Source organism: Sorangium sp. So ce693, assembly GCF_051521375.1.
GTDB classification, from domain to species: Bacteria; Myxococcota_A; Polyangia; order Polyangiales; family Polyangiaceae; genus Sorangium; species Sorangium atrum.
In genome coordinates this window covers 10,398,555-10,456,225 of the sequence record NZ_CP150347.1, presented here as the reverse complement: position 1 = coordinate 10,456,225, position 57,671 = coordinate 10,398,555, and the positions used below count along the sequence as shown (strand labels likewise).

General features: G+C 72.8%; 42 protein-coding genes (1 of these 42 only partly in view). 22 read left to right on the top strand and 20 right to left on the bottom strand.

The window, feature by feature from the left end:
* On the bottom strand, positions 1-1,488 hold the 5' portion of the coding sequence (locus WMF14_RS38910; RefSeq protein WP_437794767.1) for a protein kinase domain-containing protein. 1,230 nt of this gene lie to the left of the window's left edge; the window shows 1,488 of its 2,718 coding nt (coding positions 1-1,488); its start codon is at positions 1,486-1,488; the stop codon falls past the left edge of the window.
* Positions 1,489-2,160: 672 nt separating this feature from the next.
* On the opposite strand from WMF14_RS38910, the gene WMF14_RS38905 reads away from it, so the two are divergent.
* The 4 genes from WMF14_RS38905 (at position 2,161) to WMF14_RS38890 (ending at position 6,071) form a co-directional block, all read left to right on the top strand.
* Positions 2,161-2,499: a P-II family nitrogen regulator gene (locus tag WMF14_RS38905; protein ID WP_012239819.1), complete on the top strand. Its 339-nt coding sequence runs from the start codon at positions 2,161-2,163 to the stop codon at positions 2,497-2,499.
* Positions 2,500-2,655: 156 nt separating this feature from the next.
* Complete coding sequence (gene glnA / locus WMF14_RS38900) at positions 2,656-4,068, top strand: type I glutamate--ammonia ligase (RefSeq protein WP_272102877.1); 1,413 nt, start codon at positions 2,656-2,658, stop codon at positions 4,066-4,068.
* Positions 4,069-4,482: 414 nt separating this feature from the next.
* On the top strand, positions 4,483-5,565 hold the full coding sequence (locus WMF14_RS38895) for a serine/threonine-protein kinase (RefSeq protein ID WP_272102878.1): 1,083 nt from the start codon (positions 4,483-4,485) through the stop codon (positions 5,563-5,565).
* A gap of 158 nt (positions 5,566-5,723) precedes the next feature.
* Positions 5,724-6,071 (top strand): hypothetical protein, encoded by a 348-nt coding sequence (locus WMF14_RS38890; protein ID WP_272102879.1) that lies wholly within the window; start codon positions 5,724-5,726, stop codon positions 6,069-6,071.
* A gap of 137 nt (positions 6,072-6,208) precedes the next feature.
* Here the strand turns inward: WMF14_RS38890 and WMF14_RS38885 are convergent, their stop codons facing one another.
* Both WMF14_RS38885 and WMF14_RS38880 read right to left on the bottom strand, forming a co-directional pair.
* Positions 6,209-8,065, bottom strand: coding sequence for a permease (locus WMF14_RS38885; protein ID WP_437794764.1), 1,857 nt, complete (start codon positions 8,063-8,065; stop codon positions 6,209-6,211).
* A 164-nt stretch (positions 8,066-8,229) separates the two neighbouring features.
* Complete coding sequence (locus tag WMF14_RS38880; protein ID WP_272102881.1) at positions 8,230-8,682, bottom strand: Fur family transcriptional regulator; 453 nt, start codon at positions 8,680-8,682, stop codon at positions 8,230-8,232.
* Positions 8,683-9,443: 761 nt separating this feature from the next.
* Here WMF14_RS38880 and WMF14_RS38875 point away from each other — a divergent pair.
* Entirely contained in the window at positions 9,444-10,355 is a 912-nt protein-coding gene (locus WMF14_RS38875) for a zinc metalloprotease (RefSeq protein ID WP_373372303.1), read from the top strand.
* 75 nt (positions 10,356-10,430) lie between these two features.
* Here the strand turns inward: WMF14_RS38875 and WMF14_RS38870 are convergent, their stop codons facing one another.
* The 6 genes from WMF14_RS38870 to WMF14_RS38845 form a co-directional block, all read right to left on the bottom strand.
* Positions 10,431-11,198, bottom strand: coding sequence for a hypothetical protein (locus WMF14_RS38870; RefSeq protein WP_437794761.1), 768 nt, complete (start codon positions 11,196-11,198; stop codon positions 10,431-10,433).
* Between the two features lie 390 nt (positions 11,199-11,588).
* Positions 11,589-12,422 (bottom strand): CPBP family glutamic-type intramembrane protease, encoded by an 834-nt coding sequence (locus WMF14_RS38865; RefSeq protein ID WP_437794758.1) that lies wholly within the window; start codon positions 12,420-12,422, stop codon positions 11,589-11,591.
* Positions 12,404-13,555, bottom strand: a complete 1,152-nt coding sequence (locus WMF14_RS38860) for a peptidase MA family metallohydrolase (RefSeq protein ID WP_437794753.1) — start codon at positions 13,553-13,555, stop codon at positions 12,404-12,406. The genes WMF14_RS38865 and WMF14_RS38860 overlap by 19 nt, the downstream gene beginning before the upstream one ends.
* A complete protein-coding gene (locus WMF14_RS38855) occupies positions 13,552-14,487 on the bottom strand; it encodes a hypothetical protein (RefSeq protein WP_437794750.1) in 936 nt (311 codons plus the stop codon). Before WMF14_RS38855 ends, WMF14_RS38860 begins: the two co-directional genes overlap by 4 nt.
* 58 nt (positions 14,488-14,545) lie before the next feature.
* On the bottom strand, positions 14,546-15,535 hold the full coding sequence (locus WMF14_RS38850; protein ID WP_437794748.1) for an NAD-dependent epimerase/dehydratase family protein: 990 nt from the start codon (positions 15,533-15,535) through the stop codon (positions 14,546-14,548).
* 121 nt (positions 15,536-15,656) lie between these two features.
* A complete protein-coding gene (locus WMF14_RS38845; RefSeq protein WP_272102888.1) occupies positions 15,657-16,793 on the bottom strand; it encodes a hypothetical protein in 1,137 nt (378 codons plus the stop codon).
* Positions 16,794-17,047: 254 nt separating this feature from the next.
* Here WMF14_RS38845 and WMF14_RS38840 point away from each other — a divergent pair, with 254 nt between their 5' ends.
* Positions 17,048-19,291, top strand: a complete 2,244-nt coding sequence (locus WMF14_RS38840; RefSeq protein WP_437794744.1) for a cyclic nucleotide-binding domain-containing protein — start codon at positions 17,048-17,050, stop codon at positions 19,289-19,291.
* A 75-nt stretch (positions 19,292-19,366) separates the two neighbouring features.
* Here WMF14_RS38840 and WMF14_RS38835 read toward each other — a convergent pair whose 3' ends face one another.
* Both WMF14_RS38835 and WMF14_RS38830 read right to left on the bottom strand, forming a co-directional pair.
* Positions 19,367-21,049 (bottom strand): serine/threonine protein kinase, encoded by a 1,683-nt coding sequence (locus tag WMF14_RS38835; protein ID WP_437794741.1) that lies wholly within the window; start codon positions 21,047-21,049, stop codon positions 19,367-19,369.
* A gap of 85 nt (positions 21,050-21,134) precedes the next feature.
* The gene (locus tag WMF14_RS38830; RefSeq protein WP_437794738.1) at positions 21,135-22,169 is read right to left on the bottom strand and encodes a serine/threonine-protein kinase; all 1,035 of its coding nucleotides are present in this window, start codon (positions 22,167-22,169) and stop codon (positions 21,135-21,137) included.
* Between the two features lie 453 nt (positions 22,170-22,622).
* Between WMF14_RS38830 and WMF14_RS38825 the strand changes: the two genes are divergently transcribed.
* The 3 genes from WMF14_RS38825 to WMF14_RS38815 all read left to right on the top strand — a co-directional run bounded on the left by WMF14_RS38825 (position 22,623) and on the right by WMF14_RS38815 (position 25,934).
* Entirely contained in the window at positions 22,623-23,333 is a 711-nt protein-coding gene (locus WMF14_RS38825) for a helix-turn-helix domain-containing protein (protein ID WP_437794735.1), read from the top strand.
* 118 nt (positions 23,334-23,451) lie between these two features.
* Positions 23,452-23,955 (top strand): hypothetical protein, encoded by a 504-nt coding sequence (locus WMF14_RS38820; protein WP_437794732.1) that lies wholly within the window; start codon positions 23,452-23,454, stop codon positions 23,953-23,955.
* 470 nt (positions 23,956-24,425) lie between these two features.
* Positions 24,426-25,934, top strand: a complete 1,509-nt coding sequence (locus WMF14_RS38815; RefSeq protein ID WP_437794729.1) for a hypothetical protein — start codon at positions 24,426-24,428, stop codon at positions 25,932-25,934.
* 23 nt (positions 25,935-25,957) lie between these two features.
* On the opposite strand, the gene WMF14_RS38810 is transcribed toward WMF14_RS38815, so the two are convergent.
* Positions 25,958-27,796 carry a PE-PGRS family protein gene (locus WMF14_RS38810; protein ID WP_437794727.1) on the bottom strand — a complete coding sequence of 613 codons (1,839 nt, stop codon included), beginning with the start codon at positions 27,794-27,796 and terminating at the stop codon, positions 25,958-25,960.
* A 245-nt stretch (positions 27,797-28,041) separates the two neighbouring features.
* On the opposite strand from WMF14_RS38810, the gene WMF14_RS38805 reads away from it, so the two are divergent.
* Positions 28,042-29,190 (top strand): vWA domain-containing protein, encoded by a 1,149-nt coding sequence (locus WMF14_RS38805; RefSeq protein ID WP_437794724.1) that lies wholly within the window; start codon positions 28,042-28,044, stop codon positions 29,188-29,190.
* 301 nt (positions 29,191-29,491) lie between these two features.
* Complete coding sequence (locus WMF14_RS38800; RefSeq protein ID WP_437794721.1) at positions 29,492-31,738, top strand: hypothetical protein; 2,247 nt, start codon at positions 29,492-29,494, stop codon at positions 31,736-31,738.
* 135 nt (positions 31,739-31,873) lie between these two features.
* Here WMF14_RS38800 and WMF14_RS38795 read toward each other — a convergent pair whose 3' ends face one another.
* Positions 31,874-32,710, bottom strand: coding sequence for a ferredoxin--NADP reductase (locus tag WMF14_RS38795; protein ID WP_437794718.1), 837 nt, complete (start codon positions 32,708-32,710; stop codon positions 31,874-31,876).
* A 447-nt stretch (positions 32,711-33,157) separates the two neighbouring features.
* On the opposite strand from WMF14_RS38795, the gene WMF14_RS38790 reads away from it, so the two are divergent.
* A complete protein-coding gene (locus WMF14_RS38790) occupies positions 33,158-37,210 on the top strand; it encodes a hypothetical protein (protein WP_437794716.1) in 4,053 nt (1,350 codons plus the stop codon).
* A gap of 94 nt (positions 37,211-37,304) precedes the next feature.
* Positions 37,305-38,045, top strand: coding sequence for a Crp/Fnr family transcriptional regulator (locus WMF14_RS38785; protein ID WP_272102900.1), 741 nt, complete (start codon positions 37,305-37,307; stop codon positions 38,043-38,045).
* An 8-nt stretch (positions 38,046-38,053) separates the two neighbouring features.
* Here the strand turns inward: WMF14_RS38785 and WMF14_RS38780 are convergent, their stop codons facing one another.
* Positions 38,054-38,632 carry a sigma-70 family RNA polymerase sigma factor gene (locus tag WMF14_RS38780; RefSeq protein ID WP_437794713.1) on the bottom strand — a complete coding sequence of 193 codons (579 nt, stop codon included), beginning with the start codon at positions 38,630-38,632 and terminating at the stop codon, positions 38,054-38,056.
* 216 nt (positions 38,633-38,848) lie between these two features.
* Between WMF14_RS38780 and WMF14_RS38775 the strand changes: the two genes are divergently transcribed.
* The 6 genes from WMF14_RS38775 to WMF14_RS38750 all read left to right on the top strand — a co-directional run bounded on the left by WMF14_RS38775 (position 38,849) and on the right by WMF14_RS38750 (position 42,642).
* Entirely contained in the window at positions 38,849-39,160 is a 312-nt protein-coding gene (locus tag WMF14_RS38775; RefSeq protein ID WP_272103899.1) for a hypothetical protein, read from the top strand.
* 189 nt (positions 39,161-39,349) lie between these two features.
* Positions 39,350-39,730: a dihydroneopterin aldolase gene (locus tag WMF14_RS38770; RefSeq protein WP_437794710.1), complete on the top strand. Its 381-nt coding sequence runs from the start codon at positions 39,350-39,352 to the stop codon at positions 39,728-39,730.
* A gap of 43 nt (positions 39,731-39,773) precedes the next feature.
* Complete coding sequence (locus WMF14_RS38765; protein WP_437794707.1) at positions 39,774-40,493, top strand: molybdopterin-dependent oxidoreductase; 720 nt, start codon at positions 39,774-39,776, stop codon at positions 40,491-40,493.
* 27 nt (positions 40,494-40,520) lie between these two features.
* Positions 40,521-40,910, top strand: coding sequence for a YidH family protein (locus WMF14_RS38760; protein WP_272103903.1), 390 nt, complete (start codon positions 40,521-40,523; stop codon positions 40,908-40,910).
* A gap of 420 nt (positions 40,911-41,330) precedes the next feature.
* Positions 41,331-42,344, top strand: a complete 1,014-nt coding sequence (locus WMF14_RS38755) for a hypothetical protein (protein ID WP_437794704.1) — start codon at positions 41,331-41,333, stop codon at positions 42,342-42,344.
* Positions 42,345-42,429: 85 nt separating this feature from the next.
* A complete protein-coding gene (locus tag WMF14_RS38750) occupies positions 42,430-42,642 on the top strand; it encodes a hypothetical protein (RefSeq protein ID WP_437794703.1) in 213 nt (70 codons plus the stop codon).
* Positions 42,643-42,705: 63 nt separating this feature from the next.
* Here the strand turns inward: WMF14_RS38750 and WMF14_RS38745 are convergent, their stop codons facing one another.
* The 6 genes from WMF14_RS38745 to WMF14_RS38720 form a co-directional block, all read right to left on the bottom strand.
* Entirely contained in the window at positions 42,706-43,794 is a 1,089-nt protein-coding gene (locus tag WMF14_RS38745; RefSeq protein ID WP_437794701.1) for an AAA family ATPase, read from the bottom strand.
* A gap of 37 nt (positions 43,795-43,831) precedes the next feature.
* Complete coding sequence (locus WMF14_RS38740) at positions 43,832-47,857, bottom strand: AAA family ATPase (RefSeq protein ID WP_437794699.1); 4,026 nt, start codon at positions 47,855-47,857, stop codon at positions 43,832-43,834.
* A 220-nt stretch (positions 47,858-48,077) separates the two neighbouring features.
* The gene (locus WMF14_RS38735) at positions 48,078-49,103 is read right to left on the bottom strand and encodes an MvdD family ATP-grasp ribosomal peptide maturase (RefSeq protein WP_437794696.1); all 1,026 of its coding nucleotides are present in this window, start codon (positions 49,101-49,103) and stop codon (positions 48,078-48,080) included.
* A complete protein-coding gene (locus tag WMF14_RS38730) occupies positions 49,100-50,098 on the bottom strand; it encodes an MvdC family ATP-grasp ribosomal peptide maturase (RefSeq protein WP_437794694.1) in 999 nt (332 codons plus the stop codon). The genes WMF14_RS38735 and WMF14_RS38730 overlap by 4 nt, the downstream gene beginning before the upstream one ends.
* Before the next feature lie 45 nt (positions 50,099-50,143).
* Positions 50,144-50,380, bottom strand: coding sequence for a microviridin/marinostatin family tricyclic proteinase inhibitor (locus tag WMF14_RS38725; RefSeq protein WP_437325022.1), 237 nt, complete (start codon positions 50,378-50,380; stop codon positions 50,144-50,146).
* A gap of 360 nt (positions 50,381-50,740) precedes the next feature.
* Entirely contained in the window at positions 50,741-50,965 is a 225-nt protein-coding gene (locus tag WMF14_RS38720) for a microviridin/marinostatin family tricyclic proteinase inhibitor (RefSeq protein WP_272103914.1), read from the bottom strand.
* Between the two features lie 168 nt (positions 50,966-51,133).
* Here WMF14_RS38720 and WMF14_RS38715 point away from each other — a divergent pair, with 168 nt between their 5' ends.
* The 3 genes from WMF14_RS38715 (at position 51,134) to WMF14_RS38705 (ending at position 57,524) form a co-directional block, all read left to right on the top strand.
* Entirely contained in the window at positions 51,134-52,303 is a 1,170-nt protein-coding gene (locus WMF14_RS38715; RefSeq protein WP_437794691.1) for an HlyD family secretion protein, read from the top strand.
* 137 nt (positions 52,304-52,440) lie between these two features.
* Positions 52,441-55,233: an ATP-binding cassette domain-containing protein gene (locus tag WMF14_RS38710; protein WP_437794689.1), complete on the top strand. Its 2,793-nt coding sequence runs from the start codon at positions 52,441-52,443 to the stop codon at positions 55,231-55,233.
* Positions 55,230-57,524: an ATP-binding cassette domain-containing protein gene (locus WMF14_RS38705; protein ID WP_437794686.1), complete on the top strand. Its 2,295-nt coding sequence runs from the start codon at positions 55,230-55,232 to the stop codon at positions 57,522-57,524. The genes WMF14_RS38710 and WMF14_RS38705 overlap by 4 nt, the downstream gene beginning before the upstream one ends.
* Positions 57,525-57,671 lie beyond the last annotated feature (147 nt).

Genomic DNA, 57,671 nt, shown 5'->3' with positions numbered 1-57,671 from the left:
GTCCTTCAGCAGCCTGAGCGCCGCCTTGAGATCGCCGGCGGCGACCGCCTCCTGCGCCTGCGCGACGAGCGGCGGCCACGCCAGGCCGGGCGGCTCGGCGTGGGCGTCGGCGCGCGCCGGCACGTTGGCCCCGGCGGAGGCCGAGGGGGCGCTGGTGGCCGACGGCGCCGCGGTGGTCGACGAGACGGGCGGCAGGGACGTCGGCTTGAGGAACTGGCGGTAACCCGCGTAGGCGCCGCCCGCGACGAGCGCGAGCACGCCGAACACGACGAGCGCGCGCCCGGCGCCGCCTCGCTTCGGCGGCGATGCGTGCGCCAGCGGATCGGGGACCGAGGTCTCGCCCGAGCCCCCGGAGAAGGTGATCTGCTGCCCCGCGCCCTGGCTCACGCGCCCGGCGATCGCGGCGCCGGGCGCGCCCGAGCTGTCCAGCCCGGCGAACGGATCTCCCCCGCGCTCCGCCGGACCCGACGGGACGGTCCGCCGCGATTCGTTGGGGGTCACACGGACGACCCCCGGCGGGTCGAACGACAGGTCGGCCGGCGCCTCGCCGCCCGGCATGACGAGCCCCGCCTGCGACGGCTCCGCGCCGCGCGGCGGCTGCGCGACGCCGAGCGCGACCGACAGCTCGTCGGCGAACTCCTTCGCGGTCTGGAACCGGCGATCGATCGAGCGGTCGAGCGCCTTCTCGAACCACGTGGTGAAGCTCGCCGGGAGGTCGGGGCGGAGCGCCGCGGGCTGCGGCAGGGGCGCGTTGGCGATCTGCGCGAACGTCATCGCGACGCCCTGCTCGGTCTGCCAGACGGTGCGGCCTGTGAGGCACTCGTAGGTGATGCAGCCGAGCGCCCAGAGATCCGCGCGGTGGTCGACCGCTCCCTGGCCGCGCACCTGCTCCGGGCTCATGTAAGCCGGTGTTCCGAAGACCGCGCCCTCGCGGGTGAGGCGCGCCTGCGCGTCGCCTCCGTCGACCGGCGCGTAGAACTTCGCGAGGCCGAAATCGAGGATCTTCGCGCAGAGCCGGCCCTCCTCATCCTTCGTGAGGAAGATGTTCTCCGGCTTGAGGTCGCGGTGGACGATGGAGGCGGCGTGCGCCTTGGTGAGGCCTCGACACACCTGAGAGACCACCGTCACGGTGGTCTCGGGGTCGAGGTACCTGATGACGGTCATCCGCTCGTACAGCGACTCGCCTTCGAGCAGCTCGAGCACCAGGAAGGGCCGCCCGTCCTCGAGCTTGCCGGAGTCGTAGACGTCGCAGATGAAGGGGCTGCGGATCGACGCGGCGGCCCGGGCCTCTCGGAGGAAGCGCTCGACCACGACGGCTGAGGTCGTCAGCTCCTGGGCGAGCACCTTGATCGCCACGCGTTTGCCGATGTCGATGTGCTCGGCCTCGTACACGGCAGCCATGCCGCCGCGCCCGATCTCGCGTGTGATGCGGTATTTTCCGGCGAGGACCGTGCCTACCGGGATCTTCGCTTTGTTCGGCAAAGCCATCAGGCAGGGCTGTCCCGCGACTGGATTCGCCAGCGCAGCCTATTCGAGCCGCGTCATAAGAACAATGGCGAGCGCAGCCTGACCCGTCAGGGAGGGGCCGATCCCCTCCCGGGCGCCGCGCGAGCGAGCTCAGCGCTTGCAGGGCGGCACCGTGAAAGCGGATTTCACGCCGGGCTGGCCATCCGGACTGGCCCTGGAACAAAGCGGGGCCCACCTCCGGCGCCACGGTGCGTAAGCGGGTTCTCACCCCCGGCGCCGCCGCCGCGCAAGCGAGCTCTGCCGTGCGCAGGTGGAGCTGTGAAAAAAGTAAGCGGGCTCCGATTTTCTGACGTCCGATGCACTTTTCTCACGCTCGCAGGATGCGCGAAACATTCCGGAAACATGAGCTTGGGTACACCAGCCTGGACCTTCGGTCGCGCGCCAGCGTCCGGGGTGAAGGGGCGCCGATCCGGCTCCGCTGGATGGGTCCCTGAGTCGTTGACAGTGTCGGGCAAGGCTCGGTGGACCGGGCCGCCCCCGTCACGGATCGGAAGCCGGGCGGCGCCCGGCACATCGATGGGAGGCCGCCGGCGGAGGTGTCCCCCCTTTACCAGCTCTGCTCCGGCGGGGCCTTTCGGGTGAGCGCCCGGGTCTTCCACCCTGGCGGGCACCCGGTCACCACAGGCGTGCGCAATGAAAAAGGTCGAGGCGATCATCAAGCCGTTCAAGCTCGACGAGGTCAAGGACGCCCTCGCCGAGGTCGGGATTCAGGGCATGACGGTGACCGAGGTAAAGGGCTTCGGTCGGACCGGCGGCAAGAAAGAGGTCTATCGAGGGTCGGCGTATGTCGTCGACTTCGTGCCGAAGGTGAAGGTCGACATCGTCGTGCCGGACAGCATGGTCAGCGACGTGATCGACGCGATCGAGAAGAGCGCCAAGACGGGTCGGATCGGCGACGGCAAGATCTTCGTCGTCCCCGTCGAGGAGGCCGTGCGGATCCGCACGGGGGAGCGCGGCGAGGACGCCATCTAGGAGGCGCGCCGCCGGCAGAGCGTCACAGGGCATTCGCGGCGGGTCACAGGCTCGAGGATCGACGATCGACGACCGAGAGGCGAACAGCGAGCACGAGCCCGCGCACCGTCGAGTCACATACAGCGAGAGCAGCGAGTCAGCGAGGTAGAGAAGATCATGAAGGCGAAAGATGTCGTCGCGTTTGCGAAGGAAAACGACGTAAAATTTGTCGATCTCAAGTTCATCGATCTGCCCGGCATCTGGCAGCACACGACCATCCCGGCGTCCCGCCTGAACGAGGATCTCTTCGAGGAGGGGATCGGCTTCGATGGCTCGTCGGTGCGCGGATGGCAGCCGATCAACGCGAGCGACATGCTGATGACGCCCGACCCGTCGACGGCGAAGCTCGACCCGTTCCATGCCCAGAAGACGCTGAGCATGATCTGTAAGATCAGCGATCCGGTGACCGGCCAGCCCTACGGCCGCGACCCGCGCTACATCGCCCAGAAGGCCGAGAACCACCTCCGCGCGAGCGGCATCGCCGACACGTCCTACTTCGGGCCCGAGGCCGAGTTCTTCATCTTCGACTCGGTCCGCTACGAGAGCTCGCAGCGCGGCGCCTTCTACGAGATCGACAGCGATGAGGCGGTCTGGAACACCGGCAAGGCCGGCCCGAACCTCGGGCACAAGATCCGGTCGAAGGAGGGCTACTTCCCCGTCGCGCCGACCGACACGCTCGGCGATCTGCGCGGGCAGATGATGTCCACGCTGATCGAGACCGGCATCCCGGTCGAGGTCGGCCACCACGAGGTGGCGTCGGCCGGCCAGTGCGAGATCGGCATCAAGTTCTCGACGCTGACGGCGATGGCCGACAACCTCATGTGGTTCAAGTACGTCATCAAGAACGTCGGCCGCAAGAACGGCAAGTCGGTGACGTTCATGCCGAAGCCGCTCTTTGGCGACAACGGCAGCGGCATGCACTGCCACCAGTCGCTCTGGAAGGAGGGCAAGCCGCTCTTCGCCGGCGACGGCTACGCCGGGATGTCCGACACGGGCCTCTGGTACATCGGCGGCATCCTGAAGCACGCGAAGGCGCTCGCCGCGCTCACCAACCCGACGACGAACAGCTACCGCCGGCTCGTCCCGGGCTACGAGGCGCCCGTGAACCTCGCGTACTCGAGCCGCAACCGCTCGGCGTCGATCCGCATCCCGCTGGCCCCCGGCAACAGCCCGAAGGGCCGCCGCATCGAGGTCCGCTTCCCGGACGCGAGCTGCAATCCGTACCTCGCCTTCGCCGCCATGATGATGGCCGGCCTCGACGGCGTCCAGAACCGGATCGATCCGGGCGACCCGCTCGACAAGGACATCTACGCGCTCTCGCCGGAGGAGCTCAAGGAAGTGCCGCACATGCCGGGCTCGCTCGACGAGGCGCTCGGCGCCCTCGAGCGCGACCACGAGTTCCTGCTCCGCGGCGACGTCTTCACCCGCGATATCCTCAAGACCTGGCTCGACTTCAAGCGCGAGCGCGAGGTCGACGCGGTCCGGCTCCGCCCGGTCCCGCACGAGTTCTTCCTCTACTACGACGTCTGATCGCCCCCACCTCCGAGGACAGAGCAGGGGCCGGCGCACAAGAAAATTGCGCTGTGCCCCTCGCTGTCCGGACTCTTCATCGCTCGCCGTCGTATTCGGCGCGCGCCGGTAACGCCGAGTCGAAGGGTCGCGGTATCGCAAAATCCACGGATCTCTGCGCCCGCGGAGGCGACGAGGTGGGCTATCGCCCCCTCGCACCGCGAACTTTTGCTTCCTGCTGGAGCGCGCCGCACCGCGGTACCGCTCGTCCATGGCTCGGGTTATCCTCCGGTCCGGCTCCGGTGGGGGCGGCGTCAAGCCAGCTCCTCCTCGGCCGCCGGTCCCGCGGTCCTCCGGTCCGCCGGTTCGTCTGTTTCCTCGGTTCCCTCGGTTCCTTCAGTTCCCTCAGCTCCCCAGCGACACCTCGGCGCAGCAGTGAACCCCGGCGATCTCATCCAGTCTCGCTACCGGCTCGTGAAGCTCCTGGGCCAAGGCGCCAGCGGGTCGGTGTGGGCCGCGAAGAACGTGCTCATCGACCGCGACGTGGCGCTCAAGGTGATGAGCCCCGAGGTGGCCGGGGATGCCGTCGCGCTCCAGCGCTTCTTCAACGAGGCGAAGGCGAGCGGACGCCTGCGGAGCCCGAGCATCGTCGAGATCCTCGACCTCGGTCAGGCCGAGGACGGCTCTCCGTTCCTCGTGTTCGAGCTGCTCGTCGGTGAGGGGCTCGACGAGTGGCTGCGGCGCGAGAGCACGATCGCTCCGGAGGTGCTGGTCGAGCTCTTCCTCGGCCTCGCGCGGGCGCTCGACATGGCCCATCAGCAAGGGATCATCCACCGCGATCTGAAGCCCGCGAACATCTATGTGCACCGCAACCACCTGGGCGAGCTCGTGGGGAAGATCCTTGACTTCGGGATCAGCAAGGTGCTGGAGAAGGAGCACAACTTCTCGCTGACCCGCACGGGTTGCGTCGTCGGCTCGCCGGCCTACATGTCGCCCGAGCAGGCCGCGGGGCGCGAGGACGTGGACGCCCGCGCCGACATCTGGTCGCTGGGCGTCGTCATGTACGAGGCGTTGACCGGGACGACCCCGCATCAGGCGCCGAACTACAACGCGCTGATGGTCCGGATCCTGAGCAAGGATTGCGATCCGATCGCCGCGCGCAGGCCAGGGCTCCCGCCGCGCCTCTGCCAGCTCGTCGAAACGTGCCTCCGCCGCGAGCGCGACGAACGGATCGCCTCGGCGGGCGCGCTCGCGAAGGAGCTCGAGGCCGTCCTCCGCGAGCTGCGCGCCGAGCGCTTCCGGGGACAGAAGGGGCGGCGCGCCTCGGACATCGGCCTCGGCGGCGACGTCGGCCTCGCGCCGGAGAGCGCCTCGCGCGGCGGCGGCTCCGCCGGGACGCTGGGACGGCTCGTGCAGCACGGCAGGCGCCTGCCGCGGACCATGCTCGTCGCGGCGGGCATCGGGGTGGTGCTCTGGGCGATGGCGCTCGTGCTCATCGGCAGGTACTGGATCCGCTGAGCGCCGCGGCGCCGCAGGGCGAGCGAGCGCGGCCCGCTCGTCCACAACATGCGCGTCAGGTTGCTCCTTGCGGCGGTGCGCGTCGGGGCCCCATGTTGCCCCCACTTCGAGCCGTCCCCTGAGCTCGAAGCGAGCATTGATGGAAAGGATGCAAGTCGATGGACGACCACCAGACACATGAAGCGCACGCCCATGTTCATGGGCAGGGATGTGGACATCAGGCGTTGCGTCACGAGGACCACGTCGATTACCTGCACGACGGACACCTGCATCATCCGCACGGCGATCACTTCGATGAGCACGTGCTCTCGGTCGGCAAGGAGAACCCTGACGCGTGCACGCCGAGCCATGCATGCGCCGACCACGAGAAGGCGCACACGCACGGGGCAGGCTGCGGCCATCAGGCCGTGCCCCACGGCGATCATTTCGATTACCTCGTCGGCGCGCACCTGCACCATCCGCACGGCGATCACTGCGATCACCACGGCTCGGTCCAGCTAGGGTGATCGCCGCGCCGCCCCGCGCCGGAGCTCAGGCGCGCTAGGTGGAGGCCGCGGGACGACACGCGAAGGAGACCGGCGAGCGGCGCAGGAGGGAGACCGGCGAGGGGATCTGCTGGAACGACGTTCCGGGGAGCCCGGCGTCAGGCGGGCGGTGCGCCGTGGTCGTCCGGTGCGCCGCTCGCGCTGCAGCGATGCGCGTGTGCGCAGGGCGCATGCGGCTCGTCTGACCCGGGCGCACCGGCGTCGCCGGCGCCACGCATGCCGCCGAACCATGCGCGAGGGCCGAGCCTCATGAAGCTCGAGAGCAGGAGCGCGCCGAGCGCGGCCGCGCAGACCCACGCGATGGTGGAGTGCTCCTGGGGCGCGAGATCGTGGAGGTCCGGGACCGCCGAGAGGGGGACGAAGGCGTTCGCGACGAGGCCGAGCGCGACGGCGAAGGCGACGCTGAAGAGCGCGGAGACGGCGGCGGCGCGCGCTCCGAACGCCCGATGCAGCGCGCCGAGCGCCGCGATGTGGGTCGCGGGCCCCGCCACGAGGAACGCGAGCGCCGCGCCGACAGGGAGCCCCTTGTGGATCATCGCCGCGGCGAGCGGCGCCGCGCCTTGCGCGCACACGTGAGCGGGCACTGCGAGGAGCGCGCTCACGAGGACGTCGGCCGGCGCGTCGAGCACGCGCGCTGCGGCCGGCGCGATGGACGCCTCGAGGACGGCGGCGAGGGCCAGGCCCACGACGTACCAGGCGGCCACGTGATCGAGCGCTGGACCTACGGCTTCGGCGACGGCGGCGCGGAGCCGCGCGCCCGGCGATGCCACGGCCCCTGCCATGGCGGGCGGCGCGCCGCAGGGAGGCGCAGCGCTCGATCCTGGCGGCCCGGCCACCCTGGCGACGAGGAGCGCGACCAGCAGGGCGAGGAGCGCGCCGCCCGCGACGCGCGCCGCGGTGAACGGCAGGCCGAGCACCCGCAGCGAGAGCAGCGCGCCGGCGGGATCGAGCGCCGGGGCGCAGAGGACGACGGCGACGACCGCGGCGACCGGCGCGCTCGCGCGCGGGAGCCGCTGCAGGCGCGGCGCAACGCCACAGGCGCAGAGGGGCAGCGGCAGCCCAGACGCCAGGCTGCGGGCGGCCCGGGGCAGCGCCGCACCGCCGCGCAGCCAGCCGGTCGAGCGACGCAGGACGCTCGGAGAGAACGCGCGCAGGAGCCCCACCATGGCGAGCCCGGCGAGCATGGCGGGCGCCGTCTCGACGAACAGCGGGCCGAGCGACTCCGCGATCGACAGCTCGGACGCGTGCGCGCTCGTGAAGGAGCTCTCCGGGCTGGGGAGCGCGAGCGCGACGCAGAGCCCCGAGGTGAAGGCGATCGCGCTCGTGGTCCGCGCGCGCGCGCTCCGAGGCGGCGCCTCGTGCGTGTGGACCACGAGCCGCAGGAGGACACCGAGGCCGAACGCGATGAACACCTCGAACGACTCGTGGGGGAGGCTCTCCACGGCGCGCTGGCCGAGGAGGGCGCCGAGCACCGTGAGCAGCCCGAGGAGCCCGAGGCGCGCGGCCAGCTGCCGCCACCCCCAGGCGGGCAGAAAGCGCGCCGCGAGCGACAGCCCCTCGGGCAGCCGGTGCACGAGGACGGCGCTCGCGAAGAGCACCCCGTCCGCGCCGCTGTCGGCCGCGGCCACGGCGAGCGCGAGCCCGGCGCCGTCGAGCAACCCGTGCACGGCGAGCGCCGAGAACGCGATCTCCCGCCCCAGCACCTCGCCGGTGTCACGCCTCCTGTGCTCCGTGAGCCCGAGCGCCGCGTAACCGAGCGCCGCCCAGAGGACCGCCTGCGCCCCGATCTCCTCGACCACGTGCGGCAGGTGGCGCGTGAGCACGAGCGCGGGCACGAGGCCGAGCGTCAGCCCGTCGAGCGCCGACGTCGGCAGCGCCTGGCGCCGGCCGAGCGCCACGAGGAGCGGCCCCGCGGCGAGGCCGGCGATCGACAGGGCGACGGCGAGCGCGAGCATGGGCGCGGTGGGCTATGCCCGAGCCACGTGGCCTAATCAATATCAAATTGGTGTTGCAACCCAGATGCGGACAGCCGTCTGCGGCCGCTGAGCGCCGCGTCATTCACGCGGCCCGGGGCCGCCGGTGGCCGGGGGTCGCCGATGCCCGCGGGCTGCTCCGCCGCTCAGGCCTGCACGCACCGATCGCAGCGACCCTTGATCTGGATCTGGAGTCCCTTGCGCCGCAACGCGCGCGGCGCGCCGCGCGCCGCCTTGATTTCGATGCTCTCGTCAGGGAGGCAGAGCACATCGCCGCACGTGTCGCACATGAAGTGCGGGTGCTCGTCCGCCGCGTGGGCGCCGGTGGCCTCCCGCAGCTCGAACCGCCAGAGGTGGTCGCCCATGTCGGTGCGGCGCACGAGCCCGGCGTTGGTCAAGTCGATCAGGTTCCGGTAGATGGTGGCGCGATCCCACCCTTTCGGGGCGAGCTCAGCAGCGAGCTCCGCATGGCTGACGGGCGTCCGCGAGCGGCCGAGGCTCTGGAGCACCGCGATGCGCGGCGAGGTGGCTCGCAAGCCGGCCGCCCGGATCTGCTCACGGAGCTCTTCCGCGGACTGACCTGCTTTCGTACGCGCCATGCAAGACATCTACCGTCGCCAGGAGGGTACTGCAATCACGATGCATCGCCGCCGCCGGCCGCGCAGCGCCCGGGTCGGCCGCGCGCCAGTGTGGGCGAGATCGCAAGATCGCCGCCGAGCCCGCCGCGCCACCGTCAGCGAGAACGCAGCGTCTGCTCCCGCTCGGGCCGCGTGCGCGCGTGCCCGGCGCGGCCCCGAGAGGACCGGCGGCGACGAGCGCCGACCCGGCTGCGAGAGAATGTGGCAGGCGGAGAGTTTGGATGACGTCGTGCACCTGGTTTTGAGCGTCGCTCGAACTGCACAGACCAGGCGGATGGGCGCGCGGTGCGGCGCTCCTCGGGAAAGCGCCTCGAAATCGGGGTGAGCTCCTCCGGCGCTGACCCCGAAGCGCGGAGGACATGGAACAGGCGGAACGGCCGGGTCCGCATCGTCTGATCTCGAGTCGAGGGGGGCTCCCTCGGTCCGCGCCGCTCTCGACGTGTGCTCCATAATGGAGCGATCGATCCAAGTTGGAGCAATCGGCGTGTCCGTTCCACGCGGGCCCTCGCGCCTCGTCATCGCTCTGCGTGTCCCGGGGTCCTGTCGGCGTTCGGCGAGAGGGCGCAAGACACGCAAGACGACCAAGACGACCAGAACGACCAAGACGTGGAATCTTCCTTTGTCGTCGCGAGTGGAATCAGCCCTTTTGGAATTGAACCGATTGTGATCGCGGATATATATTCATGCTTCCTTTGCGGGGAAATGAACCAAGGAGAGTGTCCATGCGAGCTCGGACGTGTGCGGATGTATTTGCCTTAGTCTTGATCGCTGCCTTGGGCGTCGCGTGCGGCGCCGACCCCTCGACCCCCGCGGAGGATGCGCCGGCCGTCGCCGACGTCGTGCCTGATGAGCAGGTCGAGGCAGCGCCGGCGCCCCTGCGGCGCGGCTGCGCGACCGTCGAGCTGAGCGACGGTGAGAAGGAAGCCGTCGAGCAGTTCGTCCGCAGCCGGATGGCGCTCGGGTTCTCGGCGGGCGCGGCGGTCGAGATCCCCGTGCACGTCCACGTCATCAACAAGGGCGTGGGCCTGTCGAACGGCGACGTGACGGACGGGATGATCGCGGAGCAGATCGAGGTGCTCAACGAGGCGTACGCGAGCACCCGCTTCAGCTTCACGCTGGCCTCCGTCGATCGGACGAGGAACGCGACCTGGTACACCATGTCGTCGGGCTCCGCGGCCGAGCGGCAGGCCAAGGCGGCGCTCCGTATTGGTGGGCCAGACCACCTCAATCTCTACACGGCCAACCCGGGCGGCGGTCTGCTGGGCTGGGCGACGTTCCCCTCAAGCTATGCGGCCCGTCCGACCGACGACGGCGTCGTCCTGCTCCATTCCACGTTGCCCGGCGGCAATGCGGCGCCGTACAACGAGGGAGATACCGGTACGCATGAGGTCGGTCACTGGCTCGGCCTCTTCCACACCTTCGAAGGCGGCTGCAACAAGAGCGGCGATGGCGTGGCGGACACGGCGTCCGAGCGCAGCGCCGCGTATGGCTGCCCGATGAACAGGGACAGCTGCCGGGGAGGTGGGCTCGACCCGGTCCAGAACTTCATGGATTACACCGACGACTCCTGCATGGATGGGTTCACAGCAGGGCAGGCCGATCGCATGTCGGCGCACTGGGACACGTATCGTTGATCGGTGGATGATGTGACGGCGGGCGGCGGGGGACTCCGCCGCTCGCCGGCCGGACAGGCGTCCGGCAGAGCTCGATCACATCGACTTGATCTGGGCCCGGCGCTCGAAGCTCCGGCTCTCGGAGAGGACGCGCGGCGCGGGCTCGGCAGGCGCCGGCCCCGCGCTGGAGTCCCGATCTCCCTGCGCCAGGCGCTGCTGGCGGCGGGTGCCGGCCTGGACGCCGAAGTACACGCCGAGGAACGTCACGACGCCCCAGCCGAGCAGGCCGACGGCGACGAGGGCGGTCTGGCGCGACGAATCGCCCCCGATCTGGCTGATCTGCTCCATCGGGGCCGACAGCTTGCTCACCTCCTCCATCGGCTCGCGCAGCGTCGCGACCTGCTCCATCGGCTGCTTCAGCCCGGCGACGTCGCGCATCGGCGCGTCCAGGGCGGCGACATCACGCATCGGTGCGTTCAGGGCGGCGACGTCCGTGAGCGGGCCGCGGATGCTCACGAGGCTCTCGTTCATCGCGGCGATGGTGGCCTCCATCTGGCTCAGCCGATCCATCGACTCCTTGAGTCGCGCGGTCTCGCGCATGCTCTGCTGCATTGCGTCCATCGACCCCTTGAGCTCGGCCAGCCGCTCCATCGCCGCCTGCATCTCGGCGAGCTTCTCCATCGGCTGACGCAGCTCGGCGAGCCGATCGATGCTCTCCTGCGAGCTCCGCAGCGTCTGATTCGAATCCTCGATCGTCGCGCGGGTCCGCCGCATCTCCTCCGTCGTTGCCTGGATGGAGCGCGTGTTCGTGTCGATCATCGTCGCCATGCCGCAGCCCGTCGACACGAGCGCGAGCAGCATCATCGGCGCAATCCGAACGATCCTTTCGCAATGCATACCTGATCGTTGGTTCCTCGAAGGCGGCGCGTCAATGTGTGCTTGACGCGGTGCGCTGAAATATGACATAGCCGTGTCCGAGGGGTGAGGCGCTGTGGGACATCGCGCGTGTTCGCCTGCGAGCCGCTCGCGCGGCACGTGCTCTCACGGCGCTGTGAAATGTCGGTGTCGGTCCGGTGGATGTGACGCGCCGAGCGCTGGAAACCGGACGCCGGAGGTGGAAGGGGAGCGGCCGAGTGCGCCGCTGCGATGGACGTCGCGCCGCCAGCGCCGCTGTCCGGAGCTACAACGCGGGTGCGGCGCGCTTCATGCCGGCGCGGCGGCGAGAGCTCGGGCGGCCGCGCGGGGCGGGGGCACTCACCGCGCTGGACGGTCAGGCTGCCGGGCGCCGGCGCGGAGCGTGAGCGCGGCGAGGATCGCGAGCACGGCCGCGCCGAGCCAGGCAGGCCGGCCGAAGGCTTGCGTCCCGGTGGCGAGCGCGCCGTCGGTCCACGTGGCGTCGAGCAGGGCGCCGCGCAGACCTGCGCCCGCGAGCGAGGTGAAGCTCGCGTGGACGGCGACCGCCGCGAACACGCCGCGGGCGCGCAGGAAGAGCGCCGCGGCGAGCGCGCCGAGCGCGGTCGCGAGGGCGAAGCTCGACGGGGACGCGCCCGGCGCGAGCCCGAGCGCGGCGCCGTGCGCGAGGGCGGAGAAGACCAGCGCGGGGCGAGGCGAGAGGCCGGCGCGCGCCGCGGCGGCGAAGGGGATGCCGGTGAGCAGCAGCTCGTCGCGGACAGCGAGGGCGATCGAGCGCGCCAGGGCGAAGCCGAGGCTCGCCGAGGGCGCCCCGGCCTCGACGGTCGCCCACCCGAGCACCGCGGAGACGCCGAGCGTGATCAGCACGGCGAGCGCGCCCAGCGCAGCGCCGAGCCCGACGCGACGGGCGATGCGCGCGCGGCGGCCTAGGCCGTCCGGCTCCAGAGGGTCGGTCCACTGCACGCCGGCCCGCGCCGCGACGACGTCGGCGACGACCGCGCCGCCGAGCGCCGCCGCGAGCGGGCTCGACGACAGGAGCACGGACACGATCTGCAGGGCCGCGGCGAGGCCGACGAGCCAGGCCGCGCCGAGCGCGAGCTCCGTCAGGCGGCGCTGCGGTCCGGCGGGATCGGGCCGACGGGCCTCCTCGGCGGCGTTCAATGGAGCGTGTGCCACTGGCCGTTGTGCTCCACTTTCGGGACGTCGGCGTCGCCGTCGGCCTCGTTGCGGTGACGCGCGCCCAGGGTGGCGACGAGCTGGACCGTGGACGGGCGCGCGGGCCGGTGGCGCGCCTCCGACACCGCGCGGAGCCGCCGGCGCGGCGCGGGAGGCGGCGGCGACCTCCGGCTGCGGAGCCGCTGCACGGCCAGCCGGCCGGAGACGAGCAGCCCGAGCACGAGCAGCGAGCCAGCCAGCACCGGGACGAAGCCGTAGCGGCGCGCGACGTTGGCGCGCCACGCGAGCTCGATCTCTCGGCCCGTCGAGACATAGGCGGCCCCGAGCGCGGCCTCGAGCGGCACGCCGCCGCGCACCCGAGCCAGGGCATGCACGAAGCCCTGCCGCCGCTCGTCCTCGACGAGGAAGCGGACGACGTCGGCCGCCTGCGCATAGGGCAGCGAGCCGGCCGCGTCCTCGGCGCCCGCGAGGCTCGCTTCGAGCTCGTCGAGCGGGACGAGGCGCCCCCGGAGCGCGGCGAGCGAGAGCACCTGCGCGCGCCGAGCGACGCGGTCGCCGGCCACGTGGGCGGCGAACCCCTCGTGGAACCAGCGCGGGACCACGGCGCCTCCGGTCGCTTCATCCAGGGCGAGGTGCGCGAGCGCGTGACGGAAGGCGCCCTCGAGATCGGGCGTCTCGGCGCCGAGCCGCGGAGAGGCGCTCAGGACCGCGAGGCGCAGCGCGCCGAACGAGACGGCCGTCACGGGGCCAGCGAGGCCCCTGGGGACGAGGTCGTCGAGCTCGGCGGGCACATCCGCGATCCGGACCTTCACCGGCGCGGTCAGCACGTCGCGGCCGAGCAGGGCGCCGAGCTCGGCGCGCAAGTCGCCGGCGCGGGCGATCAGAGGGCGGACACGGTCGCGGGTGGACGGGTGATAGGCGAACTCGATCCAGCCGAGATCCTCGGTGTGGTACGCCGGCGGCGGCGGCGGCACGGGAAGATCGGCGCCGCCGTCGCTCGACGCGGCGGGCGCGTCGTAGACGCGGGGCGCGGCGCCGGCGAGCCGCGCGGGCGCGGCGACGATCGCGACGCAGAGGAGCGCGGCGAGCCTCAGCCCCAACCCCGCTGGGCTGCGCCGGGAGGAGCGCGTCATGGCGCGATCCGACCCCGGAGGTGCACGGTGTCGCCGGAATCGCCGCCCGTCTGGGCCAGCACCACCACGACGATCCCCGTGGCGACCACGCCCGCGAGCGGGCCCCAGAACCAGGGGGAGCTCCACGTCGAGCGCCGCTCCGACGGCTCCGACGAGCTGGCGCCGCCGTTCGCGGACTTCGGCGCCGCCTGAGCGACGTCGGCGCGAGGTCCGCGAGGTCCCAGGGCGCCGCGCGGCGATGAGGCGGGCGCGGGCGGCGTCGCGGCGCGACCCGCCGCGCCTCCGCTCCGTTCGTCTCCAGCGAGCAGCGCGCGGACGGCCGCGCCCGCGCCCGGCCAGTCGAAGGTCGCCCCGGCGGGGGCGGCCACGCCGTCCGCGGTCCGCTGGACCGTCGCGCCGAGCTCGATCGGCGCGTAGCTAGCGCCCGCGACCCGGATCACGCGCGCCACGGGGTGGCCGTGCGCCGTGCTCACCGCGACGACGAGCGCCGCGCCTGCGCCCGCGCCGAGCGACGCGAGCAGCCCGCGCGCGACCGGCTCGGACTCGGCGCGCCCGGCGGAGCGGCGCACCTCGGCGAGCTCCTTCACGGCGGCCGGCGCGTCCGGGCGCGGCGGATCGCCGGTGAGCACCTGCGCTGTCGCCTCGTCGATGGGCGGGCGGAGCGCGGGGTCGCCGTAGATCGCACGAGCGAGCGAGCGAGCCGCCTCGGCGCTCGCGTCGTCCACCGCCACCACGACGGCGCCGCGCAGGGCCGACCGTGCGGCGGGGGCGTCCGGCGCGCCGCGCGCGGCCGGCGCCGCCGCCGCGCTGCCCGCGTCCGGAGCCGCCGCGTCGGCGCCGCCTCGAGGCGGCTCCTGGGCCTGCGCGGGCGCCGCCGTCAGGCCGAGCGCCATCGCGACGAGGCCCGGGGCAGCCGGCGGACGGCGGAACATGCATTCACGGTACGGAGGCCGCGGGCGAGCGTCAAACGGCGCGCGGCGCGGCGTCACGTCACAGCCAGCCGTGCTCGCGGTACCAGGCGACCGCTCGGCGCGTCCCCTCCGCCCAGCTCACCGCGGGCGCCCAGCCGAGCTCCCTGCGGGCGTCGCTGGCGTCACAGACCCAGTGCGACGCGGAGAGCTCGTTCAGCTTGTCGCGCGTGAGCATCACGGCCTTGCCGGTGAGGCGGCCGAGCCCCTCGCTCGCGAGCGCGGCGCCGCGCATGAGCGAGAACGGGACGCCGACGCGGACGAGCGCCCGCGCGCCGAGCGCCGCCTCCACGTCCGCCAGCATGTCGCGCCACACATACACGCTTCCGTCGTCGATGAAGTAGGCGCGGCCGCTCGGCACGTCGCTCTCGATCGCCCGGATGCACGCGGCGGCGGCGTCGGAGGCGTAGATCACGCTGAGCGTGTTCCTGCCGTCGCCGAGCATCGGGAGGAAGCGGCGCGCAACGCTCTGGAAGAACGCGAACGACTCCTGGTCGCGCGGGCCGTAGATCATCGGGGGGCGGACGACGACCACGGGCAACGCGCCCTTCTCGGCGAGGACCAGCCGCTCGGCCTCGAGCTTCGAGCGCCCGTAGCGCGTCACGGGGGCCGGGCGCGCATCGGCGGCGATGGGGCGCCCGTCCAGGCTCGGGCCGATGGCGGCGAGGCTCGAGACGAACACGAACCGCCGTATCGCCCCCGCCTTCGCCGCGTCGAGCAGGTTCCGCGTGCCGTCGACGTTGACCCGGAAGAACTCCGCCTCGTCGCGCGCCTTGACCAGCCCGGCCGAGTGCACGATCGCGTCGACGCCCGGCGGACCGACGACCGCGCGGCGGACGCTCTCCGCGTCCTCGACGGCGCCGTACGCGAGCTCGACCCCGCGCAGCGACGACAGGAACCTCGTGTCCGACGAGCGCCGCACCAGGGCGACGACGCTGTGCCCCTGCTGCGCGAGCTGCTCGGCGACGTGCGAGCCGAGGAACCCGCTCGCGCCCGTGACCAGCACCCTCATCGATCCGCTCCTTCTTTACGGTCCCGGCGCGCGCCCGAGGCGCTCGGCGCTGGCGCCCACGTCGAGCTGCCGGCGCCCGCGTCGAGCCGCCCGCGCCGCTCGGCGCTGGCCCCCGCGCCCATCACAGCGCCCGCTCGTAGACGCGGTACTTCTTGTGGACCCGGCCGCCCATCAGCCGGATGCCCGCGTTGATGGCGGCGTTGTCCTCCAGCGTCCACCCAAGCTCGCCGCCCTCCATGCCGAGCAGATGCGCCGCGCGGTTCATCTCGACGTAGAGGAAGGCGCTGAGCCCGGCGTAGCGCCGCACGTGGCGCCACTTCTTGCGGATGCCGAGCACGACGAGGCGCCCGCGCTTCGGGCCGCGTACGCGCAACCGCCACAGCAGCTTGAAGATGCCGCCGGGGAGGAGCTTGCCGTGGAAGTCCTTGATCAGCTGGTTGAGGTCGGGCAGCCCGAGCGACACGGCGGCCGGCTCGCCGTCGATGAACGTGATCTTGGTGAGCTCGGGCATCAGGATGAGCCGCACGTCCTTCGACCACTTGACGAGCTCTTTCTCGGTCATCGGGACGAAGCCCCAGTTGTCGCTCCAGGCGTCGTTGTAGACGTCCATGAGGATCCGGATGTCGCGGAGCAGGTTCTTCGGATCGCCGCAGCGCGTGTGCACCTCCGGCATCGCCAGGACCTCGGCGTGGGCCTTCTGCGCCCGGGCGGGGACGTTGCCGACCTCGTAGCCCCACGCGTAGAGATCCTTCACCTTCTCGAGCCCGGCCTGCTCGATGAGCCGGCCCTGGTGCGGCCGGTGGTAGGGCATCATCATCACCGGCGGGAGCTCGAAGCCCTCGATGAGGCAGCCGATCTCCTCGTTGGTCGAGAGCGAGTAGGGGCCCCGCATGCGCTTCATCCCGCGCGCGCGCAGCCAGCCCGTGGCCTCGGCGAACAGCGCTCCGGCCGTCTCGGCGTCGTCGATCGTATCGATGAAGCCGAAGGAGCCAGTGTCGTCGCGGTGGACCCGGAGGTGCTCGTGATCGACCTGCGCGGTGATCCGGCCCGCTGGCCTGCCGTCCTTGTACGCCACCCACGCCGTCCCCTCGGCGTGCTCGAAGAACGGGTTCTTCTTCTTGTCGAGCCGATCGGAGATGTCCAAGTCGAGCGGGCGGATATAGTTGGGCTCACCCTCGTAGACGGTGTCGACCACGTTCAGGAAGTCCTTGAGGACCTTCTTGTCGCCCTTCCGGAGCTCGCGGATCTCGATAGCCATAGGGCTTGAGCCCGTACCTTCCGAGACGCGGCGCTGCAAGGGGCTCGCACGGACGTGGTCTCGGCCCGATCGCGGAGCGCCGCGCCCCGCGCTGATCGCCGGGCGGCGCGCCCCGCGCTGATCGCCGGGCGGCGCGCGCCGCGTTGAAAGCAGGACGCCGCGCGCCGCGCTGATCGAACGACGCAGCGCGCGCGAAGCCGGTAAGCTCTCGCGGCGGGCCTGTCGGGCCCCCCGGCAACTCAGGTGGACGCAGCATGATGACCCCGAAGGAGTTCCAGAGGCAGTTCAAGCGGCTGCTCATGAGCCGCGTGGAGGGCATGGACTGGGAGGACAAGCTCGCCCGGGTCCGCCAGTACCTGCGCCAGCTCGAGGCGCGCCAGAGCCCGGAGGAGGAGTCGGCCGAGCTGTCTCCGTCGCTGGAGCTCATCCCGTTCGAGCCCGGCAAGCGGCCCGTCGACGAGGCGCTCTATCCAGGGCACGGGTGCAGCGAGCGCGTCGGCTGCATCAACACCTCCGGCGACCCGTCGGAGCTGGGCGACGAGGTGTGGCTGCTCTACCGGCTGCGCGACCTCTACGCGTTCGTCGCGCCCTTCGAGCGGCCGTTCGAGGTGACCCTGTCCGCGTGGTTCCTCCCGGCGAGCCCCGGCGACGGCGAGCCGTGCGCGGTGCCCGGGCTCATGGACGTGCCGCTCAGCCCGCAGATCGTCTCGACCTCGTCCTATCCCGTCCCGAAGCTCGAGCCCGCCCCGTGGAACTCGTTCCATCAGACGGTCTACGTCGCCACCATCGTGCCGGCGCGGCAGCTCGTGCCGCACCCCCCCGGCGAGGAGACCGGCGGCGGCTATTTCTGGGCCGACCTGCCCGAGTCGTTCCGGCGGCGCGTCACCGACGGCTTCGAGCCGTTCACGTTCGCGAGCCTGTTCCGGCAGCAGCTCCGGGTCGAGATCAAGCTCAGCGAGGCGGGCAGGACGGTCTCCTCCGAGTCGACGGACATCGAGATCTTCGACACCGGCCGCTTCGGCTCGCTCTACGCGCGCCTGCTCGACCGGCTCGTCAAGGCGGACACCGAGATCCAGCAGCGGGCGCTCGGGATCGACGAGCTCCACGTCGGCTATCACCCGTGGTTCCCGGTGCTGACCATCGGCATGGACAAGGCGCTCCTGTACCTCCGGGCCATCCATCAGGACCTCGAGCAGCACCGGCGCAACCTCCCCGACCCCCGCTGGCTGCTCAGGGTGGGCCTCTACCTCGAGCTGCTCACGTGCCTCGGCATCTTCGAGGCCGTGAAGCACGACTACCCGGACATGCTTTCGCCGGGGGAGCGCGAGGCCTTCGAGGAGGGCGCGGCGTTCGCGCCGATCCGCGCGTCGATCGACGTCGCGGCGTGGGCGCAGGTCTGGGACATGCGGCACATCGCGCCGCGCGCGGCCGGCTTCTTCGCGGCCGGGCCCGTGAGCCTGACGAACCTGATGCGCAAGCAGAAGGCCACGCTCGCCTTCCTGCACGCCCACCACGCGGACCTGCAGAAGGCGATCGAGCTCGCGGGCCCCAACCTGTGGAACGCGCAGGAGACGTGGCACCGGGTGTTCCGCGACGCGGAGCGGGCCGTCCTCAAGAACAACGTGCTCGCGTTCCCGGAGCTCGCGCACCTCGATCCGCGGTGGCGCGACTTCGCGCTCTGGCACCAGCGGGGGGACATGCGGCTGTTCGGCCTCAGCCTGATGCCCGAGGCGCTGACGGGGCTCTTCGGCGATCAAGATGGCATCTTCCCCGCGGCGTGCCGGCAGTACCGGAAGTCGATGAACGACGTCGCCCGGTGGGCCGCCGAGCGGAGCCTCATGGACTACACGGGCGACGAGTGCATCCCGCGGAACGCGAGCCTCCTCGAGGCGTACATGGAGAAGAACCCGTCGCACCTCGCCGCGCTGCAGCGGCGCGACGGCTACGGGGCCGCGGTGTCGATCGAGCTCGAGGAGCCGAGCAAGGTGACGCGCGAGGCGAGCGCCGAGGACCTCATGACGCTGCTCCGGCGGACGCCGGTCTTCAAGCCGCTGCTCGATCGCGAGCTCCGCAAGCTCGCCACGAAGGCGCGCCGGATCGAGTACGGCCCGCTCGACCGGATCGTGCTGCAGGGGCAGCGGGACTCGTCGATGTTCGTCGTCGCGTCCGGCGCCGTCGAGGTCCTGGTGCGGCACCCCGACGGGCAGGACTCGACGGTCGCCGCGCTCGAGAAGGGCGCCGTCTTCGGGGAGTTTGCGCTGCTCACGGGCGAGGAGCGCACCGCGACGGTGCGCGCCGTCGACGAGGTGGTGCTCTACCAGATCACGAAGGAGGCCCTGCAGCCGATCATCGAGGCGCGCCCGCAGCTCGTGATCGAGCTGAGCCTGCTCATGGCGTCGCGCCAGGCCCACCTGCGCGACGCGGCCGAGCGCTACCTCGAGGCCGAGGAGAAGGTGCGGAGCCTCGCCGGGCGCATCCGGCGGTTCGTCCTCGGCTGAGCGCGCTCAGCCCTTCGTGGCTGGCCTCGCGCTCGGCGCTTCGTGGCCAGCCGGCGTCGCTCGGCCCCCTCGCGCTCAGCCCTTCAGGAGCCACGCGACGGCGTCGGCCTCCGCGGTGAAGAACGAGTACTCGGGCAGCCCCATGGCGGCCGACAGGCGGGAGATCTGCATCTTCGAGAGCGCGCTGTTCACGAGGTTCGCCGCCTTGCGCATGCCGTGCTCGACGGCGTAGGCCATGGTCTGCTCGACGTACGGGCTCACCTCGGGCTTCTGCGGGGGGAAGTCCGCGATGTCGGCGAGCACGTACCAGGGCTTCCCGAGGTTGAGCAGCGTCGAGGCCTTCTGGCGAAACTCGTCGAGGTACGCCTTGCCCTCGTCGATGTCCCAGAACCCCCACACCTTCACGTGGAGGACCCCCGTCGACGTGTCGGGCCTGACGTTGAACCGCCGCTGCGCGGCGCGCTCGCGCCGCGACGTGAGCTCGGATCTCCTCAACGGCTCGCTCCCGGAGAGGCCCGTCCGGCCCGGCGGGTCCAGGGGCGACGTCCGGGGTCGGGTCTCCGCGAACTTCGAGGCGGCCGACGGAGCGGGCGGCGCGGACGACGAGGGAGGGACGGAGCGCGAGGGCGGATTGGGTGGCGGCGTAACGGAGCGCGGGGGAGGGCTGGGGTACGAGGGCGGACCGGGGCGTGAGGGAGGCGTCTTCGACGACAGCTCCGGCACGGTGACGGTCGGCACCTCGGCGAAGCCCTTCGCCGTGCCGGGCTTCGAGGGCAGCGTCGGGTCGGTCGGGCTCGGGTTCGCGCTCGGCGCGGGCGCCGCCGGCTCCGGCAGGAGGATGACGCGCGAGGCCCGCGGGATGGCGACGTCGAGCGCGGCGGCGAGCGCGCTGACCGCGATGGACGCGCGCTCGAAGCGGTCCTCGGGCTTGAGCGCCGTCGCCTTGAGGAACCAGCCGTCGAACTCCGTCGGCAGCGCCGCCGAGGACCGCCGCGCCGCGCGCGCGCTGGGCGCTTCCATCGCGCCGCGCAGGAGCTCCCCCGCCAGCATGTAGGGGGACGCGGTCGCCTCGGCCTCCTGGGACCAGTACGACTCGCCGACGAGGAGCGCGTACGCGACGTGCCCGAGCGCGTAGATGTCGGCGCGCGGGCCGACGTTGCGCTCGGCGCGGATCTGCTCCGGCGCCATGTACACGGGCGTGCCGAGCATCTGCCGCGTCAGCGTGGAGGCGTTGTGCTGCTCGATGACCTTGGCGATCCCGAAGTCGAGGATCTTCACGCACGGCGAGCCGTCGTCGCGGACGGTGACGAACAGGTTGTCGGGCTTGAGGTCGCGGTGGACGATGCTCGCCGCGTGCGTCTTGTCGAGCGCGAGCGCGGCCTGGAACAGGTAGAGCGCGACGTCCTCGGCGGGGAGGGCGCCGCGCTTCTTGACGAGGCTGCCGAGCTCCTCGCCGCGGAGCAGCTCCATGACGAGGAACGGGGTGCCGGTCTCGTCGTCGACCCCGGCGTCCGAGGTCCTGACGATGTGGTCGCTCTCGATGACGCCGGTGATGCGGGCCTCGAGGGCGAAGCGGGCGCGCAGCTCCTCGCTGTCGAGCAGGCTGGGCAGCATCACCTTGAGCGCGCGGCGCGTCGCGGTGACGTCGTCCATCACCTCGTACACGGCGCCCATGCCGCCCGCCTTGATGACGCGCAGCACCTGGTAACGGTTGCGAAACCGCGTATTCGGCTGCAACAGGCCGGGCGAGGAGCTCATCCTGCGGCCCTCGGTTCAGGCATGGTTTGCACCACGCTACCAGCGCCGCTTCCCGCGTCGCAAGGCGGTCGGGTGAGGAACGTGTTCAGCGCAGGATCGCGTCTCCGCCGGCGGCCTCGCCGCCGGATCGAGCGGCGCTGTCGAGGAGCGGCTCCAGCGCGCTCCAGAGTGAGCGGACGTCCTGGAAGCGCTCCTCGGGGGCCACGGCGAGCGCCCGCGCGACCCAGGCGTCCACCTCGGGGAGCAGGTCGGGCCGGAAGGCGTGCAGGCTCGGCCGCGGGCCGCGAGCGGCGGCGAGCAGGATGTCGACCCGGCTCGCGCCGGCGAACGGCAGGCGCCCCGCGAGCGCGCGGAAGAGCACCGCGCCGAGCGAATAGATGTCGATCCGGTGGTCGATCTCCTGGGGCCGGCCCTTCCATACCTCGGGCGCGATGTAGCTGGGCGAGCCGGGGATCGCGCCTTCGCGGGTGAGGGGGTCGGCCTGCATGACCTTGACAAGACCGAAATCGAGCAAGCGCACGCGCCCGCGCGCCGCTGCGCCGGCGTGGCCCTGCGCGCCGTCGCCCGTGACGGGGAGCTGCGCGGCGGCGGGGGGCGCCGGATGGGCGGCGCGGGCCGGCGCGCTCCCGGGGTGAGGGGAGGTGGAGGAAGGAGCACCCGTGTCGTCGTCGAGGACGAAGATGTTCGCTGGCTTCAGATCGCGGTGGACGATGCCGCGCGCGTGCGCGGCGTCGAGGGTGTCGATGATCGGGCGGAACAGCTCGCGGATCTCGTCGAGCGGGAGCCGCTGGTTCCGCGCCTCCAGCCGGCGCAGCGTCGTCTCGAGATCGCTGCCCTTCAGGAACTCCATGACGATGTAGAGCGTGCCGTTGGCCGCCTCGCTGAACGCGAAGACGTGGGTCGCGCTGGTGCCGGCCAGCTCCCCCATGGCGCGGGCCTCGCGCCGCAGGCGGGTCTTCAGGGCGGCATCGCTGGCGAACTCGGGCCTCAGGTACTTGACGGCGACGTGCGTGCCCGTCTCCTGGTCCAGGGCGCGGTAGACCACGCCCTGGCCTCCCTGACCAACCACCTCGATCAGCTTGTACCGGCCGTCGATCACGTCGTCGATGTCGTGGTCCATCGGCAAGCCCTCGGTGTTCGAGCGCGCTGCGTCAGCGTGCCGCACAGCGAGCCCAGGTTGTAGCCGCTCCGGCGCGCTGGCGGTAGGGACGGTTCGGCGCAGACCCGATCCGCCGGCCGGGGGCGGACCCGAGGCGGGAGGAGCGGGGAAGCGCGAGCGCCCGGGGACGAGGTCCGTGGGAAGGAGCCTGCGGGCGGAAGACGCCTTCGGCGAGTGAGCCTGCGGGGAGTGAGCGTACGGCCAAGCACGCTGGGAGGAAGCGCGACCGTGCTCGGGAGGGAGAACGCGCCGAGGGGAAGGCGAATGCGACAGGGACGTCACGGATCGGGTTCAGGCGACATCCTAGGAGTGACGGAAATTGCCTGATGATTGACTCCACTCATCCCGACGCAGCGACGAATTTGGTTGGTTTGCCGACCCTGAGATCCCGTGTAGAGTGGCGCCCATCCTCGTATGAGATCTGTCCGACAGAACAGCGACCTTCCCCAGGCGAACGGTGCGGTTCCGGTCGCGCTCGACGTGCAGCCGGCCAGGCCCGGCGCGCAGGAGCAGGAGCTGGAGGAGGAGTGGACCTATGAGGTCGCTCACCACGACGCGCCGTCGGATCTCACGCATGTTGTCGGGGAGAACCTTCGGCGGCTGCGCACGCGGCGCGGCCTCTCGCTGGAGCGGCTCTCGAAGATCTCCGGCGTTAGCCGTGCGATGCTCGGCCAGGTCGAGCTCGGCCGCAGCGCGCCCACGATCAACGTCGTCTGGAAGATCGCCCGCGCGCTCTGCGTGCCGTTCTCGGCGCTCGTCAGCGATCGTACGGCGAGCGGCCCGATGCTGCTGCGCGGGGATCGGGCGAAGCGGCTGACATCGCACGACGGCAAGTTCACCTCGCGCGCGCTCTTCCCGTTCGATGCGCCGCGAACGGTCGAGTTTTACGAGCTGCACCTGGCCTCGCTCGGCGTCGAGCATGCCGATCCCCACCCGCCCGGGACGACCGAGAACATCGTGGTATGTCAGGGGACCGTTGAAATCAGCGTCGACGGACAGCGGTTTCTGCTCGCGACGGGCGACGCGCTCGTGTTCCAGGCGGATGTCCCGCACGTCTACCGCAACCCGGCGAACGTCGACTCGCTGATGTACCTGGTGATGACGTATTCGCTGTCGGCGCCCTGAGGCGCGGCGCTTTCCTCGCCGAGGGGCGGGGGAGGGCCGGGAGAGGAGGAGTGCCGGGGGAGGGGCGGAGCAGCGCGAGAACGCCGGCGAGCGCCGACGCCGCTGCTCCGAGGAGGGTTTGCGGCCGCGCTACTTCGTCATGGCGGGCGTGCACATCATCATGGGCATCCCGCCGCACATCATCATCATGGGCATCCCGGCCGACATCATCTTCGTCATGGCCTCGCAGCGCTCCTTCAGCATGTCCATCGACATGCCCTCGGGCGGCATCAATTTGCAGGTCATTCCGTCCTTCGTCATCTCACACGACATCTTGCACATCATCGGCATGCCCATGCCCATCATGCCTGGCATCATGCCCATCATGGGCATCATCGGCATGCTCATGCCCATCATGCCTGGCATCATTGGCATGCTCATGCCCATCATGCCGGGCATCATGCCCATCATGGGCATCATCGGCATGCTCATGCCCATCATGCCGGGCATCATGGATGCGCCAGCGGCCATCTCCGGCGTCGACATCATGGGGGACATCATCTGCGGCATCATGGGCATTTGCATTGCGGTGGTCATGGGGGCTCCTGTCGTCAGCGCTCGTTGCTTCCGGGAGCCGTTCTAGCCGGTCGGCATGACGTCGCAACGCGTTAACACGGGCGCGTGTCGCTTTGCTCCAGTCTAGCGGAGGCGCCTCCACGGCGTTGGAGGCGCCGGCGCCCCGGGCGGACGAGTGTCCATGATAGTGACGGCCGCTCCGCCCGGGGCGCGCTGGGGCGGCGTCCAGGCGAGGCCGGGTTTGCGGCGGTCATGAGGGGTGAGGGGGCGACCAGCGGGGTCGTGCGAGCGTGAGCGGGATGGGCTCGGTCGGTTCCACCGACCATGATTCGGTCTCGTATGTCGACTCGCTGCTGAAGCCGAGCCTGACGTTATGCGCAGTCATGTCGGCCCATACAGAGCCGCGGTGCCCTCCGGCGCGAGCGAGCAGGGCTTCTGTGCATCTTGCTTCACCCTTGACGGGCGTGACGCTTTGATGCCTCATACGCCACCATGCGCCGCGCTCCGCCTTCTCCGTCCCTCGTCCGCGCCACACGCGTGCTCGCCCTCGGTGCCCTCCTGGGCACCGCGTCGTGCGCCCAGGTCCTGGGCCTCGACGAGTTCGAGGACTGCGACGAAGATTCCTGCTCAGGAGTGCTCTGGGCGAAGAGCTTCGATAGCCATGAGTTGGTCTTTCCAGAGAGCGCTGGGCTCGACTCGAAGGGGAATGTTCTTCTCTCAGGAGTCTTTCGAGGTACCACTGATTTCGGCGGCCCGCCGCTGATATCGTCTCAATTCGCTTTCTTTCTCACCAAGCTGAAGCCGGACGGTAGCCACGGCTTCAGCCGGTGGCTGCGGCTGAAAGTCTTGGATGGTGCGTTGGGATCGCGTCTGTCGGTGCTGCCTGACGATAGCGTCGTCTTGTCGGGTCTGTACGAGGAAGAGATCGAGCTTGATGCTGGCGAATCCATCACGGCGCCCACTCTCGACGAGAATGGTTGCTTCGTGGCCAGGTTCTCGTCAGACAACAAGTTGATCTGGGGGCGCAACTTGTTCACGGGGACGGGTCGCCTCGCTGTCCTGGATTCGGCGGCTATGCCCGACGGTGACGTGGTCCTGGTCGGCTCTTTCAGGCGCGAGGTGAGCCTGGGTTCGTCGACCCTGACCACTGCATCCGAGGACGCCTTTGTCGTGAGGTTGGACGGCGAGACGGGTAATCCGCGATGGAGCTTTCAGCTGGGCGACCCTGAATATACCACGGCGACGACGAGCCTCGAGGCCAAGGCGGTGGCGGTGGATCCTGCCGGTAATATCGTTGTGGGGGGCCGGTTCACGGGATTCACCGACTTCGGCTTCGACAGAAGCATCGGCCCGAGCCCGTCGGGGGCTGGAGCTTTCATGCTCAAGCTCTCGTCCACGGGGGAGCGAGATTGGACTGTTGGCCTCCTGGGAGAGGGGCGTGCCTGGGTGACTGACATCGACGTCGATGGGCGTGGAGATATCCTCGCGGCTGGCGCTCTCGCAGGAGCGATTGCCATCCATGCCCATGGGGTCCGAGGCGCCCACGAGACCAGCGGGCCAGAGGACTCGGATATCCTGCTCGTGAAGCTCTCGTCCGCGGGGAATCACCTGTGGTCATTGCGATTCGGCGATGATTCGTCCCAGTTAGGTGTAGAGCCGAAGTCAGGTATTTTTGGATCGGACGTCGAGTCTCTTTCACCTTTCGGGGTTCACGTCGCCGCCGACACTTCTGGAGACATCGTGCTCGGCGCCGGGGCCGCAGGCGCCGTCGACTTCGGGGGCGGGCTGCTCGGCGGCAGACAGGAGCGCGACTGGACTGTCGCGAAGCTGAGCGCTGGCGGAGCGCACCTCTGGAGCAGGCGTTTCGGTGATGCCGCGACAGGGCAAGCGGTGGTTGGCATCGACACGGATCCCGGGACGAACGCCGTCGTGGTCGTCGGGCTCAACGACGGAACGCTGGATTTTGGCAATGAGATGAGGGTCGTGGCGCCGGGAGAGTTCAGCGCTGTCGTGACGAAGATCGACCTGGGACGGGTTGGGAGATAGCTTCTCCAACTCAGCGGCGCTGGTCAGTTGATCTGCAGGTTCGCGGCGGCCTTGCCGTCCTGTCCCGCGCCCGCGGCGCCGCCGCTCGGGGTCGTGCCGCCGGTGCCGCCGTATCCGGGGGCGCCGGTCGAGCAGCTGTTGCCTCCGAACGTGAAGCTGACGCTCGCGGCTCGCGCCAGGCAGGCGCTCGGGCCGCCGCCACCGCCCGCGCCCGGGCCGCCGTCGCCACCAGGACCACCTTTGCCGCCGACGCCGCCGTTGCCGGCGTCATCAGGACCGGGGCCGCCCGGGCCGCCGTTCCCCCCGAGCTGCGGCGCTCCGCCGTTGCCGCCGCGGCCGCCGTTCCCTCCCTTTCCGGTCGTGATCTCGTTGCGAGAGACGACCACCCGTCCGGCCGCCGCGAAGACGCCAAAGCTCCCGCCTCCACCGCGGCCAGCCGTGCCGCTGCGGCCGCCGAGCCCGCCGCACCCGCCGCTACCGCCGCCCCCGCCGCGATCATCAGGGCCTACCTCGCAGGAGCCGCCGCCGCCGCCGCCCGCGCCGCCGCCGCCGCCGCCGTTGATTCCCGGTTGCCCGTTGGTGCCGTTCGCAGGCTGGTAGATACCCGAGGCGATGCTGCCGAGATTCGCGCCCCCCGTCCCAGGCATCCCCTGCGACCCCGCCATGCCCGGCGTGCCATCGTGTCCTGCCGACCGGGTCCTGAAGCAGCGCAACGGGGCGCCGCCCGCGCCGCCCTCCGCGCCCCGGCTGCCCGGATGGCCCGCCGCTCCGTTGTTCGAGCCATGCCCGCCATATCCACCTCTCCCGCCAGGCTCGTCGCAGGTGGGCGCCGGGCCGGCATTCCCGCGACCGCTGCAGTCGTTGCAGCCCTGCTCTCCCGCATTCCCCGAGGTCGCCGTCCCCGCCGCGTGCGCCGCCCCGTTCGTCCCCGCGGCGCCGGCCTGGCCCTCCTCCACGTTGATCTGGTTGAACCGCACGAAGAGATCCGCCGTCCCCCCGCCGAGGCGCACTCCGTAGGTGCTCGCGCCGGCCGACGACGGGCTCAGCGCCTCTATCGAGATGCCCTCGATGTGCGTCGGCTGCGCGATCGACGGCGCATGGAACACCGTGCCTGTCGCGCTCACGGTGGTGGTCACCGAGCTCGTCCTCCGGAACTTGAAGTCAGCGTTGTTGTGATCGAACCCACCGTAGATGCTGATGCCGGACACGACCGTGACCGCCTCCTGGTACAGCTCGCCTGACAGGCAGACCGCTGGGACCCCGCCCGCTTGCGCCACCTGGATGGCCTTGGCGATCGTCTCCACCGGCGCGCTGCGCGTCCCGCTGCTGGCGTCGTCCCCGGTGCTCGCCGAGACGTAGATACACTGCTCCACGAGCCCGTCGCCGCCATCGCAGTTGTCATCGATGAACTCGGCGTCGATCGGATCCTCGCCCGCCGCACCCGCCGCGGTCGGCGTACACGCGTATTCACAGCCGCACTCGCCCGTGAGGAGATTGCCGTCCAGGTCGTGTGTGCCCGGCAAGCATCCCAGCGCGCACGCATCCGTGACCCCACCGCCGCCCCCGCCCGCCTCTTCGCTGCCCCCCTCTCCATCCGAGCCGCCTTCGCCCCCGCCCGAGCCGCCTTCACCCCTGCCCGAGCCGCCTTCGCCCCCGCCCGAGCCGCTCGTGGCGGCCGCGCTGCTGCTCGATGACGCGGTCGTCGCGCTGCTGCTCGCGGACGACTCGCCGCCCGCGCCCGAGCCGCCTCCCGTGCCCGAGACTGGCCCGATGGGACCGTCGATCGAGCTGCTCTCGGCGCAGCCGAGCGCCGAGAGCAATGCGAGCAGAGATGCCGTCTCGAGGAAGAATTGTGCGCGCATGCTTAATTCTGCACCTTCACGCGCCTTTCGAAAAGACTTTGTCTTGTCGATCCCAATCACCATGGGCCGTGTGCCACATTGCAGTTCGCATCGATCGCGCGTCCGCCCACGCCATTATGTGCTGCGCCAGCGCGAGCCAGCTCACGATTCCGTGATTCGCCCCTCGCGCCTGTCACCGTCTCCGGTACTCTGTGCCTGCGCACCTTCCCGCTTCCGCACCGTCCCCGCTGTCATCTGTTCATCTCATGCGCCTCAGATCGCTTCACCACACCTCGCTCGCCTCCATGGTTGGGCTCGCTGCCGCCATGGGGCTCCATGGCGCGTGTGCACCGGACTCAGGGGCTGGCCTCGTCTGGTCCTCTTCCTCTTCGGGCGGAGCTGGCCCTGGCGGGACCTTCGATCCGGATGGTGGGCTGTCGACCGACGCGCCTGTCGAGCTCCCCGATCCGGACGCCGCCTGTGGCCTCGTTACCGAGGAGGCGATCGCGGTCCCGCTCAATCTCTATATCATGATGGACAAGTCGTCCTCGATGGCGGGTGACGACCCCATGGTGGCCGACAAGTGGACAAGCGCGAAGGCTGGCCTGACAGCGTTCGTCAACAGCGCGAGGTTCGCCGGCGTGCGCGTGGCGCTGCGCTTCTTTCCGCGGGTCGCGGACGATGTTCCTGCCTGCGACCAGAAGGCGTACAGCGAGCCGCTCGTCCCGTTCGGTCCGCTCCCCGACAACGCGGACGCCATCGTCGCGGCCATCGAGGCCGAGTCGCCGAACGGAGCGAGCACGCCCATCTATCCTGCGCTGGGCGGCGCGCTGCTCCAGGGCATCGACGTGGCCGAGGACCATCCTGGCGAGGCCTCGGCGGTGCTGCTCGTCACCGATGGACAGCCCCAGGGGCCTGCGGCCCAGTGCGCCGGGGTGAACCCGGAAGACCCGGACGCCATCGCGGATCTCGCGGCGCGGGCCGCGCGCTACCGCTTCCCGGTGCGCACCTTCGTGATCGGGCTCCCGGGCGTGAACCAGAGCTTCGCGAACCAGGTCGCGGCTGCGGGAGGCACCGACGCCGCCGTCCTCGTCGGGGCGAACAACATCGCCGTCGAGTTCCAGAACGCGCTCGCGAAGGTCACGGGGCAGGCGCTCCCGTGCGAGGTCGAGGTCCCTTCCCAGGTGGCCGGCGGACAGGTCGCGTTCGACGACGTCAACGTCCTCTTCGGGCTCGACGGCGCACCGCAGGAGGTCCTGCCTCAGCGCCCCGGCTGCGACGGCCCAGGCTGGCGCTACGACAACCCGGCTTCTCCCGCGGCCCTCGTGCTGTGCCCCGACACCTGCGAGGCCGCGAGGGGCGCTTCCATCGCGAAGATCCAGATCCTCCTCGGCTGCGAGACGGTGATCCTCTGAGCGAGCACGGCAGAAGGACCGCGCATCTCGAACGAGAGTGGGCGAACTGCAGGTGTTGTGGAGATGACATCGGGAGCGACATAGAAGCCCCGGAGCAGGCGGCGCAGACGCGGAGCGTCATATGTGAGATGACTAACTGTTCCTGGGTCGTAGAGGCGCGGATCATGGGGCCGGCGCGAGGGCGCGGGACCCGGCGCGCGCGGGCGGCGCCCGGCGGCGCCCGACGCGGTGAGCGCCGCCTTGCAACTCTGCACTGCGCTTTGTGGACTCCGGGCCCCCAGAGCCGTAAGAGGACGGAACCATGACGACGGAGTCCTCCCTCGCCGCCGCAGGCTCGCCGCGGCACGCCGCCCCCGCCGCGCTCCATCCGGCCCTGGTGCTGAGCGCCTACCTCGAGCCGCTCGTGCGCGGCCGGCGGGTCGCGGTGCTGGGTGACGTCACCATCGGCCTCGCCGACCGGCTGCTCCAGCGCGGAGCCCGACTCGTCCATGCCTACGACCCGGACGCCGCGCGCGTCGCCGAGAAGCTCGCGCGGACGGCGCCCACGCGGCAGCCGCACCCGAACATCGCCGTGTTCGACGGCGACCTCGGGGTGCGCGACGGCGCGTTCGACACCCTCGTCATCCCCGATCTCTCCCTCTTCGGCGATCCCGCCGAGGTCGTCCGGCGCGCCAGGCGCCTCACCGCCGCGAGCGGCGTCGCCGTCATCGCGTCGCCGAACCCGGACGCCGCGCGGGGCCTGCTCCCCGCGGGCGCGCGGCGCGGCGCGGCTCCCGGCTACTACGCGCTCTACGACGTCGTGGCGCTCCAGTTCAAGCAGGTGCGGATGGTCGGCCAGGCGCCGTTCGTCGGCTATACGGTCGCGGAGTTCGCGCCGAAGGGAGAGCCCGAGGTCAGCGTGGACACGTCGATCCTCGACGCGTCCGAGGAGCCCGAGTGGTTCATCGCCGTGGCCGGCGAGCGCCTGCCCAGGCTCGACGCGTTCGCCGTGATCGAGCTGCCGTTCGCTGGCTTCCCGGGCGCGAGCGCCGGCCCGTCGCCCGAGGCGCTCAGCGAGGCCGAGGGCCGCGCGCAGCGGCTCGGGGGCGAGCTCGCGGAGCTGCGCACCCGGCACCAGCGCGACCGCGAGGACGACGGGGTCCGCGCCGAGAGCGCGGTCGCCACGGCCGCGCGCCTCGCCGAGGTGGAGGCCGAGCTCGATGCCAGGGCGGCGCGCCTCCGCGACGTCGAGGCCAGGGCGGGCGACGCCCACGTCCGGGCCGAGCGCCTGTCCCACCAGATCCGCGACATGGAGGAGGAGCTCCGCAGCCAGCGCGATCGCGCGACCCGGCTCACCAAGCAGCTCGACGACGAGAAGCGGGTGCGGACCAAGGTCGAGCTCGAGCTCGGCATGATCCGCAACAAGCCGGAGATCGCCGGCGCCCGCGACCGCCTCGACGCCGCGACCGCCGACCTCGACGCCGCGCGCGCCCGGATCGCCGAGCTCGAGGCGCGGCCCGCCGTGGCGGCGCCCGACCGGGCGCTCGCGGCGCGCGTGGAGGAGCTCGAGGCCGCCGCCGCGGGGGCGCGGCGGGAGCTCTCGAAGCTCACGTCGGAGCGGGACACGGCGCGCCGGCGCGCGCAGGAGAGCGAGCGCGCGCTGGAGGAGGCGCGGCGCGCGGCGGGGAGGATCGAGGAGCTGGAGGCCGCCCGCGCCGAGCTCGCGCGCGACCGCGACCGGCAGAAGGAGCGGGCGGACCGGAACGAGCGCGAGAGCCGCGCGCTGGAGGATCAGCGGAGCGCCCTCGACGCGCGCAGGCTGCTGCTCGAGGCGCGGATCGTGGAGCTCGAGCAGACCGTCGTCGCGCTGGAGCAGCGGGCGTCGGAGCTCGAGAAGCGCGACGCCGGCGAGGCGGCGGCCGCGGAGATCGCGGGCCTCGAGGAGGCGCTGCGCGATCGGGGCCACGTCATCGCGTCGCTCATGGCGCAGCTGCGCGAGAGCGAGCGGGTGGGCAAGGAGCTCGTCGACGAGCTCGGGACGGTCTTCGCGTCGGCGTCGGCCGACAACGGCGGGCCGGGCCAGGCGGCGGACGGCGGGCAGGGCGGAGGGCTCGCGGGGCAGGGCGGGCCGGGCGGCGCGGTCGAGGCGCTGCGGCAGCAGCTCGACGCGCTGGCGCGGAGCGCCGCCTCGAGCGAGGCCGACCTGCGCGCCGCGGGATGGAAGATCGCGCAGCTCGAGCGCGAGCTGACCGAGGCGCGCGCCACGGCCGGCTCCCCGCCGGCGCTCCACGAGGAGCTCGAGCAGGCGCTCGTCGCCGCGCAGGCGGAGATCGCGGCGCTGCGCCGGGCGGCGGAGCGGGAGGACGTGGCCGTGGCGCGCGAGGACGTGGCCGTGGCGCGCGAGGACGCGGCTGGCGCGCGCGGGGATGTGGCCGTCGTGCGCGAGGACGCGGCTGGCGCGCGCGGGGATGTGGCCGTCGTGCGCGAGGATGTCGGCGTGCCGCCCGAGGTGATCGAGCAGACGGTGCTCCTCCAGCAGGTCGCCAGCGCCGTCGAAGCGAGCGCGTGAGCCGCGGTCTGGACCGCGGCGGGCGGTGGCCCCGGTCCAGATCCGACCACGCGGCCTGCGCGTCCAGTCGACCCGCGCGTCAGCCGTGATGCCGGCGCGTGTTCCCGGGCGCAGCCCGACGCGCGGCGCGCGACGTCACGCCGGGCCGGACAGGTTCGTGCTTCCGATCGGCGACGCGCTGGCGAGCGTGGAGCGCTTCTCGCCCGCGAAGGCCTTCTCCACGAGGTAGTCGCCCGGCTCGCCGCTGTTGCCCTCCTCGAAGCCGCGCGACTCCAGGAGCGCGGCGGTGTCGGCGAGCATCTCCGAGCTGCCGCAGAGCATCAGCCGGTCGTGCGCGGGGTCGAGCGCGGGCAGCGCCAGATCGGCGAAGATGCGGCCGGACTCGATGAGCGCGGTGATCCGGCCCTCGGTCTTGAACGCCTCGCGGGTGACGGACGGGTAGTAGCGGAGCTTGGGCCGCACGATCTCGCCGAGCAGCTCGTCCGCCGCGAGCTCGTGCTCGAGGTAGCGCGCGTACGCGAGATCCTGCGCGCGGCGGCACGTGTGCGTGATGACCACGCGCTCGAAGCGCTCGTACGTCTCGGGGTCCTTGACGACGCTGAGGAACGGCGCCAGGCCGGTCCCGGTCGCCAGGAGCCACAGGGTCCGGCCCGGCCGCAGGTTGCCGATCGTGAGCGTGCCCGTCGCGCGCTTGCCGACGAGGATCGTCTCGCCGACGGCGATGTGCTGCAGGCGCGAGGTCAGCGGGCCGTTCGGCACCTTGATCGAGAAGAACTCGAGCGTCTCCTCGTGGTTTGCGCTCGCGAGGGAGTACGCGCGGACGAGCGGCTTGCCCGCGACCACAAGCCCCATCATGCAGAATTGCCCGTTCGCGAAGCGGAAGCTCGGCGAGCGGGTGGTCTTGAGCGTGAAGAGCTTGTCCGTCCAGTGGTGGACCTCGAGCACCGTCTCTTCTGTGTAGCCGGGTACCATGTCGTTCATCCTTGTCGGTGCGGAAGCATCGCGGCGTGGTGGTTCGAAAGAGCGCGCTCCCCGATCACGACAGCGGGGCGGCGCCGCGGCGCGCGAGGGCGCCGAGCTCTACCGCAAGGTCGTCTTCCATGAGTTCGATGCTTCACATAGCAATCATGCAAATGATAATCAAGATCATCATTGGCCCATGGCGCCGTCATCGGTGATTCCGCAGAGCGTCGCCGCGTTGTCGTGGCACGACCTCGTAGCGCTTCGTCCTCTAGGGGCGAGGGGGCTCGTTGACGATGCCCGTGGAGCCGCTGGCCATACGGCGCGGAGGCCGTCCGCCGGGCGAGGCGCGCCAGCGGGCCGGGCGGCGGGGCGCTCACGGGGGCCGGGCGGGCCAGGAGCGCTGCGCCGCGCGGCGTCTCTGTGCGCACGCGGTCGCTCGCGCTAAGGACCGGGCCGATGCGCGCTCCTCGCCCCCTCTCCACGCTCGCCCGGCTCGCCGGCGCCGCCGCCCTGGCCCTCGCGCTCGGCGCGTGCGGCGCGGTCACCGCGCCCGGCGCGAAAGACCCCATCGCCTCGCTCCGTGACGCCGGCGCGCATTCGACCGACGGCGAGATCGTCGGCCGCTGGCTCCTCGGAGAGCTCCTGGTCCCGGGCGGCACGCCCGCCGGCGCCAGGGAGGCGCGCAAGCGCCTGGAGGGGATCGGCGCGAACTCGGGCGCGAAATCGATGCTCGCGTCGCTCGGGCGCGCGATCGACGACCAGGGGCACGGCCGCAACGCGCGCGCGGCCGCGGCCTACCTCGATGCGCTGGACGCCGCCCGGGTGAGCGCGCACCCCGACGCCCCCCTCGTGGGCTGGTTCGCCGCGAATCGCCTGCTCGGCCTGCGATCGAGCGTCGCGGGCCTCTGGAAGAAGTCCCGCGAGGTCGTCCTGCGCGCCATCGACCACCCGGGCAAGCTGGGCTGGCGCGCGCGCGGAGAGCTCGTCGAATGGTGGAGCCTCGACGGGCTGCCCGACGAGGCCGCCGCGGCGCGCCCGGCCGGCGCCGCCGGGACCGCCGCCGACGCCGGCGCCACGCCGCTCATCGATCTCGCGGCGCGCCGCTACGGGTGCATCGAGAGCGCCCGCTTCGCCGGCCCGTTCGGCCACCTGGCGGCGAGCGATTACCGCGTCCACCACGAGGCGGAGCGCGCCGGCCCCTGGCCGCCCGTGTTCACGCGCGATCCCCAACGCAGAGGCCCGCCGCGCGTGCTCGGCGCCGAGCGCCGCGGCTGCCAGCTCTCCGCCGTCGCGCCGGAGGGGCCCGGCGAGGGCGGGGCCGCGGGAGGCATCTTCTACGTCGAGACCTTCGTCGACCTGCCCGCCGAGCGCGAGATGCTCATCGCCGTCCAGGGGGCCTACGCGATCCTCGTCGACGACGTCGAGGTGCTGACGCGCGACACGAAGCAGTGGGGGATCTGGCCCCGCTTCGGCGTCCGCCTGCGCCTCGGCCCCGGCCGGCACCGGATCGTCGCCCGCGTCGGGGGCCGCGACACCTCCATCCGCCTGCTCGCGCCCGACGGCACGCCCCTCGGCGTGGCCACGTCCGCCGATCCGACGCCGCCCTATTCGCTCGTCCCGCCCGAGGTCCTGCCGGATCCCAACCCCATCGAGCCGTTCCTCACGGCGCTCGGCGTGCCGCCGCAGCCCGCGCCGAAGGTGGCGCGCGCGCTCGGCCTGCGCGGCGCGCCCCGCGCCGAGCGCGACGTGGGCGACCCGATCGCCCGGTACCTCGCCGCGACCATCGCGCACCTCGAGGGCCAGGACGACGTGAGCGCCGTGCTGATCGAGCCGCTCGTGGCCGATCCGGCGCGCGCCACCGGCCCCGCGCTCGCGGCCCAGGCGGTCTTCCTCGAGAAGGACCCGATCTTCCCGGCGTCCGACGGGCAAGACCTCGTGAAGGACGTGCGCGCGCGCGCCGCGGAGAAGGACCCGGAGCTCTGGTACCCCCGCCTCTGGCTCGCGCTCGAAGAGGCCGACAAGGTCGGCCTGTCCGAGATGACCCGCACGATCGAGGCCCTCGCCGACCGCTTCCGGGAGGTGCCCGATCTCCTGAAGACGCTCGCCGGGATGTACTCGCGGCTCGGCTGGCGCGTCGAGCACGTCCGCACCGTGAAGGAGGCCGCCGCGCGCTTCCCGGACGACGTCGAGGTGCTGGGCGCGCTCCTCCGGATCCACGACGGCGACGGGCACATCGCGCAGGCCGACGCCATCGCAGCGCGCATCCGGGAGCTCGACCCCGACGCGGAGATCGAGCTGGAGAGGGCGATCGATCGCCGCGACTACGCGGCGGCGATCAAGGAGCTCCAGCGCCTCGGCTCCGCCCGCAAGGACCGCAAGGACATCGCCGCGCGCATCGCCGACCTCCTGACCCGCGCCGGCAAGCGCGCCGAGTCGTTCGAGCAGCTCGAGCGCGCGCTCGCGAAGGCGCCGGACGACGCCGACGCGCGCCTCGCGCTCGCGGACGCGCGGTTCGCGCGGGGAGAGCGCGACGCGCTGCAGAAGGCGCTCATCGAGGCGATCCGCACCGGCGCCGACACCTCGGGCCTGCGCGACGCGATCGAGCTGCTCGACGGCACGACGGAGCTCAGCCCGTACCGGCTGGACTCGAAGAAGGTGATCGCCGAGCACGAGGCCTCGGGCGAGGTCATGCCGGGCACGGCGGCGCGCGTGCTCGACTATGCGGCCATGTGGGTCCACGAGGACGGCTCGGCGCGGATGCTCCAGCACGAGATCATCCGGATCCAGTCGCGGGAGGCCATCCAGGAGCACGCCGAGCAGCGCGTGCCCGAGGGGCTCGTGCTCAAGCTCCGCACGGTCAAGCGCGACGGGTCGATCCACGAGCCGGAGTTCGTCGAGGGCAAGCCGACCGTGACGATGCCCCACCTCGAGGTGGGCGACTACATCGAGGTGGAGAACCTGTTCGTGCTGCGCGGCGACGGGCAGGGGGGCCTCATGTTCCAGGGGCCGCGCTGGTTCTTCCGCGAGGAGAAGGTCCCCTACTGGCGGAGCGAGTTCATCGTCGTGTCGCCGAAGAGCCGGCCGCTCGACGTGGAGGCCTCCGGTCCCGTCCCGGCGCCGGAGATCGTCGAGTCCGGCGCGCTCGTCACCCGCCGCTACCGGGTCGACAAGAGCCCCGCGCTCCCGGAGGAGCCGGCGAGCGCGCCGATCTCGGAGTTCCTGCCGAACATCCGCATCGGCTGGGGCATCCGCCTGGACAGCACGATCGCGCGCATGGTCGACGCGGCCGCCGACGAGACGCCGCGCGATCCGCGGCTCGTGCGCATCGCGCAGGCAATCGCACGTTCGCCGCGTTCGCCGCTCGCGCCGCGCTCGCAGGACGCGGGCGGCAGCAGGCAGGGGAAGGCCGCCGGGGCCGCGCAGGACGCGCGCGGCGAGGGCGGGGGAGCGGCGCCGTCGAAGGACGAGCAGGCGCGCCGGATCTACCGGTGGGTGCTCGCCAACGTGGAGCCGGGGCGCGAGGACGACGGCCGCCGCGTCGTCATCGGCAAGAGCGGCAACCGGACCGAGGCGTTCCTCTACCTGTGCCGCCTGGTCGGCATCGACGCCGGCTACGGCGTCGTGAGCGACCGGCTCACCGCGCCGCCGCGCGGGCCCATGAGCGAGGCCGAGACGTTCAACGCGCTCGCCGTCCGCCTCGACACCGGGGAGAAGCCCGGCGCGGGCGCGGTCCGCTGGATGTTCGTGCGCGACAAGTTCGCGCCGTACGGCTACCTGCCGAGCTCCCTCCGCGGGCAGCCGGCGATCGTGCTGAAGCCCGGGACGCCGCGCGAGGTGACGCCCTCGTCCGGCGCGCACGACGGCGTGGTCACGGAGGGCGTCGTCGAGGTGGCGAGGGACGGCTCGGCGTCGCTGGCGATCGAGCAGCGCTACGAGGGCAAGCTGGCGATCGCGCTGCGCTCGGCGCTGGAGTCGCTCCCCGACGCCCAGCTCAGGGACGCCGTCGAGTCGCGCCTCCTGCCGCAGATGGTGCCGGGGGCGCGGCTCCAGGAGATCGAGATCAAGGAGCTGACCGAGATCGACCGGCCGCTCACGCTGAAGATGAAGATCGCCGCCGCGAGCTTCGCGCGCGCGCAGGGAGGGGAGCTGGTCATCACGCCGCCCTTCGGCGTGCGCGTGGCCAGCCTCGCCAGCCTGCCGGTCCGGGAGACGCCGCTCTACCTGTCGGAGCAGATCGCGACGCGCTCGGAGGTGCGGCTCCGCGTCAAGCTCCCTGCGGGCGCGCGCGTGGTCACGAAGCTCGCTCCGTCGAAGACGGACGACGAGGGGCGCGCCGTGCGGGTGAACGATCGCGTGGACGGGGGCGCGCTGGTCCTCGATCGCTTCCTCGATCTGCCCGCGGGCCGCGTGCAGCCCGATGCCTATGCGAAGTTCCAGCAGTTCGCCCGCGCGGCGGACAGCGCGCTCGACCGGGACATCGTCGTGCAGCTCGACCGCGACGGACGCTGAGCGCGGCGCTCCGCTCACCCCGCGCCGGGCCTCGGTCGCAGGGGATTCCTGTGTGTCAACCCACGCGGGATGGATTACTCTTTTGTTCCCTACCGTGAGCGATCTGGATTCCCAGTACGCGCAGGATGCTGGCCGCCAGCCCACGGATCCCGTGAAGGCGCGGGTGGCGCGCGCCTTCCGGCTCTCCTCGCTGTTCGCGCAGGTGGATCGCGAGGTGCGGGAGGCGATCACGGACGCCGCGGTGCTCGAGGTGGTGGCGTCCGACGCGGCGATCTTCGAGCAGGGGGCCCCCGCGGACACGCTCGTGGTGCTCGGCCGGGGGCGCGCGCGCGTCGAGCGCGTCAACGAGGCGGGGGCCGCGTTCCCGCTCAGCTACCGCGGTACGGGGGACGTGCTCGGCGAGTCGTGCCTCGGCGGGCTGGAGACGCGGACGGAGCGGGCGATCGCGATGGATGAGGCCGAGGTGGTCCGGGTGCCGCTCGCGCTCGTCCGCGAGCTCTGCGCCCAGCACCCGGGGCTCGGGGGCGCGGTGTTCGCGCTGCTTGTCGCGCGGCAGCGGGAGACCGAGGACCGGATCGAGTCGATGCTGTTCAAGAACGTGGGAGGGCGCCTCGCCGAGTTCCTCCTGCACGCGGCGGAGCGGTGGGGCGTGCCGACGCCGCGGGGGACGCTGATCTCGGCGCCGATCACGCACGCGGAAATCGCCCAGGTGATCGGGTCGACGCGCGAGACGGTGACGCTGACGCTCGGGGCGTTCCGGAAGGAGGGCGTGCTCGACGCGGCGGGGCGGCGGCTCATCGTGAAGGACCGCGAGGCGCTCGCCCGGAAGCGCTAGCGGCGGCGTCAGCCTGCCGCGGCGCGCGGCTGCTCCTGGAGCGTGGTGCGCAGCTTGTCCAGCCCGCGCGAGAGGCGGGATTTGACGGTGCCCACCGGCACCGCGAGGCGCTCGCCGATCTCCACGAGGGAGAGCCCCTCGAAATAGGCGAGCTCGAGCACCGTGCGCTGGTCCTCCTGGAGCGCGGCCACGACGCGCCTCACGCGGGCGCAGTCGGAGCCGAGCGCCGGGTGGACGCGCATGCCCGGGAGCACGGCGTTCATCGCCTCCGGCTCGGACAGCGCGTGGAGGGCGCGCCGGGCGTCGTCCGGCGCGACGTCGATGAGGGCGGCGAGGCGCGGCGCCATCGGGGTGAACCGCTCCAGGCGATCCACCGAGGCGAAGAGCCGCGCGCGCAGGCGGCCCTCCGGCGGGACCGGCGGCAGCGCGAGGGCGACGGCCGCGACGGCGGCCTCCGCGTGGGCGAGCCGGCGCGCGCAGTCGCCGGAGGCGCCGAGGTGCGCTTCGACCTCGGCGTCGCGCGCCCATCCCGCGCGGGCGAGCAGCGCGTCCTCCAACGGATCATCGAGGTGTCCAGCGAGCATCATCGGCTCCGCTCCTTCGAGGCGGGGTTGTGCCCCTGGACGAGTACGCGGGGGAAGGGCGAGCGGTTCCAGCGGACGTGGCGGGGCGCCCCGGACACGCGCCTGTCACGTCCGAGGAGTCGACGCGCTCGGCGCCGGCGCGCGCGCCGTTCCCAGTTGACGTGGCGCTCGAAGCGTCGATACGCCTTCGCGAGTCGACCCCGCAGGAAAGGACCGCCCATGCCGAAGCTCAGCTCCGGAACAGCCATCGCCGTCGCATTTCTCTTCGGTTGCTCCGCGTCGTACGTCGCGCCGCGCTTTCTGGTGCCGCCGGTGCAGGCGGGGACCGATCCGCCCCGGTGGGAGGTTCGGTGCGTGGACGTGGAGACAGCGCGCGTCAGCGACAGTCAGGTGATCGAGGTGACCACCACGTCCGGATGGAACCCGGTCCTCAAGCGGTTCGGGCAGGAAGGCTGGGAGCCGGTGCAGTTCCTGCGCAGCGAGATGTCCGGGAAGATCGACGCCGTGTGCTTCAAGCGGCCTCTCCTCTGACGTGCCGCACAGGGCGCGCGTGGCGCGCTGCCGCCGCGCGCCTGGAGGGCGGTCGCGCCGGGAAGGCCGCCCGCGCCGGGACACGCCGGGACGGCCGTCGCGCGTCGGGAAGGCCGCGGCGAGCGGGCGACCCTGCCGCCTGGCATTCTTGCGGCGGAAGCCGGCCGGAAGGCATGCTAGGGGGCGCCGATGGAGTCCGTGATCAAGACGTACCGGATCCGCCTTGACGGCATCCGCTTTCGCGCCAAGCACGGCGTCTCTCGCGCCGAGCGCGACCTGCCCCAGGATTTCGTTGTGTGCCTGGAGGTGGAGCTCCCGATCTCGCTGTTGCCTCGAGCCGACACGCGCGCGCGCGTCTTCGATTACGACAGGCTCGCGAGCCTCGTCGTCGAATCGGGCACGAGCGCGTCGTACAAGCTGCTCGAGACGCTCGCCGAGCGCATCATCGAGCGGGTGCTCGACGACACTCCGGCCCTCCTCGTGACCGTTCAGGTCAAGAAGTTCGGCCCTCCGACGTCGGTGTCGGTGGATGCCGCATCCGTGGAGCTCTCGGGCCGCAAGGTCGGATGAGCTCGCTCTTGCAGGCGTCTTGGGCTCTCGCCAAGGTCACGTCATGGCGGACGACGCGGGGCGGCGGACGAGGTCGTTGATCGAGCGCAAGCAGGCGTTCGCCGCGCGGCAGGCGGCGCGCGGCAAGGGCGCCTTCGACGGGCTCGCGCCGATGGGCAGCGGGCCGCCGAACCGGCATGGGATGCCGAGGCTGCCGATCGGTCAGCGCGAGGTGAAGAGCTGGCCGGTGCTCGATCTCGGCGATACGCCGGACATCTCGACCGAGCGCTGGCAGCTCGAGATCGACGGGCTCTGCGAGGCGCCGCGGACCTACTCCTGGGAAGAGTTCATGGAGCTGCCGCAGACGCTCGACGTGTCCGACTTCCACTGCGTGACCACCTGGAGCCGCCTGGACAACCACTGGATCGGCGTCCGGTTCGCCGACATCGCGGAGCGCGCGCGCCCGCTCGCGGACGCGCGCTTCGTGCTGATCGAGGCGAGCGACATCGCGCCCGGCACGCAGACCCCCTACACGACGAACCTGCCGCTCGACGAGGCCATGCTGCCCGACGTCCTGCTCGTCCACTCCTGGGAGGGCAAGCCGCTGCCCCGTGAGCACGGGGGCCCGGTGCGGATGATCACGCCGCAGCTCTACTCCTGGAAGGGCGCGAAGTGGATCCGGCGGATCACGTTCAGCGCGTCGGATCAGCCGGGGTTCTGGGAGATCCGCGGCTACTCGAACACGGCGTACCCGTGGTTCGACGATCGGTACGGCCGCCGCTAGGCGGGGCGCCGAGGAGGGCGAGCCACCATGCCTGGCGAGGAGAGCGTGAAGCGCACGGAGGCCTACGCGAGGGAGCACCTGGCCAACGAGCGGACGCACCTCGCCTACGTGCGCACGGCGATCGCGCTGCTCAGCTTCGGCATCACGCTCAACCGGGTCAGTCTCTATTTTCTGGAGGCGGGGCCGCCGGCGGCGCCCGGAGGGCCGCGGTCGTTGCTGCGCGAGGTCGTGGGCGTCGGCGCGGGGATGGTCGTGCTCGGGATGGCGCTCATCGCGTGGGCCGCGACGCGTTACCTGCGCGTCGCGCGCGCCATCGATCGCGGGGAGTACCGCCCTGACCGGACGGCGATCCTGATCTTCACGGCGGCGCTCTTCCTGGCCGGCGCGGCGAGCATCGCCTGGCTGTTCGCCTCGTGATCCGGAGGCGAAGCGTCCCGGTGCGACGAGGCGCGGCCCGGCGAGCAGGGGCGCACGGCGCACGGCTGCGGACGTCCCCTCCTCGCGGCTCGGCGTAGAACACGGTGTCAGTCAGCGGCTTTCCGCTGACGAGCACCGCTTTTCCTCCCTTCGACCTCGCGCCTGCCCTGCTGGAAGGCTGCCTCGCCAGCGGCGCATTCTGGTGAAAACTTGCGTGACGGCCGCGGGCCCGACGCGGCATAGTGCGCGCCTCGGATGACAGGCAAACGACACCCCGGCGGATTGGGGCCGCCAGGGTGCCGGCGCCTCAGCCTCGTGCCGGAGGACTGGAGCATGGGTAGGCCCATCGCGCCTTGGTTTGTTGGTTGCATTCTTCTCATCGGCCCAGCGACGTTCTTTGCATGTGGTGACGTGCCCTATATGGGCGGAGACTGCGCGGTCACGGATGACTGCGAGTCGGAGCACCAGTACGTGCCGGGCACGGTCTGCGTCGATGAGCGCTGCGTGTGCGGCGAGCCGGGCAAGGTGATCTGCTGCGCGCGCGGCGAGGAGGGCTCGCGCGGCGAGCAGGACTCGGAGTGTTTCAAGGCGTGCCTCACCTGCGACGAGTGCGCGGAGGGCACCGAGGAGGGCACCGAGAAGTGCTCCGGGGTGTCCGTGCCGCCCGGCGGCTGCGAGAGCGACGCGGAGTGCCCTGGCCCGCCGGACCCGCGGTGCGGCGCGGGGCGGTGCGTGGACGGCGCGTGCGCGGTGGAGATCCACGAGGGCCCCATCGAGTCGCAGCTCCGCGGCGATTGCAAGATCGAGAAGTGTACAGCCGACGGCCGTGTGGTCAGCGCGGCGGCCCAGGATATCTACGATGACGGCAACCAGTGCACCCTCGACGTCTGCGAGATCGATGAGCCGCGGCATCTCCTGTTGAATGAGGTCACGTGCCCCGCCTCGGGCGAGGGGCGATGTCATGAAGGCACCTGCGTGCAGTGTGTCGACACGGACGCTTCGCTGCGCTGTCCCGGCGGGCGCGCGTGTGATGGCGTCTGGTGCGTGCCGGAGCACTGCGTGAACGACGTGCAGGACGCCGGTCGCGGAGAGACCGGCTTCAACTGCGGTGGCCCGTGCCGGCCCTGCCAGGCGGGGGACCGCTGCCGCGCGGCCACGGACTGCATGAGCGGCGTGTGCACGAACGAGACCTGCATGATCCCGACCTGCAGCGACGGGGTGAAGAACGGCCGGGAGTCGGGCGTCGACTGCGGCAAGCAGTACTGCCCGCGCTGCGCGCCGGGCCGGGGCTGCCAGACCGGCGCGGAGTGCACGAGCGGCGTGTGCTGGGCTGGCGTCTGCGAGGCCCCCACCTGCACGGACGGCGTGAAGAACGGCGACGAGGCCGGCGTCGACTGCGGCGGCGAGGGGTGCGGCGGACCGTGTCCTGGCTGATCCTGGCGGACGGGCGAGCGGCACGTGCGCCTGTGGGTGGAAGGATGGCCATTCCCGTCTGGGGTCATCGGTCGCGTTCTACGTCATGCCGACGTGCGGCGTCACCTTGTGCGGGCGCGTCGTCGGGGTGGCGATAGGCGGGCACACACAGACCAACACGTACGTTGCCGGGCCGCTGGGCTGGTCGATGAGCGGCTATGCGGATTGGGTCGGCGGGGGTAGTTGTATGCTCCCGGGCTCCGTGGCCGCCGTCGTCGTTGACGGGGGGTCGATGGGCAAGGCGACGATCTACGCGTGACCAAGGAAAAGAGATCTCCTTCTCGCGCCGGCTCCGCTCGCAGCGCTCACGCGGGGGCGGACGTCATTCATCCTCCGCCGCGCCGTGCGCCAGCACCGTCTCGCCACCATTCTTGCCAAGCTCGATGAGCCGGCAGGGCGTCGCCTTCCGGAGCCGCTCCGCCAGCGGGCGGGAGTGCGTCGTGATCCACAGCTGACTCCGGGACGCCGCGTGCACAAGGAGATCCCCGAGCGGCCCGAGCAGATCCGGATGCAGGCTCGTCTCCGGTTCGTTCAGCGCCAGCAGCAGCGGCGGCCTCGGGCTCAGCAGCGCCGCCAGGAGGCAGAGATAGCGCGCCGTGCCGTCCGAGAACTCGCGGGCGTCGAGCGGCCGTGACATCCCGGGCAACCCGAGCTCGACGCGGAACCGCCCCTGCGTCGACGAGACCTCGAGCGACGCGCCGGGAAACGCGCTGGAGACGGCATCCTTCAAGGCGCCCCTGTCGCCGATATCGAGGATCGTCGCCAGCGCCGCAGCGAGATCGTGGCCATCGGTGCTGAGCACCGGCGTCCGCACCCCGACCTGCTCGACCCGCAACGGCGCGCCGGAGTCGGTGCGGAAGTGGTGATAGAACCGGAAGTTCATCAGCTTTTGCCGCACCACCGAGAGCAATGGAAAGCGATGCGGCTCCACCACCTGCGCCAGCACCGACTCCGAGCCCCAGAGCGAGAAGGGAAAGGTCACGCGATGGCCGTCCGCGTCGCGCGCGAAGGCCGAGCCCGCGGCCCGCTCCAGCATCGGCAGGCGGCGGCGCTTGTCGAGCAACCAGAGGTTCTCTTCCTTGATGTCCGGGTCCAGCTCGAACGGCCCTCCAGGCGGCGGCGTCAGCCCGCACTGAAGCTCGTAGACGAGCTGATCGAGCCGCACCCGCAGCGTCATCCGCACCGGGCCTTTCCTGCGCTGGCCAGCCCAGAGCACCGAGGGCATCCCCCCCTCCTCGGCCAGCGTGCGCGCAAAGGTCCCGCTCGCCGCGGAGCCGAGCAGCACCATGGTGCGATAGAGATTGGTCTTGCCGACGCCGTTCGGTCCGACAATGACGTTGACCTGCGCGAGGGGGAGCGTCAGCTCGCGAATCGAGCGGTATCCCGCGACGTGGAGCTCCTGGACCGTCATCCCGCCCAGGATAGCCTATCGCCGGTCACCGGCCTTGCTACCGCAGGCGGTGCTCGCGGAGCACGTCGGCCGGCACCGCCTCGCGCGCGAGCTCGCAGAGCCGCGCGTGGTGCGTGAAGAACAGCACCTGTGTCGTCCCCGCGAGCTCGCCGAGCACCGCGAGGGCAGCCCGGGCGCGGTCGTCGTCGAAGTGGATCAGGATGTCATCCAGGATGAGCGGCATCGGCTCGCCCGTGCGGGCATGGTGCTCGAGGCTCGCGAGGCGCAGCGCGAGGTAGAGCTGGTCGCGCGTGCCGTCGCTCAGGCCCGTCACGTCCACCTCGCGCTGCACCGGCGCTTTCGCGGGCTCTGCCGCTGCGTCCGCTGGCGCCTTTGCGGGCTCCGCCGCTGCATCCACAGACGCCTTCGCGGGCTCTGCCGCTGCGTCCGCTGGCGCCTTTGCGGGCTCCGCCGCGCCGTCCGGCGCGGGCGCCCTCGCGGCCGCTGCCCCGCCGACCCCCGCGACGGACGCCGCCGCGCGGACGCAGCGGAGGATCGCCTGCTCGCTCTCGTCGTAGCCCACCCGGAGGCCGGCGAAGGCGCCCAGCGTCAGGCGGTGGAAGAGCGCGCTCGCGCGCGCCAGGATCGGGCCCTGGTTGCGCTCGCGGTAGCGCTCGATCTCACGCTCGAGCAGCACCGCGGCGAGGCGCGCCCGCACGTAACGGCGCACCTCGCCGCGCAGGTGCGAGAGGCAGATCTGCGCCTCCGCGGCGGCCTCCGCGGCGCCCACCGTCGCCCGGAGGTGCTCGCGCTCCTGCTCCAGGCTCCCGAGCGCCCTGTCGATCCGGCGCCGCTCGTCCTCGAGCGCCGCGAGGCGCTCCTCCGCCCGGTCGAGCTCGAGCGCGAGCGCGTCCCGCTCCACCCCCGCGGTCTCCTGCTCGAGCGCGGCGATGCCCGCGCCCTCGCCCGCCTCGAGGAGCTTGCCCTCGTTCTCGACGAGCTCGCGATCGAGCCGGCGGGCCTCGCGCGAGCGCTCCTCCGCCAGGGAGAGGGCGGCGACGTCGTCGGCGTCGTCGTCGCCGCGCGGGACGCCCGCCGCCTCGAAGAGCTTGGCGAGGCGCGCCTCGGCGGCCGCGCGGCGCGCCTCCTGCTGGTCCAGCTCGCGGCGCTTGTCGGCGAGGCTCCGCGCGATCTCGCCGCGCTCGCGGAGGTCGGCGCGCGCCTTGTGGTGGCGCTTGATCAGCTGATCGGCGGCCTGATCCGCCGGCAGCGGGGCGAGGTCCGGCGCGTGCCGGGACGCGAGCTCCGCGACGTCGGCCGCGAACGCCCGGGCGTCGCGCTCCATGCCGCGCACCCGGCGGCGCTCGTGGGCGGCGCTGTCCGCCTTGCGGAACAGCACGCCGAGCTCGTCGAGGATCGCCGTGGCCTCGTCCGCGGAGGCGTCGCCGGGCAGGCCGAGCGGCCGCACGCCCTCGGCCCACTCGGCACGCCACGCCTCGAGCGCGCGCGCGTGCTGCGACTGCTCGCGCTCGAGGTCCTCGATCTCGCGCTCGAGCTCCTTGCGCTCCCGCAGGAGCTCCTTGCGCTCCCGGGCCGCGCCCTCGATGGCCGCGAGCTCCTGCTCCGCGGCCTCGACGAGCGCCGGGAGGCGCGCGGGCGCGTCCTCCGGCGCTCCGGCCGCATCGCCGCGCGCGCCCACGTTCGCCGCATCACGGCGCGAGCCCACGCCGGCCGCGTCCCCGCGCGAGGCGCCCGGCGCGGCGCGGGCGCCCTGGATCGCCGCGTGGAGCTCGGCCGCGTGCGCCAGCATCCGGGCCCGCAGCGCCTCGGCCTCGGCCTCCGCGGCGCGCAGCCGATCGACCGTGGCGGTGAGGACCGCGTAGCGGCCGAGCCAGCCGCGCATCTCCTCGGGCGAGCGCGGGGCGACGCCCGCGGGCCGCCACAGCTCGATCCACGCGGCCTCGGCCTCCTCGGCCCGGCGCGCGAGCGCGGCGCGCTCCGTGGCGAGCTGCGCCTGGTCCGCCTGGGCCCGCGCCTCGTCCGCGAGCAGCCGCGCCAGGCGGGCGACCCGGTCGGCCTCGCGGCGCAGCCGATCCGCGAGGGCGTCGGCGGCGCGGACCAGGTCGGCGTAGTCGTCGGGCTTCCCCCGCGCGGCCGGCGGCTCGTCGCGCGCGGCGAGCGACGGTCTGCGCCGCGCTCCGGGCGAGGCGGGCGCGTCCGCGCCGATGTCGAAGAGCGTGGCGGTGTGGATCGTCGCCGCCGCGCGGGCGCCCGCCTTCGCCTGGAGGGCGCGCACCAGCGCCTTGAAGGCGGCGTCCCGGCGCTCGCGCGCCTCCGCGAGGTCGGCCTCCGTGGGGACGGCGCCGGCGCGCTGGAGCGCGTCGATCTCGCGGGCGCTCTCGCGGAGGCGCGCCTCGATCTCGGCGGCGCGCTCGCCGAGCCGCTCGCGCTCCCGGGCGAGCGCGCCCCACTGCGCGGCCGCCCGGTCGACCGTCTCCGGAAGCGGGACGGGCAGGGCGCTCGCCTCGGCCGCGGACAGCGGCCGGCCTTCGGGCGCATCGCCGGCGTCGAGGCGCGCCTGCCGCGCTGCCGCCTCGCCAACGTCGAGGCGCGCCTGCTTCGCGGCCGCCTCGCTGACGTCGAGGCGCGTCCGAAGGCCGGCCGCGCCGAGGCCGAGCCGATCGCGCTGCGCGTCGGCGTCGCGGGCGAGCTGCGCCGCCGCGGCGGCGGCCTCGCGGAGGCGGTGCTCGAGGTCGCCCTGCTTCTGCGCGCGAGAGAGCGCGCCGCGGAGCGGGGCGGGGTCCTCACCCGACGGCAGCTCGGCCAGCCTGCGCGCGCAGGCGTCGCGCCGCGCGCGGTGCGCCGAGAGCAGCCGCTCCACCTCGCGCGGCTTGGCCTCGGCGGCGCCGCGCTCGCGGGCGAGCTTCTTGATGCGCGCCTCGGTCGCGACATCGACGCGCATCGCCTCGAGCCGCTCGGGGTCGTCGCCGCCGGCGAGCAAGGCGTCCCGCCCGAGCCTGCGGAGGATCGCGCGCGTGTCCTCCTCGACGCCGTGGAGCTCCGCCCGGACGCGCGGCAGGTCGACGGCGGCCTTGCGGTGGCTCCCGAGCCGGGTCACGAGGCCGTCGATCGCGCCCGCGTCGAGGTCGGCGAGCGACGCGGGGACCTCCAGCGCGGCGTGGCGCGCCTCGAGCTCGGCGATGTCGGCGCGGAGCCGCGAGGCCTGGGCGCTCGCGTCGGCGGCGCGATCCTGGGCGTCCTCGCGGTCGCGCTGCGCGCTCTCGGGCAGCAGGACGACGTGGCCGAGGGCGGCGCGCCGGCCGAGGATCGCGCGCCGCGCCTCCAGCAGCGGGAGCACCCGGAGCGCGCGCCGGAGCCGCTTGTCGGTCGACCGGAGCGCGCGCAGCTCCGCGTCGACGCGCTCCTGCTCGGCCCGCTGCTCGTCGATCTCCTGCCGCTTGCGCGTCCAGTCCGCGGGCGGGTGAGCGGCGCTCCTGGCCCCGTTGCGGGCCGCCTCGAAGGCCTTGATGGCCTCGTTGAGGGGGCGGGTCCTCGCCTGGGGCGTGAAGATCTCGTCCGCCTCCTGGCGCAGCGTGGTGAGCAGCTGCTGCAGCCCCGGCCCGCCGAGCCCCGCGCCGAACAGGCTCTGACCGACGTCGCCCTTTCCCTGGAGCAGGGCCTCGGCGCCCTGGCGGAGCGTCTCGTGGGTGAGCCCGAAGGAGGTCCGGAAGAGCTCCTCCGTCACGCCGCCGAGCACCGGCGCGAGCGCGGCGTCGTCGAGGGGGTTGTCGTCCGGGTCGCGGAGCGTCTTCACGCGCCCCTTGCGGCGGACGAGCGCGAGCGCGGCGTCGCCCCTTCCCGCGAGCCGGCCGCCGACGCGGAGATCGGTGTTGTGGTGCAGGTGGGCGTCGGGCGTGATGTGCGGGATGCCGTAGAGCAGGCCGCGGATCGCCCGGAGCGCGGTGCTCTTTCCTGCCTCGTTGGGGCCGTAGACGACGTGGAGGCCCGGCGACGGCGAGGAGAAGTCGAGCCGGAGATCCGTGAAGGGGCCGAACGCGAGGAGGTGGAGCTCTAGGATCTTCACGAGATCGCTTGCCGGGCGCAGGGGACGGTGCCCTCCCCTGAACGGATAGCAAGTGCGGAACCTCCGGGCGTTGTCAAGCCGCACCGCCCGGCGCCGGGGCGCGTTGCGCGGCGCCCGTCCGCCCGATGAGAGGGCGCCAGGCCGTGTCGTGCTGAAGTGGCAGGCGGGCGGGCGGAAGGCGCCGAGCGTCCGCTCCGCTCGGCGGCGCTGCGTCGCCGGCTCAGCGGGGATGCGTCGCCGGCGTGTGGAGGAAGGCGCTCCACGAGCCGCGCCGCGGCGCCTTGCCGAGCAGGACCTCGGCGAGCGCCTCGCTGATCGGGAGCCCGGGGGTCCGCTCCAGCCAGAAGAACTCGCCGGACGGGTTGACCTCGAGGAAGACGTGCCGGCCGTCCGGCGTGCGGAGGATGTCGAGCGCGCCGTAGTTGAGGCCGAGCTGATCCATCAGCCGGAGCACGCCCGTCTCGATGTCGGGCGGGAGCGTGTCCTTGCGCCAGGCGTCGATGAGCTCGATCCCCTGCCGGCGCCAGTCGACCTCGGCGCCGGGCGCCGCCTGCGAGTCGACCGAGGCCGTGAAGACGCGCTCGCCAACGACCGTGACCCGCAGCTCGCGCGCCTTCGGGATGTTCTCCTGGAAGGTCATCGGGCAGAGCGAGAGCCCCCGCATGTCCGCGAGGTCCTTGGCCTCGAGGGCGTTCGTGAAGACCACCTGCTCCTCGCCGTCGCGGTAGACGGCGAACGACGAGAGCATCTTGGCGATCACCCCGCCGGGGCAGGTCGCGGCGAAGGCCCGCGCCGCGTCGGCATCGTTGGTCGTGAGCGTGCGCGGCGTGTCGAGGCCGACCTCGCGCGCGATGTCGAGCTGCACCTGCTTGTTCGACGCGAAGCGCACCGCCGGCAAGGGGTCGACCTGCGGGACGCGGAACGCCGCGAGCATGCCCTCCGCGGTCTGCTTCGCCTCGTGGACCGACGCGGTCCGGAGCTGCGGATCCATCGACGAGGGCAGCCTGGCGCCGTAGGCGACCCGGCGGTACCAGACGGCGGTCACGTCGCCGAGGTCGAGCGCGCCGTCCCGGGTGGTCAGCGTCGAGCGGCCCGCCCCGGCCCCCGACGAGAGCGAGAGCCGCGCCCCCGCCGGGAAAGCGTCGGTGTCGAAGCGGAAGGCCCGGCCGCCCAGCCTGGCGATCGCGGCGGCGACGCGGTCGATGCACTCATTGTCTTCGCTGTGCGTGATGATGAGGACTGTCACCGGTTCTCCGTCGGAGCGAGCAGCGCCTCCGCCAGCGCGTCGGCGATCGGCAGGCCGAGATCCCGCTCCAGCATGCCCCACTCGCCGGCGGGGTTCACTTCGAGAAAGACGTGCTCTCCGCCCGGCGTCCGGATGAGGTCGACGGCCCCGAAGACCAGCCCGAGGGCGCGAAGGAGCGCGCCGAGCTGCGCTTCGACGTCGCGCGGGAGGGCGTCCGGCTCCCACCCGATGCCGACCTCGCTCACGTCCGGGTGGCGCCAGTCGACCGCGATCGACTCGTAGCGGGTCGCGTCGAGCGCGCCCGGGAAGCACCGGCCGTCGACGCAGGCGACGCGCAGCTCGCGCGCCTTCGGGATGCGCTCCTGGAAGACCATGGGGCTCTGGCGCAGCCCGGAGAGGGCGTCGAGGTCGGCCTCCGCGACGGCGTGCGTGAAGACGAAGGGCGCGCCGCCGGCGAGGCTCGTCGAGAAGGGCGTGAGCATCTTGGCGACCACGTTCCCCCCGAGGCGCGCGAAGAAAGCGCGGACCTCGGCCGGGTCGTTCGTCACCACCGTCTCGGGGATGCGCAGGCCGACCGACGCGGCCGCCGCGAGCTGGCGCAGCTTGTCCTGGGCGCGCTCCTCGGCTTCGGGCTCGTTGATCCAGCGCCGCGCGGGGAGCCCGCGCAGCCACCCGGTCAGCGCCGCCATCGACTCGCGCACGCAGGCGCCGCGGTACGCCTCGGGGATGCCCTCGCCGAGGTTCGGCGCCCAGAGGCGCCGGAGCCAGACAGCGGAGATCTCGTCTCCGTCGATCTCGGCCCCGGCGTCCTCCAGGCGGCGGCGCACGCCGCCCGGCCCGAGCGCCGTCGAGAGCGTGATGTCGCGAGGGAACCGGTCGACGTCCAGGCGGACGGGGCGAGCGCCGCGCCTCCGCAGCGCCTCCGCCACGCGCCCGATCCCGAAGTCGTCCCGTGAGTGCGAGACCAGGAGGACGCTCGCGCTCGCCGTCGTCACGTCAGGGGGCCTCTCTCGCACGGGCGCGGGCGGTCCATGCGATGCTCAGGCCTCGTCGCCGTCCGACGGGTACTTGAGCGTGGTGAAGATCGGGTCTTTCCCGCCTCCCCCGCCGTCCTCCTGGTCCGACGGGTACTTCAACGTCTGGTAGGGCGACCTGCCGGCCTTGACGCCGGTACGGACGCGCTTCTGATCCTCCAGGAAGCGAGCGAAGAACGGCACCGCCTCGGCGTCGTCCTTCTGCTCCTGCTGCTCGGGCTCACGGTTGTCGATATCGGCCATGGGATACCTCCAGATGGTTGCGTTGCCGCGGCGACGGAGCCGCCGAGGACAAGAGAGCTACCGTAGCGAGCAACCGGGCGGGGGTGCAAGAGCCCGAGGACGATTTCGGCGCTCTTCAGCACAATTGCAGCGGGCTCGACGTCGTGATTCCACGATCCCGTGATGCTGCGATTCCGCTGTTGCGGCGATCTTTCAATCACGGGCGCTCGATTGTGTTGAATCGTGTTGAGCTTGGTTACGCGTTGTCACGACGTCGTCACGACGTCGTTACGGAAGGTACGGAAGGTACGCGATGTTGCGGGCGATTTCGGTGGGTTCCGCTCGGCCGCTGGCGGTTACCCGCCGCGCGGCGTTCGCGGTTCACTTCAAGGCCAGCTCTTCGTCGCCGTCGGAGGGGTACTTCATGGTGACGTCCTCGTCCCGGTCCGAGGGGTACTTGAGGGTCTGGTAGATGCCGCCGGCTTTGACGCCGGTCCGGATTCGCTTCTGATCTTCCAGGTAGCGAGCGAAGAACGGCACCGTCTCCGTCTGCTCCTCCTGCTCCGTTTGCTCGTTCTGCTCGTGATCACGATCGATATCAGCCATGGGGGACCTCCAGATGGAATGACTGCTTTGCGGCGGAGCCGCGGAGGAGAGCATTCATTCAATCGGTCCGCGCTGCACGTGAAGTTTTGCCAGGCTCAACGCCTTTACCCGGGCGATGGGTGCGACTTCCTGCGCATCCTTCGCTCGTGTACCTTGTCGCGACCCTTCATGCCCGCCGGGTTCTCACGCTCGATCCACGTGATCGCGACCGACGGCCATCGCGGCTCGATCGCGGGCGCCGCGATCGGCGCGCTCCTGCTCGGGGGCTGGCTCGCGTGGTTCTTCCTCGCGCGCGTCGGGCAGTACGAGGCGAGCGTGAGCGCGCGCCTCGAGGTGGGGCAGGCGGCTCACCGCGTCGAGGCGCCCCTCGGTGGGAGGGTCGCCGCGGTCCGCCTCGACCTCCTCGGAGCGGAGGTCGCCGCGGGCGACGTCCTCGTCGAGCTCGACGTGGAGCCGCTCCGCCGCGACATCGACGACAAGCGGGCCCGGCTCTCGGCCATCGCGGGGCAGATGGGGCCGCTCCGGGCCGAGATCGCGGCGCGCTCGCAGGCGCTGCGCGACGGGGCGGAGGCGGCGCGCGCGCGCATCGACGAGGCGAAGGCGCGGCTCAAGGAGGCGGAGGCGGGCGCGCGCTTCCAGGAGATCGAGGCGGCGCGGGCCGTGCGCCTCCGGCAGGACGGGCTCGTGTCCGAGGCCGAGGCGGCGCGGCTCGCGGCCGAGGCGCTGTCGAGGCGCTCGGCGACCGAGGCGCTCGATCGCGCCGCCGCGCGGGCCGACGTCGAGCGGCGCACGGGGCAGAGCGAGCAGCAGGCCGAGCTCGCGCGGCTCGACCGCGAGGCGGCCTCGCTCGACGGGGAGCGGCTCGTGCTGGAGGCGACGATCGAGGGGCTGCTCGCCGAGATCGAGCGGCGCAAGATCCGCTCGCCGATCGCAGGGCGGGTCGGTGAGATCACGGTGCTGCGGGCCGGCTCCTTCGTGCGCGAAGGCGACGTCGTGGCCGCCGTCGTCCCGCCCGGCGAGCTCAGGGTGATCGCGGAGTTCCCGCCCTCGTCCGTCGGGCGGATCCGCGCGGGGCAGGCGGGGCGCCTGCGCCTCGACGCGTTCCCCTGGACCGAATACGGCACCCTGGCCACCACCGTCGAGCGCGTCGCCAGCGAGGCGCAGGAGGGCCGCATCCGCGTGGAGCTCGGCGTGCGCCCCGATCCCGCGTCGCCGATCCCCATGCAGCACGGGCTCCCTGGCAACGTCGTCATCGAGATGGAGCGCGTCTCGCCGGCGTCGCTCGTGCTGCGGGCAGCAGGGCAGATCGTGAGGGTCCGCGGCGGAGCGGACGGGTGAGCCAGGGGACGGCGGGCGCCGATCGACGTTCTTCGCCACGATCCGCCCCGGAGCGCGCAGCGAGCGCCGATCCCCGCCGTAGGCCGCCGAGCCCGAGGCGGAGGCTCCTCGCGCCGGAGGTCGTGCAGACCTCGGCGATGGATTGCGGGCCAGCCACGCTCAAGTGCGTTCTCGAGGGCTTCGGCGTCGGCGTGAGCTACGGGCGCCTGCGCGAGGCCTGCCAGACCGACGTCGACGGCACCTCCATCGACACCCTGGAGGACCTCGCGGAGCAGCTCGGGCTCGTGGCCCAGCAGATCCTCGTGCCGCCGGAGCACGTGCTCCTCGACGAGGCCCAGGCGCTGCCCGCCCTGGCGATCGTGCGGCAGTCGACCGGGCCGCTCCACATCGTCGTGATCTGGCGCCGGCACGGCGGCCTCGCGCAGATCATGGACCCGGGCACGGGGCGGCGCTGGGTCACGCGACGGCAGCTCGAAGCCGAGCTCTACCAGCACGAGCTGCCCCTGTCCGCGGCGGACTTCCGCGCGTGGGCCGCGAGCGACGGGTTCACGCGGCCGCTCGGGCGCCGGCTCGCGTGGCTCGGCGCAGGGAGGGGGTCGATCGAGGCGGCGCTGTCGGACCGGGACTGGCGAGCGATCGCCGCGCTCGACGCCGGCGCGCGCCTTGTCACGTCGCTCGTGCGCTCCGGCGGCCTCGGACGCGGACGCGAGGCCGCGCGGGTGCTGGGCGCGCTGCTCGATCGAGACGCCGGGGCCGCCCGGGAGGAGATGATCCCGCCCGGCTTCTGGACGGCGCGCCCGGGGCCGGCCGGCCTGCGCGGGGAGGAGCAGGTCCTCACGCGCGGCGCCGTGCTCGTGCGGATCCGCGGGCGGAGACCGCTCAGCCTCGCCCACGCGCCGGCAGGCCGCGACGGCGCGCCGGGGGCCGGCGCCCCCGAGCCTCCGGCAAATGCCGAGGCGGCCGCTCCCGGCGAGGTGGCAGCGCGCGGCGAGGCGCGCCTCCCGCCCGACCTCGCAGCCGCCCTCGCGGAGCGCGAGATCCCGCCTGGGCGCGCGCTCCTCCGGATGATCCGCGAGGATGGCCTGCTGACGCCCGCCGTGCTCGCCGGAGCGCTCCTGCTCAGCGTCGCGACGGTGGTGCTGGAGAGCCTCCTCTTCCGGGGCCTGCTCCAGATCTCGAACGATCTCGCGCTGTTCGAGCAGCGCCTCGCCGCCATCGTCGCCCTCGCGGCGTTCCTCGCGGTGGAGCTCGCCCTCGATCTCTCGCTGACCACGGGGATGATCCGGCTCGGGCGCCACCTCGAGGTCCGGCTGCGGATGGCGTTCCTCGCGAAGATCCCGCGCATCGGCGATCGCTACTTCCACAGCCGCCCGGCCTCGGACATGGCGCAGCGCGGCCACAGCTTGCACGTGCTCCGCGGCCTGCCCGCGTTCGGCGGCCAGATCGCGCGCTCGGCGCTCGACCTCGCGGTCACCACGGCCGCGATCGTCTGGATCGATCCCGCGAGCGCGCGCCTCGCCGTGCCGGGCGCGGCGCTCGCGCTCGCGCTGCCGTTCGCGGGGAACCGCGTCCTCGTCGAGCGAGACCTGCGCGTCCGCACCCACGCCGGCGCGCTCACGGGCTTCTACCTCGACGCGCTCCTCGGCCTCGTGCCGATCCGGGCGCACGCGGCGGAGCGGGCCGTGCGGCGCGAGCACGCGGGCCTGCTCGGGGAGTGGGCGCTCGCCGGTCGCGCGCTCCTCCGCGCAGCCCTCGCCGTCGACGGGGCGCAGGCGCTGATCGGCTTCGCGCTCGCCGCGTGGATCCTCGGCGATTTCCTCGCCCGCGGGGGCGCCCTCTCGCGGGCGCTCCTGCTCTTTTACTGGGCGCTCGCGCTGCCCGCGATCGGGCAGGCGCTCGCGAGCACGCTGCTCCAGTACCCGGGGCACCGCAACACGGCGCTGCGCTTGCTCGAGCCGCTCGGCGCGCCGGAGGAGCCGCGCGCCGGCGCCCCCTTGCGCGCGCCCGCCGCGGCGGCGCCGCTCGCGCAAGGGGGCGCCGGCGGCGCGGGCTGCGCGATCACCTTCGAGCGCGTGCGCATCCAGGCGGCAGGTCATGTGATCCTCGACGGGGTGGATCTGACGATCGCGGCGGGCAGCCACGTGGCGATCGTGGGGTCCTCGGGCGCGGGGAAGTCGAGCCTCGTCGGGGTCCTGCTCGGCTGGCACAGGGCGAGCGAGGGCAGGGTGCTCGTCGACGGCCGCCCCCTCGACGGCGAGCGGGTGCGCGCGCTGCGCGAGGAGACCGCGTGGGTCGACCCGGCGGTCCAGATCTGGAACCGATCGTTCCTCGACAACCTCCGCTACGGCGCGCCCGACGACGCGGCCGACTTCGGCGCCGTCGTCGAGGAGGCCGAGCTGCGCGAGGTGCTGGAGCGGCTGCCGGAGGGGCAGAAGACCCTGCTCGGCGAGGGCGGAGGGCTCGTCTCCGGCGGCGAGGGGCAGCGGCTGCGCCTGGGCCGGGCGATGCTGCGGAGCGAGGCGCGGCTCGCGATCCTCGACGAGCCGTTCCGCGGCCTCGATCGGGAGCGCCGCCGGGCGCTGCTCGCCCGGGCGCGGCGGCGCTTCCGCCGCGCGACGCTCCTGTGCGTCACGCACGACGTCGGCGAGACGCGATCGTTCGAGCGGGTGCTCGTCGTGGACGGCGGGCGCGTCGTCGAGGACGGGGCGCCGGCCGAGCTCGCGGCGCGCCCCGGCTCGCGCTACCGCGCGCTGCTCGAGGCCGAGGCGGCCGTGCAGCGAGGGCTCTGGTCGAGCGGCGGGTGGCGCCGGCTGAGGGTCGCGCGCGGGCGCATCGCCGAGGCGGCGGGGGAGGACGCCGGAGCGACGCGGGAGGGTGGCGGAGCGCCAGCGGAGGGCGGCGGAGCGCCAGCGGAGGGTCAGCGGAGGTGACCGCCGAGGCGCAACCTGGGTGGGAAGCCCGGCCGGACGGGGCGGAGGCGCAACCTGGGTGGGGGGCCAGGCCGCAACCCGGGTGGGGAGCGCGGCCGGACCAGGCGGTCGATCCGCTCGGCGCCCTCGAGTGGCCGGCGGAGCGCCTCGGCGACGCGCTCGAGGCGCTCGCGACGCAGAGCGGCCTCGGCCCGCGCGCGGCCGCGGCGCCCGTCCCGACCGCCGGGCACCTCCGCAGCGCGGACGCGCTCGGGGCGTGGATCGATCAGGCCGCGGCGTACCTCGGCGTCGAGGCGGAGCCGATCGCGGCGCGCTACGACGAGATCGGCGAGGCGCTCCTCCGCGTCGCGCCCGCGCTCGTGTGGCTGCGCGACGGCGAGACGCCCCGCTTCCTCGCCGTCGTGGGGCGCAGGGGGCGCGACCTCGCGGCGCTCCGCGCCGACCGCTCCACGGCGCGCGTCCCTGTCGAGGCGATCGCCGGCCGCATCTGCCGCCCGATCGAGGCGCAGGTGCTCCCGGAGATCGAGCGCGTCCTCGCGCGCGCAGCCGTCCAGCCGCGGCGGCGCGGGCGCGCGCGGCGGGCCCTGCTCGACGAGCGCCTCGGGCCCGTGATCGTCGACGGCATCTGGAGCCTGCGCCTGCCGCCGGGCGCGCCGCTCGGGCGGCAGGCCCTGGCCGCGCGGATCCCGCGCCGCCTCCTCGGCCTGCTCGCGGCCCACGCGGCGGCCTACACGCTCTGGATCCTGGTGTGGATGACCGTGGGGCGCAGCATCCTCGACGACCACCTCGACGAGGGGTGGCTCGTCGCCGGCGCGCTGCTGCTCGCGACGGTCGTGCCGCTGCGCCAGCTCATGGCGTGGCTGTCCGGCCTCGTCGCGATCGACTCGAGCGCGCTGGTCAAGCAGCGCCTGCTCTCGGGCGCGCTCGCGCTCGACGCCGAGGAGGTGCGCGGCGAGGGCGCGGGCCGCTTCCTCGGCCGCGTGATCGAGTCCGAGGCGATCGAGGGGCTCGCGATGGGCGGCGGCGTCGCGGCGGTCGCTTCGGCGTTCGAGCTCGCGGCGGCGGCGGCCGTGCTCGCCCAGGGCGCGGCGGGCCCGATCCACGCGCTGCTGCTCGCCGCCTGGGCGGTCCTGGTCCTCGCGCTCTGCGTGCGGTTCTACCGGCGGCGCGCGCGCTGGACCGCCGCGCGGCTCGCGATGACGCACGACCTCGTCGAGCGCCTGGTCGGCCACCGGACCCGCCTCGCCCAGGAGCGCCACGGCCGCTGGCACCACGGCGAGGACGAGGCGCTCGCCCAGTACCTGCTGCGGTCGCGCGACATCGACAGGAGCCAGATCGAGATCGGCGCGCTGATGCCGCGCGGCTGGCTCATCGCGGGCATCGCCGGCCTCCTGCCGCCGTTCCTCGCGGGCACCGGCTCCGCCGGGGCGTATGCGGTGGCGCTGGGGGGCGTCCTGCTCGCGAGCCGCGCGCTCCAGGGCCTGTCGGGTGGCCTGTCGAGCCTCGCCAGCGCGGCGATCGCGTGGGAGCAGGTCTCCACGCTGTTCCAGGCGGCCGCCCGCGGCGGGCCGCCGCCGCCTCCGCTGCCCCCCGACGCGGGGCGATCGCCGGCCCTCGCGCGCGGGGAGGCGGAGGAGCGCGCCGGCGGCCCGGCCGGCGCGGCGGACGCCGAGGCCCGCGCGGCGGTCCTCGAGGCGCACGAGCTGTCGTTCCGGCACAAGGGACGGGCGCGCCCCGCGGTCATCGACGTGTCGGTGCGGATCGCTGCGGGCGACCGCATCCTGCTCGAGGGGCCCTCGGGCGGCGGGAAGTCGACGCTGAGCGCGCTGCTCTCGGGGCTGCGCGCGCCCGACGCGGGGCTGCTGCTGCTGAACGGGCTCGACCGCCACATGCTGGGCGCCGCCGCGTGGCGGCGCCGCGTGGCGGCGGCGCCGCAGTTCCACGAGAACCACGTCCTCGCCGGGACGTTCGCGTACAACCTGCTGATGGGCAGGCGCTGGCCGCCGAGGCCCGACGACCTCGCGGAGGCCGAGGAAATCTGCCACGAGCTCGGCCTCGGCGAGCTGCTCGGCCGGATGCCGGGAGGGCTGGAGCAGGTGGTGGGCGAGACGGGCTGGCAGCTCTCGCACGGCGAGCGGAGCCGGCTCTACATCGCGCGCGCGCTGCTGCAGGGCGCCGAGGTCGTCGTGCTCGACGAGAGCTTCGCGGCGCTCGACCCGGAGACGCTGGAGCGCGCGCTGCGCTGCGTGCTCCGGCGCGCGCGCACCCTCGTGGTCATCGCCCACCCGTAGCCGCGGAGAGCGCGCTTCATCGCCTTCCATCGGACGGTCGTCAAGCCCACTCCATGGCCTCTCCCCATCTCGACGGGTCGACTCCTGTCTCGCTCTATCTCTTTCGTGTTCACGACACACGCCCTGGGCAAGGAGGAAGCCCAAGCG

Coding starts and splice junctions, on each gene's coding strand:
- WMF14_RS38905 (WP_012239819.1), top strand. CDS start 2,161: ATGAAAAAGGTCGAGGCGATCATCAAGCCGTTCAAGCTCGACGAGGTC.
- glnA (WP_272102877.1), top strand. CDS start 2,656: ATGAAGGCGAAAGATGTCGTCGCGTTTGCGAAGGAAAACGACGTAAAA.
- WMF14_RS38890 (WP_272102879.1), top strand. CDS start 5,724: ATGGACGACCACCAGACACATGAAGCGCACGCCCATGTTCATGGGCAG.
- WMF14_RS38885 (WP_437794764.1), bottom strand. CDS start 8,065: ATGCTCGCGCTCGCCGTCGCCCTGTCGATCGCCGGCCTCGCCGCGGGG.
- WMF14_RS38880 (WP_272102881.1), bottom strand. CDS start 8,682: ATGGCGCGTACGAAAGCAGGTCAGTCCGCGGAAGAGCTCCGTGAGCAG.
- WMF14_RS38875 (WP_373372303.1), top strand. CDS start 9,444: ATGCGAGCTCGGACGTGTGCGGATGTATTTGCCTTAGTCTTGATCGCT.
- WMF14_RS38870 (WP_437794761.1), bottom strand. CDS start 11,198: ATGATGCTGCTCGCGCTCGTGTCGACGGGCTGCGGCATGGCGACGATG.
- WMF14_RS38860 (WP_437794753.1), bottom strand. CDS start 13,555: ATGACGCGCTCCTCCCGGCGCAGCCCAGCGGGGTTGGGGCTGAGGCTC.
- WMF14_RS38855 (WP_437794750.1), bottom strand. CDS start 14,487: ATGTTCCGCCGTCCGCCGGCTGCCCCGGGCCTCGTCGCGATGGCGCTC.
- WMF14_RS38850 (WP_437794748.1), bottom strand. CDS start 15,535: ATGAGGGTGCTGGTCACGGGCGCGAGCGGGTTCCTCGGCTCGCACGTC.
- WMF14_RS38845 (WP_272102888.1), bottom strand. CDS start 16,793: ATGGCTATCGAGATCCGCGAGCTCCGGAAGGGCGACAAGAAGGTCCTC.
- WMF14_RS38840 (WP_437794744.1), top strand. CDS start 17,048: ATGATGACCCCGAAGGAGTTCCAGAGGCAGTTCAAGCGGCTGCTCATG.
- WMF14_RS38835 (WP_437794741.1), bottom strand. CDS start 21,049: ATGAGCTCCTCGCCCGGCCTGTTGCAGCCGAATACGCGGTTTCGCAAC.
- WMF14_RS38830 (WP_437794738.1), bottom strand. CDS start 22,169: ATGGACCACGACATCGACGACGTGATCGACGGCCGGTACAAGCTGATC.
- WMF14_RS38825 (WP_437794735.1), top strand. CDS start 22,623: ATGAGATCTGTCCGACAGAACAGCGACCTTCCCCAGGCGAACGGTGCG.
- WMF14_RS38810 (WP_437794727.1), bottom strand. CDS start 27,796: ATGCGCGCACAATTCTTCCTCGAGACGGCATCTCTGCTCGCATTGCTC.
- WMF14_RS38805 (WP_437794724.1), top strand. CDS start 28,042: ATGCGCCTCAGATCGCTTCACCACACCTCGCTCGCCTCCATGGTTGGG.
- WMF14_RS38800 (WP_437794721.1), top strand. CDS start 29,492: ATGACGACGGAGTCCTCCCTCGCCGCCGCAGGCTCGCCGCGGCACGCC.
- WMF14_RS38795 (WP_437794718.1), bottom strand. CDS start 32,710: ATGGTACCCGGCTACACAGAAGAGACGGTGCTCGAGGTCCACCACTGG.
- WMF14_RS38790 (WP_437794716.1), top strand. CDS start 33,158: ATGCGCGCTCCTCGCCCCCTCTCCACGCTCGCCCGGCTCGCCGGCGCC.
- WMF14_RS38780 (WP_437794713.1), bottom strand. CDS start 38,632: ATGATGCTCGCTGGACACCTCGATGATCCGTTGGAGGACGCGCTGCTC.
- WMF14_RS38775 (WP_272103899.1), top strand. CDS start 38,849: ATGCCGAAGCTCAGCTCCGGAACAGCCATCGCCGTCGCATTTCTCTTC.
- WMF14_RS38770 (WP_437794710.1), top strand. CDS start 39,350: ATGGAGTCCGTGATCAAGACGTACCGGATCCGCCTTGACGGCATCCGC.
- WMF14_RS38765 (WP_437794707.1), top strand. CDS start 39,774: ATGGCGGACGACGCGGGGCGGCGGACGAGGTCGTTGATCGAGCGCAAG.
- WMF14_RS38760 (WP_272103903.1), top strand. CDS start 40,521: ATGCCTGGCGAGGAGAGCGTGAAGCGCACGGAGGCCTACGCGAGGGAG.
- WMF14_RS38755 (WP_437794704.1), top strand. CDS start 41,331: ATGGGCGGAGACTGCGCGGTCACGGATGACTGCGAGTCGGAGCACCAG.
- WMF14_RS38750 (WP_437794703.1), top strand. CDS start 42,430: ATGCCGACGTGCGGCGTCACCTTGTGCGGGCGCGTCGTCGGGGTGGCG.
- WMF14_RS38745 (WP_437794701.1), bottom strand. CDS start 43,794: ATGACGGTCCAGGAGCTCCACGTCGCGGGATACCGCTCGATTCGCGAG.
- WMF14_RS38725 (WP_437325022.1), bottom strand. CDS start 50,380: ATGGCCGATATCGACAACCGTGAGCCCGAGCAGCAGGAGCAGAAGGAC.
- WMF14_RS38720 (WP_272103914.1), bottom strand. CDS start 50,965: ATGGCTGATATCGATCGTGATCACGAGCAGAACGAGCAAACGGAGCAG.
- WMF14_RS38715 (WP_437794691.1), top strand. CDS start 51,134: ATGCCCGCCGGGTTCTCACGCTCGATCCACGTGATCGCGACCGACGGC.
- WMF14_RS38710 (WP_437794689.1), top strand. CDS start 52,441: ATGGATTGCGGGCCAGCCACGCTCAAGTGCGTTCTCGAGGGCTTCGGC.